This is a genomic window from Candidatus Neomarinimicrobiota bacterium (genome assembly GCA_034716895.1).
Taxonomy (GTDB): domain Bacteria; phylum Fidelibacterota; class UBA8477; order UBA8477; family JABMPR01; genus JABMPR01.
In genome coordinates, this window is the sequence record JAYEKW010000085.1 from 1 (window position 1) to 40,675 (window position 40,675).

Here is a 40,675-nt window from a genome sequence, read left to right on the forward strand (position 1 = left end):
CTTGTTCATAACTTTAATACTTTTCGTGACTTAGTGTCTTCGTGGCAATAATTCATGAATAATGCAGGTTAGTGACTTTGTGGCTATAATATGTAAAATATACTTACGGATAACATGGGCCGGTTTAATAGCAAACCAAGATAAACCCCATCCTGAGCGGTGCATCGCTCTCTATTCTGACCAGGCCTGGTAGTAGGTCATTCTTTCCGTCACTTTTTTTAAGATACTGCTCGGTCTCATCATAAGGCAATGTTTTAAGCAATAGTTTATAAATCTGTTCTGGCGATCTCTGATTGGCTACCGCAGTGGGTCTCAGTTTGGTGGTTCCTGTCAACGCTCTTGCAACATTCCCAGCACCAGTATTGTAGGCAGCTATGGTGCAGAAATAGGCTGGTCAAGCTAATCAAAAATCGAGTTCTTTTCTGCAACTACTTTGGAACTGAATATGGTATAAATCGAGAGAATATTCATGTTTATCGCAAATGGTCTGGATAAATTCTCAGCGAGATATCGTCTGAAAGCCGCTCAAACTAAGGTATGTTATTTAATGTGTATCAATCTGTTATTAAACCGGCGAAGGTTAGTCGCAAATTCCATTCATGAGCTCAATTCCTGTTAGCCCTTCGAGAGCTTTACGGAGACGAGTCTTGCTGAGGCTCGAAGCATCATTCTGTACGACTAATAACTGCCACCTTAATATTTAAAGAAAGAGGGATTCTCATGCTCCTGCTAATTCGCTCACTGCTTAGCATAATTCTGACCGCCACTGTGGTTTGGTCTCAAACTACGGATTCTACAACGATCAGTTTTGCCTGGTTGACAGACACTCATGTAGGCGCTTCAACGGGATATGATGACTTGCATAGTGTTACCAGGGATATCAGCCAGGACGGGTCGATCTCATTTGCCATAGTTTCGGGTGATGTCTCTGAAATGGATGTGGGTCAAAACCTCATGCTGGCCAAATCCTTGTTGGACAGCATGAATATCCCCTACTTGATCATTCCCGGCAACCACGACACAAAATGGTCCTCATCTGGAGGCGAACGTTTTGAACAGATCTGGGGAGCTGACCGTTTCAACAAGGAGATTGGCGAATTTCGATTTATTGGTATCCATCAAGGACCCATGTTACGGATGGGCGATGGCTATATCGATCCGGCAGATATCACGTGGGTCGATTCAATTCTCCAGGCTCTCCCCGACCCCAGGCAGAAAATCTTTATTGTGCAACACTACCCCCTTGATCCTTCAGTAGACAACTGGTATGCCTTTATGGATGTTATCGTGCCCTACAACATTCAAGCAGTGCTTCATGGGCATGGTCACGGTAACAGAGTGACTTCTTTTGAAGGAATACCTGGCATCATGAGTCGTTCAACTCTCCGCAGAAAGCAGGACTCCAGTGGCTACACCTTGGTTCGTCTCCAGGATAACCAGGCTGATTTTTATGAGAAGTCTCTGGCAACTGATAGTCTGGAACTATGGCATTCGCTACCTCTGGGGAATCATGATTATCGTGATTCACTGCGTTTACCGCTCCCTGATTATTCTCATAACGAAACATCCGGTGTTACGCTAGCCTGGCAAACTTCAGTTGGCTCACTAATCACTTCAAATCCAACTCTGCACGACAATACTGTCTTTGTCAGCACGATGTCAGGTGCCGTGATTGCTCTGGATATAAGCAACGGTCAACCCACCTGGAACTGGCAGGGTCAGGGAGCCATTCACTCCACACCGGCAATTAGAGGGGATCGATTAATTGTAGGATCGGTTGATTCGACTATCACTTGTTTGTCAGGGAGTGATGGTAAATTGAAGTGGCAAATTAAAACCACTGGATCAGTTCTGGGGTCGCCTCTCATCCATAAGAACCGGGTTTATATCGGTAGTGGTGATGGGGTTTTCCGATGTCTGAACCTGCGTAACGGTAAGGTCAAATGGGCTTATCCTGAAATTGGTGGATATATCGAAACTCGTCCGATCATGGCTGAGGATAAGATCATGTTTGGCGCCTGGGATGGCAGCTTCTATGCGCTTCATGCCAAGCGCGGTGAATTGCTCTGGAAGTGGTCTGATGGCAGATCTGGTCTCCTGTATTCACCAGCTGCTTGTTGGCCGGTTTCAGCTCATGGAAAGGTCTTTGTTGTGGCACCTGATCGAGCTATGACTGCCATCGATAATGCTAACGGTGAAACGGTTTGGCGCAAAACAGGTCACAAGGTCCGGGAAATGATCGGTATCTCTGAAGATGGTGAAACCATTTTCGCCCGCACTATGCAGGACAGCGTATTTGCCATTAACAGTGCGTCTGATGAATTTGAGCTAAAGTGGGACAGGCATGTTGGCTTCGGCTATGATTTCAATGCGGCGGCTATGGTTGAGCAGGATGGACGTTTGTATTTCAGCACCAAAGATGGTTGGGTGTATTGTCTGGATAGTTCTACTGGAGAGTTGCTCTGGCACTACCGGGTCAGTGACGGTCTGGTTAATGCGGTCGAACCAGTAAACGGAAATGCAGTTTTGACAACTGCTGCTGATGGTAAGGTGAGTTTGTTGAGTTTTTGAGTTCTTGAGTTTGAAGCGTTTTTGAGTTCGATATTGGCTTACTCGTCACTCGTCTCTCGTCACCTGTCACTCATCACTGGTCGCTTGTCACCAAACACTTTTCCAGCAATATATTTCCCAATTTCCAAACTGGCTGTGGCTGCTGGTGAGGGTGCATTCAATACAAAGATGGCATTTTTAGCTTCCACCAGATGAAAATCATCGAGAAGACTGCCGTCTGAACGCAAGGCCTGGGCTCTAACTCCAGCTTCACCCCTGATCAGGTCATCTGACTGAATCTCAGGGATTAATTTCTGAACACTTTTCAGAAAGGCTGCTTTGAAAACTGATCTAACCATTTCTCTGGTGCCTTCACCCAGATAATTGCCTGCTAATTTCCAGAAACCAGGGAAGGTCAAGGTTTCGAACAAATCACGCCCATTAATGGCACCCCAGGTATAGCCCTCGCGGCTGAAGGCCAGTACTGCGTTGGGTCCCGCATGGACACTACCATCAATCAGACGGGTCATGTGGACACCCAGAAAGGGAAATTTTGGGTTGGGTACTGGGTAGATCAGATTCCTGACCAAGTGACGCTTCTCTGCCTTCACGTGCCAGTACTCACCCCGGAAAGGCACGATCTTCATCTGCGGATTCACACCAGCTTTTTTTGCAATGCGGTCTGAAAAAAGCCCTGCAGAAGCAATCAAGTATTTTGTTTGAAAGCTACCTTGATCGGTGGTTATTGCGTATCCCCGGTTCAGTTCCTTTAGTCCCTCAACTTGACAATTCAGGATGAGATCAACACCCTGATCTTGCAATAATTCGATGTATTTTCCAGCTACAACCTTGAAATCGACGATACCGGTTGAAGGGACTTTCAGGGCAGCCACACAATTGACATGAGGTTCGATCTCATGGGCTTCATCAGTATCTAACAGGCTGATATCCAGTCCATTAGCCATCGCTCTTTCATGTAATATATGCAACCCAGATAGCTGGTCATTGGCAGTTGCTACGATCAATTTGCCGCATCGATCGTGGGGAATGTCATGTTGCTGACAAAAGGCGATCAGCGAAGCATTTCCGGCCAAGGCAAATTGAGCCTTTTTACTACCAGGTTTGTAATAAACACCGGCATGGATCACGCCACTGTTGCGACCGGATTGATGCTGAGCCCAATCCCCTTCTTTTTCCAGAACAGCCAGATGACAATCCGGATCCTGTTCCTTGATCGCCAAAGCCGTGGCCAGTCCCACCAATCCCCCACCAAGTATCAGTTTATCATATACCATGCGTTATTTCGTATTGAGAAAAGGCTTTATACTAATTGTGGCATTGTTGAGGCGAAGCATTGTTGAAACAAGGCGTTGCCTTGTCTTTACTTGTGCAGGGTTTTTTTGATCAATTGCTCAGTAGTTAATTGAGTGTCACTGTCCTTCACAATTTTGCGGATCTTCGCATAAACTTCTGAACGGGCATAGCCTAGCGCTTCCAAAGCCATGATGGCTTCTTCCTCAACACTGCGGGTTCCAAGTGTAGTAGTAAGATCACCTGGCTCAGTGATACCCAGACCTTTTTCGATCTTGGGCTTAAGCTCAAGGATGATACGTTTGGCAGTGGTTGGACCGATTCCCGGTGTTTTGGCAATAGTCTTGGCATCCTCGGACAGGATCCAATTACTGATCTCAGAAGGTGAGCCACCAGAGAGGATTGCCAAGGCAGCTTTGGGTCCGATCTTGGAAATACCGATCAAATTATAATAAAATTCGCGCTCCACTATATGAGCAAATCCATAAAGATCCAAGATATCCTCCCGGACATGCAGATAGGTGTAAACCTTAACCATATCTCCCTCACCTGGCAACTGTTCGTAAGTGCTCAGGGAAACTTTAAGCCGATACCCCACACCGCCAGTTTCAATGACTATATAATCAGGTTGTTTATTTACCAGTTTTCCAGAGATGAATTCGTACATCATGACCCCAGTTTTGCTAACTTATAGTTCAAACCGTGACAAATGGCTATGGCCAAGGCATCTGAAGCGTCCAGCGTTACTGGATCTTCCTTGAGTTTGAGCAAACGTTTCACCATGTAGAGAACCTGCTGTTTATCCGCAGCTCCGTTGCCGGTCACTGACGATTTGATCTTTCGGGCAGCATACTCATGAACTTCCAGATCAGCATGACGACCGGCTAACATGGCCACACCGCGAACATGCCCCATCAAAAGAGCCGTCTTGGCATTCTTTCCATAAAATGCTTCTTCGATAGATAATACATCAGGTTGAAAAGTTTTTATGGTTTCTGTGATGCCGTGGTACAGCTGGGACAATTTATCGGCCAGAGAATCGCTATTTTTAGTTTTCACTACCCCAGAATAAACTGGAATAAATCGGTTCCCATCGTAGTCGATCACACCGATACCGAGAATACGAAGACCAGGGTCTATGCCAACGATCCTCAGAGTTTACTCCAGTCCTTCCAGCATCTCATCGGTAAAATTAACACTGGCTGATAACTTCTGCATATCCTCGTAGTCATCCAGGATCTCCATGAGCGTCACCACTTTTGGCAGGTCCTCAGCACTTACTTCTGTAAAATTGTTGGGAATATGCTGAATTTCAGCCACTTCAATCGTGTAGCCTGCTTCAATAATGGCCTCATTGGCCGCATTGAGATCAGTGGGAGCGGTAATGATTTCGAAGTAATCGGCCTCATTGCTCATATCTTCAGCGCCACCCTCCAGAGCAGTCATCATGAGTTCATCTTCATCGACGCCTTCACCTTGAACCTGAATCACACCTTTGGTATCAAACATCCAGGTAACAGCGCCAGCATTGGCCAGGTTACCACCATGCTTGCTTAACAGATGGCGAATTTCAGAGACGGTACGATTGCGATTATCTGTAGCTACTTCCATAAAAAGAGCAACACCACCTGGACCGTAACCTTCATATACGATCTCTTCTATGATGACTCCCTCAAGTTCGCCAGTGCCCTTCTTAATGGCACGCTCTACGTTCGCCATTGGCATATTGGCAGCCCGGGCAGTAGCCATGGCAGTTCGCAGGCGCGGGTTGGCTGATTCATCACCACCACCAGAACGAGCCGCGATGGTTAATTCTTTTGCAACGCGGGTAAATACTTTACCTCGTGCAGCATCAACAACTGCCTTTTTTCTCTTGATGGTGGACCATTTACTGTGACCTGACATAATTCTCCCACTCTATTATTCTGTATAAGGGATATTCTTTGTCCTGATAACCCAGGCTCGGCGATACCCGTTTTTGATGGCATATTGCTGTAATTTTTGCGCTTCTTCACGGTTGTTCATCATCCCAACTCTGATCTTGTAGTAGGGACTATCGAATTGAACCAGGATATCTTCCTCAAATGCAGCTGCCGCACGCGTTTCAAAAGCGATGGCTGCATCATAGTCATTGGTGCTTCCCAACTGAACTCGATATACATAATCTGAGTATTCAACAATCTCAACGGTATCAACCAGATCCCCTAACCCGTCAAAGTATTCCTGCAAAGATTTGATCCGTTCAATACGTGCCTTTGAATCAGCCCAATCATTGAGGGATGTTGGATCAAAAGATTCATCCAAACCAACCGATCTTTGACCCCACAATAAGAGGGGTAAGAGAAAACTAATAAACGCCAACTGCTTCATGTACGACCCATCCTGTTTTTCCATCTGCCAATCTAATTTCATACCAGCTGTCTGTGGCACTTAATATTTCTGCTGAAGTTCCTTCATGAATTACAAATAAGGTGCTGGAACTGACCAGTGGAGCACTGGCGATCCGAGCCTCCTTAACCAAAAGAATGGCGTGTTGATCATCAAGCGAGACTGCTCGATTCCACAACCAGCCACTTGTTAATACGAATAGGATGCCAACCAGCACCACAGGCAATAGCATCGATCTGTTACCCCGTTCAACTCCGAATAGGCGGAAGTATGCGATGCCCAGAATCAACAGGATAAACCAGGTAGTCTCCCAGAACTGTAGTTCTGCCAATGCAAGACTTTGGCGGATCTCATCGAACCAGGCCACCAAAGGCATGGGTTCTGGCAAATCAAATCGATCCTTAAGAAATAGTTTACTGAATTTGAGATTGTGTAAAATATCGGCATCTCGGGGACTTAAGATTCGGGCTTTTTCAAAGTAAAGAATGGCCTTTCCATAATCCTTTTGATTGAAATAGGCATTTCCAAGATTGTAGTAAAGAGCAGCCGTTGCCCCATCTGATTTCAAGATGGTTTCATATGCTTCGATCGCCTGATCAAAATCACCCTGCTCATAATATTGATTTCCGGAAAGCATGATACGTTCATAATCGACAGCATAGCTGAAACTGACCATAAACAGCAGTGTGTAGAGGACAGCCAAATGACGGGTTCTCATAGCACCCTCCCCAGATCCTGCAACAGGGTTTGGGTTACATCTATCCATTCTGAGGCAGATCTCTGGACAGCTCCCGGTGCAAAGCGATCCATGGTCAGCCCCTCAAGAAATGCTTCCGTTTCAGCAATGATCGTTTCATTAAGACCCTTATCCCTAAGTAGATTGGTCAAGCCGGAAGTATCCACTGCATTTTCAGCGATATCCAGGCGAGCACCAATGTATCCGATGATAACCTGGTGCAAGAGGGCTCGCAATTCTTCAGAATCATCTGACAATCGTTGCGCCAGTTTCAGCTTTTTACGCGCCTGGGTCAACGCTTTCACGCTTCGACGCAAACTGGTGTTCCCCTGAAGCTGGCGGGTTCGGTATTCATATCCAAATACACCCATTAAAGCTAGAATACCCATAACATGAATGCTCCAATAGCTCACAGAAAATGGAGCAGCCTGGGGTTTGCTAAATTTGGTGTCTGCTGCCTTGATATAGCGGATGTCATCCTGCATCAACTCAACTTCTTCCCGGCTATACCCTGAAGTAACAACAGGTTGATTCCCCTGGGCATCATAGACTGTCATCTTGATCCAGCCACTGCTCTTGGTGATATATTTCTGTGCATTCAGATCAAAATATGTGAATTCAATGGGATCAATGACCACTTTTCCAGGTTCTCTTGGCACAAGCAGGTAGGTTGATCTTTTTTCACCGCTGTGTTTCAGACCCCGAATCGCAATAGACTCTGTTCGCTCAGGTTTAAAGATATCGACTCCATCAGGTACCTGGGGTTCGGGCAATTTTAATGATTTGAAGTTGCCTGATCCTTTTAAGGTGATACTTAACCCCACAGCATCGTGCACAAAAACGGCATTTGTATCCAGATTCGCTTTTATCTGAAATTTGCCAACAGCTCCACTGAAGTTAGCTGGTCTTGGCTCTGGCAGGCTTTTCACTTTGATCCTGACCGGATTGGATAAAAAATTCTTGGTGGCCTTGCGAGTGCTGTTGAAAAAGGGATCATTGAACATACGTCGATTACGCTGGTTCGATTGTACTTCGATCTCCAATTCTGTTCTGAGCGGATCGATAAGCAAATCTCCTGATCGTGTTGGATAGTATAACACATGTTTCAGTACAGCAGTATTATAGCGAACTCCATCGATTATTTCAGAGACAAGCCTGGGTTGCGATGCTTGTGGGATCTCTTCTGCCCAGAATCCTACGGCATCTGGCAGTTTATCCACTTGATAGTTATAAACACCAACCTTCGTGAAAAGCTTATATTTAACACTAACCGGCTCACCGATATAAACACTGTACTTGGACGGGATCGCTTTCAGAAAGACACTTTTCTGGGATTTGACAGGCTTTGAAGTTGAACGACGAGCACGAACGATCTCAAGCTTTAAAGTCTGAGTTTGATAGGTTTGCTTACCTAGAAATACTTTGAGGGATGGGATGGTGACCTGGCCTGGTTCAAGCGCGACAAAGGTATAACTCAATGACTTTTTACTGCTCATCTTACCATTGATGTAACTATAATTTGAAGACTGCATTGGGCCTGATAATAGAGCCAATTTGTTAATATCCGGCAATCTGATCTGCGGCATGACTTCACTGCCTTCAACTTCGATGGTCAAAGTGACTGATTCCTGTACCAGGACCTGTTTGGCATCAATGCTTGCAGTTATGCGGGGAGCTGCCAGACTCTGGCCGATCAGGATCATCATGAACACAACAAGCCATTTGGAAGGGTTCGGCACGCTACCAGTCTTTCTCATTATCCTGTCCTGATGTTTTCAGCCGGATCTGCTCACGCATATTTTCGGTTTCCCGATCCTTTAGTGCATCCAATAATTGTTGAGCATTCAAAAGTGCCTCCTGATCAGGTTCAACTTCACTATCTTGTGGTTCCTGTTGCTGCTCAGACTCTTCCTGATCCCCCTCAGAATTTTGCTGCTCATTTTCCTCTGGTTCATCCTGTTCCTGTTGATCTTGCTCTTGTTGATCCTGCTTTTCCTGGTCGTCATTCTGATCTTTTGATTGAGAATCTTGATCTTGTTGCTGCTCCTGGTTCTCCTGTTGATCCTGATCAGATTGCTGCTCTTGAGGTGGCGGTGGTGGCATGTGGTTCAGCAATTCGAGATTGGCTTTGGCATCAATATCCCCAGGTCGCAAACGCAGTGCCTGCCTGTAGAATTCCTTAGCCCGATCCACATCCTGCTTATGCAGCCATGAGTTTCCAAGATTATAGTAAATATCAGCCAAAGCATCACGATCCTGCACACTCAAAGCCTGTTCATAGGCACTGATGGCCTCATCCAACTGACCCAGTTTAAACTGAGCATTGCCCTGGTTGTAATGGATCCCTTTGAGATCAGGATGCTCTTTCAATAATTTATCCCAGGCTTCAATAGCAGTTTCATATTGTTCTGTTTCAAAAGCATTTGCTGCTTTGTTTTGTCCCAGTACAGGGCTTGTAGAAAAAGAAATAATGACAAGGATTGACGAAACCGCAAATAGTAATTTAAAAATCATCAAATACGCCCTAACTCATTTGATATTAACCACATAACGCAAATACTCCTAAATCCATAAATATCAATACTCTGCGCCTCTGCGTGCTCTGCCTGCCCGCACGAAGTTATACGCAGGCGGGCGAGAGGTACTTTTTGCGAGGCCGTCAAGGATTGAGAATACTAAGGGCATTTTATTGGGTGTTGTACTTAATGAGCGACTAATCACGAATATAATCCCCCTGCCAATTCCGATCTGTTCCATGCAGGTCTGTGATAAAAAGATCCAGAACCAGGAAGAGCAGAGCCAACCAGACAAACCAGTGATACTGCTCTTTAAAATTTGTAAATTCGTGACGACTGAATTCTTTTTGCTCCATTCCGAGGATATCCTGGTAGATCTCATCAAGACTGGCTGCTGCTGTGTTAAGATGCACAAACCGTCCACCGGTACTCATACTGATAGTTTGCAGTGTTTCAGTATACAGTCGTGTAGTAACTACTTCACCGGTGTTGGTTTTACGATATCCCTTTAATTTTCCACGGTCATCATACAATGGGATGGGCGTTCCCGAGAAAGAACCAATACCAGCAGTATGAATGATCACGTTCTCAGTATTAGCCCGTTCCAGGACTGCTTCAAGCTGACCTTCATGATCCTCACCATCAGAAATAACGATCATGGCCCGGTGTTGCTTATCCGATTGATCAAAGGCACTCAGGCCTACTTCAAGGGCATTTTCGAAGGAGGTCCCCTGTACTCCGATCAAAGATTCATCAGAAATATCCAGAAACATCTCAAAAGCCGAATAATCCAGGGTAAGGGGTGTTTGTAGATGAGCCTGACCAGCAAAGACCACCAGAGCAATTCGATCTCCCCGTAATTCTTTGAGTAATTTTCTCAATTCAAAGCGTGCCTTCTCAAGACGATCCGGTTTAATATCCTGAGCCCGCATGGAATTTGAAACATCCAACAGGATCACGATATCAACACCTTCACGATGGATCTCAGTCAATTCATCAGAGAATTTTGGTCCCCAGACAGCCAATAAGATTAACAGGATCGACAGAAACCTGAGTAGATCCTTGAGACGACGCTTCCTGGTGCTCACGCTGTGTGAGAGCTGTTCGATGAGCGCTGGATCTCCTGCTCGATCAATGACCCTCCTTCTGACCAACCGCGTCCATATCCCGATCATAATAAGCAACGGAATTATGGACCACAATATCCACTGCATTAATATGGGGAAGGTTTCGAACCGAATCATCAGGGGAATCTCCTGAAAATACTGCGTTCAAGCACATATTCCAAAACGAGCAGTGCCAGTGCCAGCAGGAGCGGGTAGAAAAACAGTTCGGCGTGTTGAACATATTCTCGGACGCTATACTTGGTGGTCTCCATCTCAGAGATCTCCTGATAGACCGCCGCCAGGCTTTTTTCATCTGTGGCCCGGAAAAATTGTCCTCCAGTAATATCAGCAATGCGGGTCAGGGTCTCCTCATCCACATCCACTTTCACCTGAACTTGTCGCACACCAATAACGGTTTGCACGGGCATGGCAGCAGTACCCCTTTTACCTGCTCCGATGGTATAAATACGAATACCAAAATCCCGGGCTAGTTCTGAAGTTGTGATGGGATCCAGTTCACCAGCATTGTTCCTGCCATCTGAAAGCAGCACGATGACCTTGCTCTTTGCATCAGACTCTCTCAAACGATTGATAGCACCCGCCAAAGCCATCCCGATAGCAGTGCCATCGAACTTCTCGTTTACGATCGCAATATCACCAATAAACTCATTTAGCCGATTCAGGTCAGTGGTCAAGGGACATTGCATGAAACTTTCACGAGCAAAGACATTAAGACCGATACGATCATTCTGTCTCTGAGTCACAAAGGTTTGAGCCACTTTTTTAACTGCTTCAAGGCGATTCGGTTTGAAATCCATGGCTTTCATAGAACCAGAGATATCGATGACCAGCATAATATCAATACCTTCAGCATTCATCTCCTGCAAAGCATTGCGTTCCTGGGGTCGCATAAGCGCCAGGATCAGGGCACTCAAGGTCAATAATCTCAGACCAAAAAGCACATGCTTGCGCCACATTCCTGTGCTGGATGAGAGTCCCTCAAATAAATAAAATGATGAAAATCGCAATGTACCGAAGCGTTTCCGACTCCAGAGAACATACACGGCCAGCAGGATCGGGATAAGGATGAACAACCATATTAACCCAGGATGTTGAAACGCAATAATCACTTTACCTCTCACCGTTAGTGCAGGGACCAACCATTTGATCGACACTTAGATCATGAGTTATACCAATAGCATCTCTAAAGTGCACTATAAATTCAAATGATTTTTTCATTTATCAAGCTTCAAGTTTTTAGCATAGCCCTAGCTATGGTAGGAACTTTAAGTGCAGAAAAATGGAAAAAGCTGAAGAAGTTAAGGTGCAGGTTGGAGGTGCACTTGGTATTATAATCATTTGATAATTCATTGTTTCCATTTGATCATCTGCGGTCTGGTATTTTTTTTGTATCCAAACCTCTGGATCATTTACTTCAATCCAGGCTGAGGGACTTGTTTACCACCCAAGTCCGGCCATAAATATTAATCGAATTTTGTAGAACAGGAGACGTCAACAGTTTCTGGACGTCAGATCTTATACCAATTATAATTCCAAATGGTATTAGTCCTGTTTATTATCTTCCTGCTTGGTGTCAGTCTTTGGTTCAGCAGGGGTTTTTCCTGCTTTCTCGATCTCATCCGTGATGCCACTTAAAGCACCCTTAAACTCACGAATACCTTTCCCTAGTCCTTTTGCCATTTCAGGCAGGCGTTTAGCACCAAAAAAGACCAGAATAAACAGAATGATTATTAGCCATTCCCAGCCACCTGGTAAACCCATGGATTACTCCCTTATCATTTTCTACTTAATATTGACGCCCTCGCAAAAAGTCCCTCTCGCCCGCCTGCGTATAACTTCGTGCGGGCAGGCAGAGCGCGCAGAGCGTTGTATTGAGTTCATCGAAATGACGCAAAGTGTTGATTATTATAAACATACGCCATATTTCCGTAACCTATTATAATTATTGTTGTTAAGTCGTTTTTCATGTTTTTTCAAATACTTTTTGCGGTTCCGCCAATATTTATAATTTACAATTATTCTTAAACACGATAGTATCTCAACAGGTAGTATGCAGCACCCATACCTACTATGCCCATAAAATTAACTTTAATAGTGAAACCAAACGTGATGGAAAAGATCCTTAGATCGAGAACGAATGGTTCTGCCAATCCAAATTTAGCTGAATCAAAAGCCAGGACAAAAAAGTCACGAACGACACTTTCTGGAAGCAATGCTGCGGCAACATCACCCAGCACGGTACCAATGATAGCACCACTAAAGATCATGAGTACAATTATCTTAACATTTCGACGTCTCGGATCCATCAAAGCACCTCAATACCATCTTCTGCGTCACGACGGCTTTTGGTCCACTTGAAGAGGCTAATCAGGATCATAACAACAGCCAGTGGAAATAGTAAAAATCCTTTACTGCCAAAAACCAGAATCATCATCAAAAGGGCTGAAATGAGCCCCCATTTTTCTTTTCCAGTTCCCCTCAAGCTCATTTTGGGGGATTTTGCAAAAGGAATCTTTGAAAGCATGAGACTGGAAATAATCATAATAAATGGCAGCACAATGCGGGCATCGCCACCTGGCAATTTCGGTGTCCAGTTGAATATGGGATACTCATGGATCTGACTGAAAAATAGCCAGATACCAACTATGGTAAGAGCCATTAATGGGGTTGGAATTCCGTAGAAACCCACTTTTTGCTCACTATCTGCCTCCAAGTTAAATTTGGCCAGGCGGATGGAGCCGAGCATGAGCGGCATAAAGGCGTAAAAACCTCCAAGCAGTTGTCCCAGGGGCTCAGCCCAGACCATATATACAAATATGGAAGGTGCCAGACAAAATGTAATAATATCAGCAAGCGAATCGAATTGGATTCCAAAATCAGATGTACTGTCAAGGGCTCTGGCTATTTTGCCATCGAAACCATCAAATATACCACCAAAGATGATAAACCAGGCAGCCCAGAAATAATCACCATTGAATGAGGATATGATGGACATAAACCCCAGAAACATATTAAAGATGGTAAGCGAATTCGGGATAAACCGACGTCGGGGATTCTCTTTCAAGGGCTGACGTCTTCGGGTTGTTTTTTCAGGCATTTTCAATCCATTTGGGCCAGTACGGTTAGACCACCACGTACGGGTTCCTTTAGTTCAATTAAAACTTTCGCAGAGTGTGGAATGATGACATCCATACGGCTGCCGAATTTGATCATGCCATAACGCTCACCTTGAGCGACTTGATCTCCTTCGCGTAGATAATTGATGATCCTGCGCGCCAAGGCACCGGCAATTTGGGAAAACTTCACTTTCATAAGATCGTTTTCCATTCCCACAATACTCTGTTCATTCACTTCAGAGGCATCCTCTGCAAAGGCAGCTTTAAAGGCGCCATATTTATAATTCACAAATGCAACCCTACCACTAATAGGAACCCGATTGATATGCACATTCAGGGGTGACAGAAACATCGTGATCTTCCATGCTTCACCCACATAATCATCGGCTACTTCTTTGATCTCAACAATGACCCCATCTCCCGGGCTGAGGATATGTTTGGGATTCTGTTGAACCTCGCGCTCAGGATCACGGAAAAAGTAAAGTGTAAAAAGCAGCAGTAAGCCACTGACCATTGAGGGAAGCTTCCAGTATAGTGAGCCACCCGTAAAAAAGGAGATCGAAGTCAGAACAATAGTAAGTCCTAAAATGATCGCAATATTTATATATCCTTCTCTAGCCATAAGTGTTTTTTGGGTTCCTTTCTTATAAACCGAGCCAAGATAAGCGGGAGTGCTCCAGATTGAAACACGCTTTTGTGGTTTGGAGGGTTGAAAGTTTGAAAGTTTGGGGGTTGGGGGGGGTAGGGGTTGGGGGTTGAGACAAAGCGTTTTTACTACCAAGTCCATCGCCTAGGGTTTGGTTTCACCCAGAATGATTGGCATATTCATGCGAGTATTCTGACGCAAGATATTCAGAACCAATTGATCACCACTTTTCAAATTCTGGCTGATAAAATAGGCAAAAACATCATCATCTGTCTGAATACCCTGTCCTTCCAAACCAATGATCAGATCCCCAACATCAATGCCCCCCCGGTGAGCAGGAGATCCATCTTTTACATCTACCACCAGCACTCCCGTGGTGCGCTCCAGACTAAGCAACTGAGCAGTCCGTGGATTGTTATTCCGATAGCTAATCCCGGTTGAATAATTACGGTCGACAAAACCCTTACTACGCAGCTCGTCAATGATGACCATGGCTCGATTAATGGGCAGGGCAAAACCGATCCCGATGGATCCGCTGTTCTTCCCTCCTGAAAAAATAAAGGTATTAATTCCGATGACCTGTCCACTTGAATTTACCAGAGGACCGCCACTGTTGCCTGAGTTGATGGAGGCATCGGTCTGGATCATATCCTGGTAAACCCGGCCGGATTGCTGAAAACCAAAATCCATGTGCAAGCTGCTGACAATACCGGCTGTGGCGATAGGCATTTTACTATCACTAAACAGACCAAAGGGATTTCCAAGGGCGATGATCCACTCCCCCAAAATGATATCATCGGAATTCCCTAATTGGGCAGCTTGATATTTTCCTGGATCTTTTACCTTGATCAGTGCCAGATCGGTTTTCTCATCAATACCGATGAGATCAGCCCCATGTTGAGTACCATCTGCCAGAGTTACGGTGATGGCAACTGCGTTTTCGACAACATGAGCATTGGTGATGATAAACCCCTGGGCATCATAAATAAAACCTGAGCCTAATGATGATACTTTTTCCTGGAACCAACGAGGGGTTCCAGGCATCATAAATCGCCAAAAAGGGTCGGCCATGACTGGTGATTGAGAGTAACGGATTTGCGCTACTGAAATGCCTACCACTGAGGGAGACACATCAGCGATTCCCCGTGTGATAGCAGTTTCCCGAGAATCAACCAAGGAGACCTTTTCGGGTTGAATATCTGGAGATATTTCTCCTGGCACTGGGACTATCTGAGTTTCCTCAACCTGAACAATTGGAGTCATTTCTGAGAGACGCCAGTTTCTAAGCTCACGTAGTGAAAGCGTTAACATACCAAGGAATAACGCCAGAGCAAAAATTAAGGTCGTGATCTTTTTCATCTATCCAACTTAGTCATGAGGAGCGAATATTAACTTTTTTTGAGCCTGGAGGCAAGTTTCTCAACATCAGTTTTTTTCTCGCAAGGGCGCAGAGACGCAGAGATTCTTATATAGCTTTCGCTATCAGCACTTGAGCGACCTCCCCTGGAGCTGTCATTCAAGATCTTGAATGCTCCCAAACTGGTTGGCTGTTTACCGGATAGTGAACGCGCATTAAGGCCAGTCCGTTGGCTGGCGCTGTAACAACCTGAGCCTGTCGATCCGGTCGGTTCAATAGATCAGCGAAATGCTGCAAATCCCACTTAGCTCGAGAGACTTCGATCATACTGCCTACCAACATACGCACCATATGATGTAAAAATCGATCCGCCTTTACCTGAAATATGAAACTGGTGTCAGCCGATTCAGCCCAGGTCGCTTCAACGATATTACAAATCATATTTTCAGTTTCTGTACCTGCATAACAAAAGCTGCTGAAATCATGTTCTCCCACGATCAATTCGCTGACCTGATGCAATTTGTTTCTATCCAGGGGGTAGCGTACAAGCCATCGTGAATTCCGGTGCAATACCTGTTGCTGCAAACCAATAGTGTATTGGTATTCCCGCTTCACAGCTTGAAATCGACTATGAAAATCATCAGCCACCTCGCAAGAATTGATCACTCGGATATCATCAGGAAGCTGTCGATTTAAAACCTTCCAAATATTCTGAATCGGGATGGGAGTTGACTCTATATCAAAATGAGCAACCTGACCCAGGGCATGAACACCGCTATCGGTGCGACCTGAGCCCACCAGACCACAGGATCCTTCAAATACAATACCCAGCGCCTGCTCGATGAACCCTTGAATTGTCAGTGGATCAGGCTGAACCTGCCACCCGTGATAATTGCTTCCGTCATACTGGATCAGCAGGGCAATTCTCACAAGACCTCCTGATCAGTGGTTGACAATGCCACTAATCCCATCCAGATAGTCAGACCCACCCACAAATAAAAAAGAAGAGTGTCCACCATGAGAAGCAATCCTCCCATAGGCAGCCAGATCAGAGAGGCGGTTATGAGATTACGACCTGCTACCAGTGGTCTTGGTCCAGGCAAGCCCCTGAGAGCCAACATATCTCCAGTAGTCACTGAACGATGGATGGTATGCGACACCATGGCTTTAAAGACACCCTGCCAGAAACTCAGCTTCTGGATCAAGGTCTTACGGGGTAAACGAGCTACAAAATAAGTCTGAAAATGAGAGAAACGTTCCCATTCCGTTTTCAGAGATGGCATAAACTTAAGGGTCAACAGAATTAACATCTGTAACTTTTCGATCTTCAACCCCAACCACTTAAAGGGGGACAGCAATTTTGTAAGATGGGAGATCACTGCCGGATCGGTCAGCTTCGACTGAAAAGTAGCTACGATAGCCAGGGGCCAGGCCAATCGACCTACAGCAAATAGTAAGTACTGCCAATCCGACCAGGCAAAACCCTCATTCAGGGAGCGCAGAAACATATTTCTCATAAAAGATGAAAAGAGAATCTGCAGGATGGCCAGGAATCCAACCAGACTTACAATATATCTAAGGGTTCGCAGAGGAGTTGGAGATCCTCGCCAAAGGATGACCAGGGTCAGCCCACTGATAGCCAGATGCCAGATCGGATCAGATATTATCCAAAGTGAGGTAAAGATTAACAGCGATGAGAAAAAGAAAATCCACAGAAGCCAGGGGTCACTATCACCGGTCTTTGAAATCCTGATAGGTTGAGAATCACTCAAGCCGACTCGATTTAGAAGGATACGCTTAAACGCATCCCGGTGCTCCCGTTTCCAAACTCAGGTTGAACTGTGATAGCAGCCTGGAGACGTTTCAAGTAAAGCGCATCCATCGTACTGACCAGATGATTCAGGGCAATCGCACCGAATGAATAGGTCAATCGTTGTCTCCAGAGGTAACGCTGGGTCTTGATACTGAAATATTTCTGTCGTTTTTCGTCTGATTCCCAATTCCAATATTCACCATTTTCAGCTGAATATATCCGATCCCATTGCCGATTACGCAACATTTGGGCATTGTATTCTTCCATATTGTCATATTTGGAAACCCGATCCATGAATACATCTGAATGATGCTGAGGATCTGTGATCTGTCCATATTCCGAGGCAAAATAAAACAGATCATTTTCGTGACTGACTGCCGCCGAATAAGCTGTGCCAGCAAAGATCCACAGCGCAACCTCAATCCCGTTAAAAAGATACCCTCGTGTGGAGGAATTATAGCTGTGTTCTCCCCAACCAGGTAGTATTGCACTTTTTATAACTAAGGGTTTCGAAGCAGACACCTCAGCTTGTTGACTCCATAGCTGCGATATCAAACCAAGGGTTATCAATGTGGTTTTCAATAGTGTAGCGAACAAAATTCAAGTCCTTATAAAAAAAAGTGCCGCTATCAATAAAAAGACACTCGAGGTGGTTAAGAATATGGTCAAGATCCGGGGTTCTTGCGCAAGATAATTGCCAGTGATCTTTTCCGGGAACGCTTCATCAAGAAGCACTCTCACACTTCCATCGGACAATTTATCAGATATTCGGCCTTGCCAGGCATGTTCAACCGCTCCGGCGCTGTAAAGAACACTGAGATCTAACTGGCGAATATAGCGAGTGTTCCGGGATGTTTCCTCAACAGTCCGGTTGAGAGTCAATGAAACGTCCACAACCCTGGCGTTTATCATACTACCCTGAACTGTTACTGATCCCCCGGGCTGTTCGTCCAGTGTTTTTACTATCCCATTCAAATAGGTGTCGATCTCCAGATCACCGGTAAATTGGAGCACCTGCTGATCCACAGAAATAGCGGTGCAATCACTTACTGCCTGCTGCAGATCCCGGAGCAGTTCCCGGGCAAGATCCTGATGACTGGTTTGAGCGGGTAGTTGGCCGGCCAGTACGATAAACAGAACAATAATCCTGCTCATGGTTGGGAGCCCATACTTTGACCGATTTCTCAGTTTTAATCCACATCCTGAACCTGCTCTCTTCATCATAAGTTCAACTCTGGTTCAAGCGATGCTCATACCGCTCTATCCGGGATGCGTCCTTCATGATCTGCGGGGTCTGCTGAACAAGACGATCATCAGACTTATGGCCGACAGCATGAGAATCCCCAGAGCAAAGACATTCCCCTTCCTGGAATAGAAAGTACGATCCAATCCCAGGGGCGCGTCATAAACGATTTCACCCTTCTCGCCCAGGGGAATTGATGCAGCAATCCTACCGCTGGGCAGGATCATGGCACTAACGCCAGTTTGGGCTGCCCTGGCAATACTCACTCGATGTTCAATGGCACGCAAACGACCAGCAGCCAAATGTTGATACGGACCGGGTGAATAGCCAAGCCAGGCATCATTGGTGATGATGGACATGAGGTCAGCTGAATTGGTTATAAATTTTCTGAATACGAAGGGATCAGCAGATTCATAACAAATAAGGGTTCCCAGATCAGTTACTTCATCCCGACTACCCATGGGATACACAATTGCTTCTTTACCGGGTTCAAAATTGGCCTGTCCAAAGTTTAGGTTTTTCAGGATAGGGAAGGATTCGACCATGGGAATTCGTTCAGCGAAGGGAACCAGGCTCATCTTACTGTATATGGAAACAGGCATCCCGGGAGAATAGAAGAAAGCTGAATTATAGAACTGATACTCGCCTTCTTTTTCAACATGATGCAAGGCGCCTGCCAGTACTGAAACTGCATTGCTTTCAACAAAATTACGAATTTTACGATCAAACTGTGGATAGTAATGGAGATGAGCTGGAACAGCACTTTCCGGCCAGATCACTATTTTCGCGCTGTCAGCCACAACACGTCGGGATTGTTCCAAAATAGCAGCGACATGTTTGGTTTTCTTAGCGCGGATCCATTTTTGATGGGGATCAAGGTTGGTTTGAATAATACCAACGGTAATGGTAGAGCCTGCGCTTTCTCTGATCACTTTCATCCGAACGGCACCGAAGATCAAAGAACCTACTATGAAAAATCCCAGCATACCCCAGACCAATTGTTGGCTTCTAACGCTCATCTTTCCAAACTCAAGTTGGAATAAAATAGTATTGACCAGCACCACCCAGAAGCTCACTGCATAGATGCCGCCGTATTCGGCAAACTGCTGAAGCGGCAAAGCAAAATTCTGAGTCATGGCCAACGATAACCAGGGAAAAGCCAGGGTATATCCATGATAGCTATATAAAAACTCCACCGATACCCAGAAGATCGGGGCCAACCACAATCCCCTACTACCCAGGTTACGACCTGTCCTGGCAATGATCAGCCCAAAAAGACCAAACCAGAGTGACAGATAAGCGACACTGGCCATCATTGAAGCTGAAGCGATGAGAAAAGAAGTTCCGGAATTATTGGCAATCCAGTTCAGGCTGGTCAGGGTGAAGATAAATCCCGTAATAAAGCCCAGTTTAAACCCATGCTCCCATTCTGATTGCCGCAGAGCAACCCAGAGCGGCAACCAGGCTACCCAAGCTATGAAGAACATATCAAATGGCGGAAAGCTCAGCGTGAATAGTAGCCCTGAAAGCATGGCTAAAGATTCCGGGGTAAATCGTTTGGTCATAATCAATACCCCTGAGTTTCCTGAAGAAATTGTTTCAGGATAATAGCAGCAGCTATTCGATCCACAGCTCCTTTATCCTGGCCCACTTTCTTGCCCATCTGATGTAGAGATTCTTCAGCTTCAACCGAACTATAGCTCTCATCGATGGTGTAAACTGGTAGTTTAACTGCGGCTTTGAGCACTTCTATGAAAACCTCAACTCGCTTGGCTTGTTCGCTCTTCTGGGCTCCCGGTCGTAGCGGCATTCCCACGACCAGTTCCGTTACCTGCTGCTCTTCAATAACCAGACAGATCTGCCGGATAGCATCGGCATTATCCTTGATCAGCAGGGTTTCAAAGGGACTTGCGATAATACGCATAGGGTCTGATAATGCCAGACCCACTCGCCGACCTCCTGGATCAATGGCCAGAATTCGTCCCTGCATAATTCAGTACTTTACTTAAGGGGCTGTTTCAAAACTTCTTTAAGCAATTTACCGGGTTTAAAATGAGTCTTCCTTCGAGCCGGTACATAGATTTCTTCGTTGGTACGAGGATTACGGGCACGTGGTTTCGCCTTGGTCGGTTTTACTTCAAAGACACCAAAATTCCGAATTTCAATGCGGATCGAAGGGTCATCACCGCTCATCATTTCACGTAAAACAGTAAAAACACCATCCACGATCTCTTCGGTTTGGAATATTTTTTGACCAAGTTTTTCGGCTGTCTTCTTGGCAACATCCTTTTTCGTGTAAGTAATTTGCATAACTCATCCTTTCTTGTCTATGGCCGTTATTCTCGCTCGACGCTGATAATGCCGGGAGAAGCCAATAGTTTTGATTTTAATCGTGTTAATTGTTTAACACCCTCAATCTCAATAATGACCAGACCGGTGACAACATCGCCATCGACCTTCATTGAGAGTGTGTCAATATTTATATCATAAGCAGAAATAGTTTCTGTAACATCCCGAACGAGGTGTTTGCGTTCCTGAGCCAGGATCTTCAATCGTACCAGGAATTTTTGAGATTTGGCTACTGCCCAATCTACATCGATGATCCTTTCCTTCTCTGTCAAATTACTACCAACGGTTTCACAGGTTTTCTGATGAACAGTAATCCCGCGTCCGCGTGTGATAAAGCCAACAATGAGATCCCCCGGGATAGGATTACAACATTTGCCAAAACTGATCATCATGTTGTCAATACCCTGAATAGAAACGCCTCTGGTATTGCGACGAGCCCGGTTCAGAAACGATTCAGCAAACTGACTTTCAGTTGGTTTCTGGCGGGGTGAAATGTATTCCTCTGGAAAGAATTTTGACAGAATAGAGGAAATTGTGCGATGACCAGAGCCCACTGCAGCGATCATTTTTTCTTCTGTTTCAAACTTCAGTTGCAGGTGAGGATCCTTTAAATGTTTCCAGTCCCTGGCCCGCTTGATCTTGCGTAATTCCTTTTCCAGGATCTCTTTGCCCAGGTGAACGCTTTGTTGAAACTCCCGGCCTTTTATCCATTTACGAATATTTGACTTGGCTTTTGATGTTTTCACAAACTTCAACCAGGATGAATTGGGTTTCTGAGAGTCACTGGTGATGATCTCAATCTTATCACCGCTCTCCAATTCACTGTTCAGTGGCTTGATACGGCCATTCACTTTGGCGCCGATGCAATGCAGACCGACCTGCGAGTGAACATCAAAGGCAAAATCAAGTGGGGTTGCTCCCAATGGGAGCATGCGAACCTCCCCCTTGGGCGTATAGACGAAGATCTCATCCTTGTACAGATCGATCTTCAATAGATCCATAAACTGATGCGAGGTGGTTTTATCTTCAGTTTGCAGAATATCCACCAGGTTTCGCAACCAGGTCACTTGTTGTTCAATATCTTCCTGACTTAATTTTGAATTTTGTTCCTTGTATTGCCAGTGGGCAGCCACGCCTTCTTCAGCTGTTTGATCCATGTCATGGGTTCGGATCTGAACTTCAACCGGTAAACCGTCCGGACCGACAACGGTGGTTTGAATACTCTGATACCCGTTGGCTTTGGGCTGAGCAATAAAATCTTTAAATCGTTCCTGAATAGGTTTATAGAAGGAGTGAACCAGACCTAATACGCTATAGCATTCTTCCACGCGTTCCACTACCACCCGGACAGCATAAATATCAAAGACATCCTCAAAGGGACGATTCTGATCCAGCATTTTTCTGTATATCGAATAATGGGTTTTAAAACGACTTTTATAGGTGGCTTTGATGCCTGCTGCCTCAGTACCTTCGACCACTGGCTCTAAAAACTTCTGAACATATTTCTCAAAGAATAGCTGACGTTTGGGAACCAGTTTTTCCAAATCCTTGGACGCTTTTGGCTCAAGGACGTTAAAAATAAGATCTTCCATTTCTGATTTAACGCGATACATCCCCAGGCGATGAGCCAGGGGTGCATATATATCACGGGTCTCTCTGGCAATACGACGCTGCTTGACGGCAGGTAGATGTTCCAGGGTTCGCATATTGTGAAGACGGTCTGCAAATTTGATGATAATAACCCGTATATCATCTGCAACAGAAAGGAGCATTTTACGAAAATTAATGGCCTGTTTATCTTCTTCGCTGCGAAACTTCATGTCGGATAATTTTGTAACACCATCTACCAGTTGGGCTAACTCCGTAGAAAATTCCGATTCAACATCTTTAAAGGTGTAGCCAGTATCTTCAACCACATCATGGAGCAAGGCCGCTGAGATAGTGACCGGGTCCAATTTCATTTCAGCCAAAATGGTGGCAACTTCAATACAATGTGTGAAATACGGTTCTCCGGATTTCCTCAGTTGTCCCTGATGGGCTTTTTTACCAAAAGTGTAGGCCTTCCAGACAAGTTCTGTTGCTGTAGGACCAACAGACTGGTTACCTCCCATCAAGTCTATGATGTTCTGAAAGTCGGCAGGGTACTTTCCGTTATCCGTATTCAGAAACCGATCTAGAAGTGTAGCAGCCATTAGAATTGGTCTTGATTACCTCCACCAGGGGTTGCGGCAGGGGTGTAAGCTGATAGATTCTCAAAAGAAGCAAATTTATCAATAAAGCTGAGCCTGACGGTTCCGGTCGGACCATTACGTTGTTTGGCAACGATCAATTCTGCAATACCTTCCTGAGTATTACCGTCATCATCCAGTACACCGTATTTTTCCGGTCGATAGATAAACATGACCACATCCGCATCTTGCTCAATGGAACCGGATTCGCGCAGATCTGATAGTATGGGCCGTTTGTCTCCCCCTCTGGTCTCAACTGCGCGTGAAAGCTGCGACAAAGCAACGATGGGCAGATCGAGTTCTTTGGCCAGCATTTTAAAGGAGCGTGAGATCTGACTGATCTCCTGTTGGCGGGATTCTACCCGACCGCTACCCTGGAGCAGTTGCATATAGTCAACAATAATGAGGTCGATATCTTTTTCAGCTTTTAAGCGACGCGCTTTGGCTCTCAACTCTGTGATATTCAAGGAAGCTGAATCATCCAGAAAGATCTCGGCTTCAGCCAGATTCCCTGCAGCAGTACTTAAGCGGGGCCAAAGATTGGAGGGTAGTCTTCCAGTTCGAACCAAGTGGGCATCTACTTTTGCTTCACTGCATAACAAGCGCATGGCCAGTTGGTAGTTTGACATCTCCAGTGAAAAAATAGCGATCTTGTGGCCGTATTTTACTGATGCATTGCGGGCAATGGACAGAGCGAGGGCTGTTTTACCCATTGATGGACGAGCTGCAATGATAATGAGGTCAGAATTCTGAAACCCGGAGGTGACGTCATCCAATTTTTCGAAGCCGGTGGCCACGCCTCTGATACCGCCGGGATTGTTATGAAATTTATCTGCTTGAACAAATGCCTCATCAAGGGCTGTCCGGATCGGCACAAAATCACCAATTCTAAAGCGTTTTTCAGATAGCTCAAAGATCTTGCTTTCGGCTTTCTCCAAAAGGACATCGACTCGTTCTCTGGTTTCATAGGCTTCAGTGGATAACTCGGCTGATAGTTGAATGAGGGCTCGCAGAGCGGAACTCTCCATAACCAGACGAGCATAATATTCGGCATTGGCGGTGGAGGGAACTTTTTCGGTTAATTCTGTGATGTAGTAGGCACCACCTACTGCCTGTAGATCACCACTGCGCTTTAGTTCATCTACCACGGTGATCTGATCAACCGGCTCACCTCGACCATCAAGATTAAGCACGGCGTTATATATTTTTTGATGTGCCGGTCGATAAAAGCTGCGTGGTTCCAAAAATTTCATGGCTGCGGATAGGGCCATGTGATCAAGCATCATGGAACCGATGATACTCTGTTCAGCCTCTTCATTATGGGGCGGCAACCTTAAATTTTGACTGGTTTCACTCATGATTGCTCTCCGGTGTTGCCACGATACATGTCACGAATCTTCTGAAAATCTTCCCAGGCAGGTCGTTTCCAGTTAGGATTTCTCAACAGAGCAGCGGGATGGTAGGTCACCACCAGATCAGTGCCATGATAATCAAACACCTTCCCGCGCATTGAAGTGAGGGAATCTTTGCTTCTCAACAGGGTCGTGGCTGATATTCTTCCCAGGGCTACCAGTAGTTTCGGTTTGATCAACTCGATCTGCTTGATCAGATAGGGCTCACAGGTCTCTATCTCATCTTTTTTGGGATCACGGTTGTTGGGAGGACGGCATTTAAGCACATTGGCAATGTACACATCTTCGCGAGTGAGATCGATGGCCTTCAGGATATCATCCAACAGTTTGCCAGCCCGGCCAACGAAGGGAATACCTTCCATATCCTCGCGTTCGCCTGGTGCTTCACCCACGAACATGAGATCGGCATTCGGGTTGCCTGCACCAAATACAAATTTATTCCGAGTAGCACCCAAAGAACACGCCATACAGTCCTTGATCTCATCATTGAAGCCCATTAGATCATTTACAGGTGAATTCACCGGTTTCGTCTCCAATTCTGAGTTTTGTTGGCTTTCAGGCATGTAAAGAGGACCGCCAAAAATCTCCAGTTCCTCTTTAACAAATGTTCTGATCCTGTGTTTTTTATCACTCATCTAAACCAGGTCTTCATTTCTCATAACGAATGGAACAAAATAATCGAGAGGCATGTCAGCGATCTCAGAATACTTCTGGTTCAAAAACAGCATAAAATTCGCGCGATCCATTTATTTCGTTATTAATGTGGCGGGCATTATTCGTATGAACAATTCCCATATTACCGGAGGTGCCATACTGAGTGTATCGAATTGTGTTATGCTGAGCTTGCCGAAGTGCTCTCGAAGCCATTGTATTTATAGTGTAACCAACTCCCATTTCGAACCTCAATGTTCGTTCCCGCTCGTTAAATATCCACCGGGTTAATAAGAAACGCTAGTTATCAGGCCTCATCCTGATCAGAGGTTTCGCCATCATCGAACATGGCCTGTTTTTCCCATTTTAGATCGCCTGACAGAAATTCACCCAGACTCATGGTTGTGGGTTTCACATTTGCATCATAAGTTTCCTTGTCGATTTCTTCCTCAACTTCGTAGGTGGGTGCCATTTCATCTTCACCGCTGATCTCATCAAGGTTCTCTTCTTCACGCCGACGTTCTTCCTCGATGACATAACGATCTCCCATGATCTGTCTGGCACGTTTTGCAATGACAGTCACTGCTTCGAAGATATCCTCGGTATGTTCTTCGATCTTTCTGAATGGGACGGTTTCTAAAGCCATTTATTTGCTCCTTTATTGATGATACACATCTTGATTTATTATATTTATAAAAACATCAACAGCCTTATCCAACTCAGAATTTACGATCTGATGGTCAAACTGTTTTCCTAATTCCATTTCCTCAGGCATGCGGTCCAGGCGAATCTTGATCTGCTCCGGGCTATCGGTCCCGCGCTTGACCAGGCGTTGCGCCAAAACTTCCACGGATGGTGGTTTAATAAAAATTGAGAGACTGTTTCCCGGGTAGGCCTTTTGTACATTCAAGCCCCCTTTGATATCAAGGTCGAGGAGCAAATGTCGGCCCTCGACCATGACAGCTTCGATATAAGAACGCAGTGTGCCATAAAGATGTCCATTTTTGGAATAGACTTCTTGCCATTCAACCAGTTCGCCCTGTTCAATGCGTTGTCGGAATTCTGCTTTTGAGATGAAGAAATAGTGTTTACCCTCGATCTCATAATCTCTCCGGGGACGGGTTGTCACAGAGACAGAAAACTGGATATCCGGAAAATGCTCCAGAACAGCATCCTCCAGGGTCCCTTTTCCCGAGCCGGATGGTCCGGCAACTATGATCAATTTTGCATTGCTATCAATCACTGGATATTCTGAACCTGTTCTCTGATACGCTCGATCTCATTTTTCAATTCAACAACTGCATGTCCAATAGGGGTTGAATTCGCTTTACTGCCAATGGTATTGGCCTCACGATTCATCTCCTGCAGTAAAAAATTCAAACGTTTCCCGGCATCACCATTATTGTGCATCAATTCCCGGAAATGTTGTACATGGGCAGCCAAACGAGTCAATTCCTCGGTGATATCCAGTTTATCGCTCCACAGGACTATTTCCTGCTCGATCCGTTTCTCATCTATCTGATGATCAGCAACAACACCAGAATCTGCGATCTTTTTACGCGTTTTCTCGGCAATCAGTTCAAGGCGACCCAGATCAGCTGACTGAATCTCCGTATTGATTTGTTCCACTTTATTCAACTGTTCAGAGATAGCGACTTCCAGAAGTTGACCTTCCCGAAGGCGCATGGCTTGCAATTGATCAGCAGCTTGTCTGACAATTTCGATGATTGCTGCATTGAATTGCTCCTGATCTGCAGTACTGGTCTGATAGGTTATCACATCAGGAAAACGCAGTAATTCTGCAAGTGACAGAGATTCGGATTCACGACCCAGCAATTGGGTACTTTTATGAGCAATTTGTTGATAATTCAAGAGTAGTTCATCGTTTAAAAAGGGCTTCCCGATACTGGGTTGATCAGTACCCAGATTCATGGTTACAGTCACTCGTCCACGACTCAGGATAGACTGCAAGTGAGACCTGGTACTGTCCTCCACTGCTTCATAGCCCCTGGGTAAGCGCATGATAAACTCCAAAAAGCGACTATTGACCGCACGCAATTCAATCACAACGTTGATATCACCAATTTTTTCTTCAGCCCGGCCATAACCGGTCATACTTATAAGCATAGATCCTCTCGTGAAACCAGCAATTCATACTCACTGCCTCTCCACTTCAACCTTAACAGGTTGAATTGCTGAGACAAAGCCGCATAGTATAATTTTTTACCCTAGTTATGTCAAAAGATATATTGAAGTTAGGGCAAGATTTTTTTTCAGGGTTATCATAGCCTCTATAAACCAGTGGAATAACCGATTGTGGGGAGGAATTGCGACTGAGCGGCTTGTGGGGGCAGACCCAAGTTGAAGGCTTCAATGTCCTTGGTGAAACTGGAGGTTGAGGTTGTCGGAGGCTGGGATCTTTGCCATGCCAGAGTCCCCCCGCTACCCTGCGGGCATCTCCCCCGAGGGGGAGAAATGTCATGCCATCATGCGAATTTATTGCAAAGTGTGAAGACGAATAGCTCGCATTTTGAAGTAAAATTTGTATTATTTACAATTCGACTGATCTGATCACAATTCTTTCGGTGCGGTAGTTTGCTAATACACCTCTGCTCACCAGGGTGAACATCTGCATGAAATCAGTTCGACCATTTTCTACTTCCGAGTTTGTGAAAGTTGCCCAGTCCGGTGCCAACTCCAGTGGAATATTGAGGCCAACCGAAGTGATCAAGCGGCGATTATCAAGATGCAGAAAACCATCTTCCCGGGTGGCATCCACGGGGACCCAGCCCTTAATCGGAAGATAGATCTCCGACCAGACATGAGCACCTGTATTACCGGGGTAAAAGTTAAAGCCAGATTGTTGACGGGCAGGGATTCCAGCAATACGGGCCATGGTGATAAACAGGGCCGAATATTGCCCGCAATCTCCCTGCAATGTTGCAAATGCATTTTGCACTCCCCGTTCTTCAGGAGGATATATATAGGTCATTGAGCTTTGAACCCAATCATAGAGTACATTCGCCTGGGACACAGGGTCGGAGATATTTTCGAGCAGATGGAAAACAGTATCTATTAGTGCCTCATCCTGTTCCAGGAAAGGTTCTGCTCTGGTATATTTAGCCAGGATCTGATTGGGAATGGTGTGCCAAGCCTGTCTTTCAGCCTCAGGATCCGTTTGCGGACGATAATCAAAGGTCAAATAGCTGAACTCACGAAAAATGGAGAGTGTATTGTTCTGATCCAGTTGCTTCAAAACATCCCAAAAGAGCACGCGATTTCCATATTGGTTATCCGTAAAGGTCATATCCGGTGCTGGCGTGATTGTTTTATCAGTCAAAAGCTTTTGAGTAGGGTAACTGTCAATATCAGCACTCCATATCCCCAGAAAAGGGGTTTGATCGGCAGAAATGTCCCCGGTGCTATTGTTAGTGTTCGGGGATCGACCCAATATTGTATCGATCTCTGACACTATTACCACAAGTTTCCCATTTACAAGTCGAGGATTGGAGTAATCGGCACTCAGACCCTGCAAAGCAGTTTGCATAAGGTCGATCTCAGCTGGATTCGGCCGGATATTCTGATAACTGCAAGAAGTGAATGTGATAATGACTATAAAAACATTGATGCGTATGAAAGTTAAAAACGGTTTAACCCTTGACTCAATTGTCCATATTGGTGACATGATTCCACTCCTTTTTCTAATAAATGCTAAACGTTGCCCAAGATATTCCAACAAGCGAATGAAACTTCTGTTTATTTGTGGCTGCACTTACCTGAAACTACAAGCTATTACCCCAGCGGATGTTAGTCGCAATATTCTGTTTTCGAGTATTGATGGCATGAACAAAATGGCTGTAATAGAATTTATCTGCTCTCACTACTTCTATCAATGCATCCTTACCACATCTATATTGCTGGCAATATGCATAGTCACTTCCGAATTGCTCTAGCTGGTCTGAAAAAGGAATTTTATTGATGAGTGATTCCAGAAAATTCAAAATCATTGCCAAATACTATGGATTATTTGTGAATCTCGATGAAGATCGAGAAGTTATCAGGCGAATCAGTCTTCTGGTAACCTTGTCACTCTTCGGCATATTGATGACCTTTTCATTTGGAGTTACACACCTCATCAATAATCATATTGCGCTTGGTTCAACAGCCCTCACCGGTGCAGCATTATTAACCTTAAACTTATATTTACTAGAGCGTTATAAAAATTACTACTTTGGAATTTCCTTCGGGCTCGCGGTCTTCTCCATTATAATTATCAGTCTTTATCTAAGCGATAACACTATATATGCGTGGTTTTATATCTATCCCGGTGTGGCAACATTCCTCATGGGGTCTCGTCGGGGAGGCCTGGCAACTGCGCTCATGGGCATTCCAGTATTAGCTACAACCCTATTGGGAGCCAAAGAATCATTTTTTGGCGATTATAACCTCATCTTTGAACTTAGATTTCTGTTGGCTTATAGCCTGGTTGGTCTTTTCGCTTATTTATTTGAGAAGATGGCTGAAGAAAAACGAACTGAAATTCTGGCAGTAAACACCTCATTGGAACAGACAGTTGAAAAACGAACCAGGGAACTTTCCAACAAAAACCTGCTCCTGGCACGTGAAGTAAAGGAACGGACAATTGTCGAGCAAAATACTGCCCGAGCCTTAAAGGAGCGAGAGATTCTGCTCCAGGAAGTTCATCACCGTACCAAAAATAATCTGGCTGTGATCATGTCGCTCATGAACTTACAACAGAACTCACTTGAGACAGAAAGTATTACAGAAGTATTGGAGACCTTACGCAGACGGATCAGTTCAATGTTCATTGTCCATGATTCGCTTTATCAAAGCGAATCTCTGGCATCAATCGATTTTGGAGAATATATCAAAAAACTGACACACGGTATTCAGCGTTCATTTCAGAGCGATGTTCAAAGCGTGAACCTTGATATAGAATGTGATGCAGTAGAATTAAATTTAGAGATGGCCATCCCAGTTGGTTTGGTTTTGAATGAGATCATCACGAATTCCTTCAAATATGCTATTAGGCCAGACCAACAAATGACCCAAACAATTCATCTCAATCGTGTTTCAGACAACCGGATATCCATTGATGTATCTGATAATGGGAAAGGCCTGCCACCAGAATTTGATTTCAAAACAGCAAAGAGTCTGGGAGTTCGCATGATCCACATGTTGATCGAGGATCAACTTGGTGGTACGGTTCAGGTTGAGTCCAATAGTGGTACGCGCTACCATCTTGAATTTCCATATGAACCGGTGTAGATTTTAGTAATTATACCAATTGCGACTCCAAGCTGGCAATGTTTTGTTTCCCTTCTGGGGGAGTAATGTTTTGCCCACTCCCAGGAGACTGAGGTTGTCGGAGGTTGGGATGTTTGCCATGCAAGAGTCCCCCCATTGCCCTGCGGGCATCTCCCCCGAGGGGGAGAAATGTCATGTCATTATGCGAATTTATGGCAAAGCAAATTATTGATCAGATGCATGCACTCCCTGTTCTTTTTACCATCTCCCATTTGAGAATTTATACCATCCTTCAGTTTTACCAAAATGTCCTACCTGAGTGAGGGGGGTCGTATTTACGCTTCATTTGGTAAGCGGTTGTTGCCCTGGCTGTATGATGAGCTGTTTCTTTATCGGATCTTAGGTGAAACTGACTACAGAACGCGTCATTTACCGGAAATTTCACTTTCAGCAAAGGTGGCCTGGTTGAACCGGCTCAGGTTGAGGACTCGTTTTGAGCAGGAAGATGGGGAGTTGTTCTATCGGGTTAGTTTAGGTGCGAGTCGGCGGTTTTGATGGTTTACTTTATTTTTTTATCCGCAGATTACGCAGAATTGCGCAGAGCTAAGTTAATCGGAAACTGCTTATACATTTTATATTGCTCTTGAGATCGGGGCGACTTGCTCAGTTTATGTTCGATCCAGCCTTCCCCACCAGACTAATTTGCAGGCCAGGCTGGTGGTTGACCTATCCCCTCTGGTACAGGGTCTTCGTCCTGGGACTGCAAGGCGATCCAGGTAATAATGGTCATAACACCTACACTGCTGAGAAAAAGTCGAATTTCCGACTCTTTGATCCAGAGCTGCCATTTTTTCAACTCCTGATCTTCAAACAAACCTGGAGGTGCTGTCTGGTCAAAAATAGACCAAACTGCTTTCCGTACTTCCTGTTCAGCCTGCAGTTTTTGATCTGCAAGGGCGAATGTGGTAGTCCTTGCGGTCTCAGGGGTTTGTAAACTGTAAACAGATAGTGCTAATTGTCTATCGGTTGGAGTATCGGTCAGTTCCCAGATAAGTAAATCAGTCACCTCAAGATCAGTTGCATAAAGCATAAAGCAGCTATCGGTAAGACACAGGCTATCATTTTCAAAGATCAAGGCCTGCTCAATTGGATCTTGAATTAGTGAAACGAGGTCATATTTAGTGATCTCAGCAGTAAGGATCGAATCGATGTTTATGGAAGGGATAACCGGACTTGTTCCCCTAACAATGGACATTACTGCAAATGTTTCCTCGATATTTTCACTAAACAGCACTGAATCCAGATTAACCAGGTCCGTGGTGGTAGAATCAGAAAGGGAAACTATATTGCTGGTTGTGAGATCCTGAGCCCATGAAACTGTCAGATATAGAAGTATACAAACAAATATTCTCATCGGACTAATACCAACTTTCTAGTTGCCTGAAATCGTTGACCATTCCCCACCGGATCCAACATGATCCGATAAAAATATATGCCAGAACTAAGTGATTTCCCCTGGTCGTTCAAACCTGACCAGGTGGCAGTGTAGGTCCCCATATCCCGTGTTTCATCAATCAGCGAGTGTACCAGGCGCCCCCTGATATCATAGATATCAAGCATCACTCTGGCCGGTTCCCTCAGACTGAACCCGATCTGAGTCGTGCCATTGAAGGGATTGGGATAATTAGCAGCCAGATCATTGCGTTCAGGAATGAAGCTCAACAACTTCTCAATTTGTTCAAATACCTGGTCAGATGGTCCACTGAGCAACTCATAGATGATGGGATAGTTTGCTGAAACATGCACCGGTTCCAGATCCAGATCCGAGTTAATCTCAAACCATTTCCGCTGCCGGGTATCCAACCCAACAATTACATGTCCTGTTGGCAGTTGACCATCCAGGATCAAGTCTATCTTTACATCCCGAAGGTCCTGCCCTACAGCCAGTTGCATAGACCATTGCTCAATTGTCTCACTGGCAGGTCTAATGTCAGCCGCGAAGTGATTCAAGTTTGAATGGATCTTATTATTGAGTATGCTAACCCTGAGATAATCATCCCATACTGGTGGCTCAACTTGATCATATTTATCTCGTTGAGCAGATGCTCCCAGACTTTGGCCGATCAGATTATCCAGATCAGAGAGAACCCCATTGGTGGCACTTATGTGTAGTCGCCAACTATCTGGAGGTCCATTAGATTTTGGCAAATTCTCCTGATCCCGGTGAGGATTTAAGTGGAGAAACTCCACGGTATCAGCCCAATTAAAGAGAGCATAGGCTGCCCAGGGTTTCAAGGTATCAGATTGAACCAGCCACCCTTCTCCATCATGATTTCCATAAGCATAGGGTCCGCTAAAGCGGTTTGAATCAATGTTACAAGTGATGGGAAAATTATAAGGTGAGCTAAACAAATTCCAACCAGGCTCCATTTCAAGCTCTACCCCAGTCAAATCAATGGAGCTTCCAGAACCGAGAACCAGATCGACCGGATCAGTCAAACGATGCTGAAACCAGTATCCCTGTCCCAGTTCAATGGTATCCGGTGTCTGCCAGTGCTCACCATCCCAATCATACAGCCGCCAACTTTGTTCGCCATGACTTTCACCCAGCGGTTCTTCCAGAACCTGGACCAGATCGGTTTCATCCTGCCTGGAAGGAATCGATACAAGTCTCCATTTGCCTGGGAGGATTCCCTGGGGATAAGCAGGTGAGGTTGTAGTGGTCATGCTCAGACTGCCGGCATCAAATTTTACGGGGATTGATCGGGTATCAATAATTACACTATTTCCCTGAATATCAACAGCTTCAGCATGATAGCTCAAGCCCGTTTCAGCGACGGAAACAGCTGGGATCTCTGCTGCCCAAACCTGGGACCGTGTAATATTGTGCATTGGTACAGAGTCCATTTGACTGCTACCCCCGCTCTGATAGAAGAGCATGGCAGAGACAGGGATGTAGTACTCAGGAAAGGTGATCTCCAGGGCAATGGACTCCCCAACGCTCTGTGGCGTATTGCCAAAATCTGTGGAAACTACCTCTGCAATAACATTTACTCTGACACTAAGCGTATCCCATTCCGAGAATAGTTCACCATCAAAGACCCTCAACGATATTAAATAGTCGGTTGCCAGAGTGACCTGAGGGAGCAGTATTGTCGCAATGGCAGTAGTGGACTGTTGGAAAATGAGTTCCTGGGGTACCAGCCATTCGTATGATAGGGAATCACCATCAATATCATAAGAACCACCACCATCTATGTTAATGGTAGAGCCTGACAGGTATTCCAGGTCATCACCTGCCAGGGCAATGGGAGCATCATTAACATTTTGGATAACAAGCCCAAGGTCCAGGGTATCAGCGGCCTGATGAATATCAGAAACGATAAGCTGGATACTCAGCTCCCCCACATCAGCATTTTCGGGTGTTCCACTCAGGATGGCCATTGATGATGAGAGAGTCAGCCAATTTGGGTTATCATTTACAAAATAGCTCAAGCTATCGCCATCAATATCGATGGCCATTAAGTCATAGGTAAACAGGACTCCCTGTTGAGCTGTATCCTGGGCGCTGCTGGTAAAAACCGGGGCATCATTTACATTTTGGACCGTCACCTGTAAATTGAGAGTATCAGAGGCTGATTCCGGGTCAAACACGAACAATGGAATTGAATATTCGCCTACATGAGCATTTTCAGGGGTGCCACTAAGCATGTTGGTTGAACCCAGACTCAACCAATCAGGCAATTCACCGACCACATAGGTCAAGCTGTCTCCATCGAGGTCAACAGCAGTAACAATGTATTCGAACAGGAGGTCCTGGTGGGCTGTTGCCAATGCTGGACTGGTAAAGTGGGGCGCATCGTTGACGTCTCCCACCGCAATACTAAAGTCTTGAACAACAGGCGAATTCAGGCTCAAAGGATCTGCAACTGTGGTTTGTACCTGATGGTGCCCCACATCAGAATCACCGGGGGTACCAAACAACAGGTCCAGCCCATCAAAACTGAGCCAGTCCGGCAGTATGGTGGTATTGAACAGCACTGAATCACCATCAATATCAAGGGCAGTCATGTGATACTGGTAAAGCACATCCTGCTGGACCGTTAACTGGGGTGTACTTGTGAAAACAGGAAGGTCATTCACATTCTCCACAATGAGGTCCAATTCCAGTGTATCCCTTGCCAGTCCGAGATCTGAAACAATTGCGACGATATGATATTCACCAACATTTTCATTGAGCGGGGTTCCGGATAGGGTGTGGATCGAATCAAAGCTTAACCAATCCGGCAATTCAGCGACTTGATAGCTTAAACTATCATTTGCATCTACATCGCTTGCAGTTAACTCAAAAATAAAAGGAATATCCTGAATGGCAGTGTCCAGATTCAAGCTGGTGAAATTCGGCCGGTCATTGGTATTAAGCACATCGATACTGAATTCCTGCCAGATCAGCGAATCTATTTCAGTCGTATCTGCCAAGGTAATCCGAACCTGGTGGAGTCCAACATGGTCATTGGCCGGTGTACCACTAAGTTGGTTCAACCCGTCAAAACTGAGCCATTCCGGCAAATCTACAGCCTCAAATACCAGAGAATCACCCTCAACATCCGTGGCGCTTATTTGATACTGATAAGTGGCATCCTCCAGTACTGTCAACTCAGGGGTGCTGACAAATTCAGGCAAATCATTGAGGGGCATAATCTGGAGGTGAACTGTTGCTGTATCGGAGTAGAGTTCTCCATCAAAGGCTACATATTTCAGGGAATCGAGTCCATTGAAGTTGAGAATAGGTTGATATAATAGATCTATAAATGTACCATTCTCAGGAGCCTGGGTGAGGGTAAAAGTCAGCTCATCAAGCTCTATATCAAAACCTGAAAAAGTGATCTCCAAACTACTATCTTCATCAAGACTCAGGGTTTGCGTAAGGGCCTGCGGGGCATCATTGACGGGAAGCACACTAAATTGAATATTCTGAAAAGCATTCAAGGCTGAGTTGTCAATCCGCTGTACTTCAAGATTGAGAGTTTCAGATCCAAACCAATTCTCATCTGGGATAAGGACACTTAACTGATGGGCTTCATTGATGGTAGGCTGAAGACTTTCATCACTTGACACATACCAGTTAACCTCCTCTGGTTCAGGGAATTGCAGATAGTCATCTAATGAGATTATGGTGAAGTTTCCCCCCTCATCAATTTCTTGATCAGAAATAGTCAGAAAGCTTGGAGATGTTTGGGGTAAGACCGTGAAATAGACCTGGGTTGAATCCAGATATTCATTCGGCGTGTTCACATCTCGGGCAAAGATTTTAATGACTTCTGTGCCGGTCCATTCAGGATAGGCATGGGAAGGCAACAGGATCGATTCTGTTAAAAATTCTAAATTTAGATTTTGGGCTGTGAGCAATTCAGGGTCATCCGGTGACCCAATAACTGCATTGCTCATAAACGTGTAATTCTCATGGATGATCAAGGTATCCTGGCGGTCAGCATCATAAATTCTGAGTTCAAGTTCCTCATCATTTGTGTTTCCATAGATGGTCAGGAAGTATAGTGAATTTTCACCAACAACAACTGGTTCAGCCAGACCATGGCAATCATCTCCTGAAAAGACAGCCAGAATATTCTGGGATGAAACAGAAGGTACACTGCGCAGGGTAAGCATGGCAGTTAAGGACATATTATGTTCAAAATCTGCAGGATTCACGACCCAGTCAGGGCTCCCAATTGGTTCCAACGCGGTTGCGTATGAATATGACCAGGCAATTTGATCCCCGTCCTGCTCTAAAAGGAATTGGGATAAATCCAGGGACAGGAACTCACCACCAATACCAATGGTATCGTTGGGAATCATGGAAATCTCTGGAGCATGATCTACAGGAATGACTGTAAATATTGCTGAATCACTGGAGAAGAGCTCATTTGCGGTGACATCAGTTACGATAAAGGTAAGGGTCTCATTCCCCACCCACTGGTCATCAACGACTGAAACAGTTACTGTCAGATCAGGATTAATCAGAGCTGATAGATTTGTTTCTCCTTCAATTGACCACACCAGGTCATCGCCATCAAGTTCTGTCAAGTGGTCATTCAGATCGAAGCTGGCAAAACTGCTACCGAGTTCAATCAACTGATCAGGTATGCTACTCACCAGGGGTGTATGATCCTCTAAAATGGTAAATGAAACCAAAGTAGAATCGGCAAACTGGTTCTCAGTCCCCATATCCCGGGCAGTAAACCAAACATTCTCAGTTCCGGACCAGATGGGATCCAGAGCAGATATTTCAACTTCATCACTGGCATTGATGTTTAACTGGATGAATCCAGCAGTCATTGAGTAGGGTGTTTCAGGGGCTCCGACTGATGTGGCAGGCTCAAAGAAAATTGTTTCCAATATGGGCATATCCAGAGCTATCGCTCCATCATAAAGTCGGAAGTTAAGCCCTTCCCCACTCCCATTGGCATAAATGGTCAGGAAAAATAACCACTCCTCACCAAAAGCAACTGGCGTAACAAACCCACGACATTCTTCACCGACAAAAGCAGCTAATGAATAGTTATTATGAACCAGGTCAAGTCCACGACTGCTTACACTTGCCGTAAGGGTCATATCTGATTCATAGTCAGCAGCATTAACATACCAGCTTGGTATTGGGTCTGTTTCAAGGGGGGTATCAAAACCATAGGACCACTGGATTGAATGTCCATCTACTTCAGTTAGATAATCATTTAAAATGATATCTGAGAAATCACCACCATTCCCAATCAGCTGATTGGGGATATCACTCACAACTGGTGCATGATCGATAGGTAAAATCGTAAAAACTACTGTATCTGAACTACTGAATTGATTGTCATTGTCATCAGTCACAGTAAAAATAACTGTTTCACTTCCGGTCCACTCTTCATCAAGTGGTGTTACGCTGACCAAAAACTGAAAGTCAAAATCTACAAAAAGATTCTCATCACCGGAAATAGACCAAATGACTTCATCCCCATCCAATTCAAGGAGAAAATGATCAAGATCAAAAATGGTGAAGGATTGCCCCAGCTCAACAGTCTGATCACTAATACCAGAGACCAGAGGCGTATGATCTGGAAGAATGGTAAAGCTGGTACTCGCTGAATCGCTATAGGAATTGAGTGTGCCTATATCCTGAGCAAAGAATTGAATCGTTTCTGTACCGGTCCAAGTGGGGTCTACCACAGTTAAAGATGCTTGATTGTTTGAATTGATATGAGAAATGATGTATCCAGCTTGCAGTTCAACCGGCACTTCGGGGCTGCCGATTGCTGTACCGGTTTGAAACTGAATTTGTTCCAGAATGGGTAGGTCAAGTTGACTGCTCGCATCATAGAGTCTTAGATCAAGGGTTTCGCCATCGCTATTGGCATAAATGGTTAAAAAGAAGGTCAACTCACCCAGGGCTAACACTGGGTTAACAACACCGCGACATTCATCATCGACAAACGCAGCGAGTTGGTAATGTTCTGTGAGTACTTCTGCTCCACGGCTGCTTACCATTGCTGTGAGGCTCATGGTTCTGTTGTAGTCAGCAGGTTCGAGACTCCAGACAGGCACTGGATCTGTCGCTCCAGATGCCAAAAAGGCCAGGGACCAGCCAATGGAATCGCCATCTTGTTCAATGAGATAGTCAGCCAGATCAATCGTTGCGAATGAACCACCATTGCCAATGGTTTGAGCTGGAATAGCAGAAATCTCAGGGGGATGATCCATGGGTAGTATGGTAAACAGGGCTGTATCCTGACCAGCATACGCAGAATCTGTCTGGTCAGTAGCCGTAAAGAAGAGTGAATCAGTCCCGATCCATTCGTTGTCGATTGCTGCAATAGTTACGACATTGTCTATATCGAGGGAAACTGAAAGATTTGGACTGTTTGTACTGCTCCAGGTGACCATATCGTCATCTAGCTCAGTCAAATGATTATCAAGGTCAAAGCTGGTGAATAAACCACCTATTTCAATGACTTGATCAGAGATACCTGTTACAATCGGGGCGTGATCAAAAAACACGATTGCATTTAATCCATACGGTTCAGTGGGAGTTCCGTATTCAGCGCCAGGAATAAAGTCAATTGATTCGTTAACAGTAATAACGGTATCCAGGACAGCAATATAAGTTTTAAGTGTGAGTACTTCAGTGTTCTGATTAGAATACATCGTGAGAAAAAAGAGTTGCTGCTCCCCCATGGTTACAGGGGAAACTACACCACGACATTCTTCACCAACGAAAGCGCCTAGAATATCATTGGGGTCCGTAGTGGGCACATGATCAATATGGAGAATAGCAGTCATGTTCGCTGAATTTTGATAGTCAGCAGGGATTACATCCCAAGTAGGAATTTCACGTGTAAAGACCTGGCCAACCAGGACAAGCTGGAGGATGAGTATCAGAATTAAAGCTCTTCTATTCACTCGTATTTTCCCCTATGATAAATTCTTCGAATTGTTGATTGCTAATACGTTTAAAACTATTCACTTGAGCATGATATTTCTGACGCATTATCCTAATACTTTTGGGACCTTGTAATATTAATTAAAGCGCATTCTTTGTAAAGTCTTATATGTGATAATATTTATCTTTATTCTTCTCTTTTAAACCGGCCCCTCGGTACGATTCTGGCAAAAGCACCAGAATCACTCAGGGACCTTTCCCTTAATGGTTGAGGCAAAAGCACCAGAATCATCCTTCGGTAAACTCAGGAACCACTCGGGGACCTCTAAAACACAAGGGACTGATATTCGCTCACCGAGTGATCCTGACGCTTTTGTCAGGATCGTATTGAGGTGAGCGAATATCTATTTCAACATCAACATCTTCTTCACTTCACGGAAGCTGCCGCTTTGCATGACCACCAGGTAGATGCCTGAGGTCATGGGTCGGCCGGCATCATCCAGGCTATTCCATTCTACAAAACGATAGCCGGCTGTCATATCCTGATCTATCAGGGTGCGTATTTCCTGACCCAGCAGATTGTAAATGCGGATACTGACATGTCCATCCTCTGGTAATCCAAAACCCATGGTTGTTACAGGGTTAAAGGGATTGGGATAGTTCTGACTTAAGCTATAAGTATCAGGGATGTATCCGGCATCACCAATGCCCAGATAACGAGCACCCCAGATAAAGGGTTCATCTACATTACCGATGATATCGTTGGGAACAAACACTAAAGACTCTTCTATATAGAGTTCTTCATCTGAATCAGCATCGTATGCCCTAAAAATGACTGGGTCATTTTCATCAGCGCTGCCATAAACCGTCATGAAGACCATGTGTTGATCTAAAGCCTCGATGAAGACGGGTTGGGCCACACCACGACACTCATCACCTACAAATGCGCCGATCATATCGAAAGCATCTGTGGAAACTGAATCATGCGTGAACAACAGACCGGTGATATTCATCGAGAACTCATAGTCCTGTGCACGGACGACCCAATCAGGTGTTCCATCAAGGAGTTGAGTTGTAAAATCAGCCTGATCGACAGCTTTTGCCAGGGGTTGATCCATGAATGGATAGATCAATTCTCCTTCATTGAGAGAACTCAATAGATAGCCTAACTGAGGATCCAGATAAGTTAAATTACCCAACCATCCAATCCCCTCCACATACTGTGCATAAGCAAACTGACTTTTGATCAAGTCACCTGTGGTAGCAGGTAGCGTTTCCAGGGCATAATCAACTGGATAGCTGACTTGAGGTAAATAACCGATCCAGTTCCAACCGCTTGATACAGCGATTGTATCCAGTTCAGGATCAACTTCATATCCGACAAACATGAGTGTATCTGATTCAGCAATTTTTAGCTGGTACATACTTTCATTCCTGATTGTATCCAGCGTGCCGACCCAGTCAAATCCATCCACATACATGGAGAATGAGGTTTGGTCTTTAATCAGATCATTGCCAGTGAGATTCATGAACTGAGTCACGGAA

Annotated in this window: 34 protein-coding genes; 2 read left to right on the top strand and 32 right to left on the bottom strand. The window is 45.1% G+C overall.

Annotation, left to right across the window (positions count from 1 at the left end; all coding sequences use genetic code 11):
• Positions 1-720: 720 nt before the first annotated feature.
• On the top strand, positions 721-2,571 hold the full coding sequence (locus U9Q77_05565; GenBank protein ID MEA3286823.1) for a PQQ-binding-like beta-propeller repeat protein: 1,851 nt from the start codon (positions 721-723) through the stop codon (positions 2,569-2,571).
• Between the two features lie 59 nt (positions 2,572-2,630).
• Here the strand turns inward: U9Q77_05565 and lhgO are convergent, their stop codons facing one another.
• The 29 genes from lhgO to U9Q77_05710 form a co-directional block, all read right to left on the bottom strand.
• Positions 2,631-3,845, bottom strand: a complete 1,215-nt coding sequence (lhgO, locus tag U9Q77_05570) for an L-2-hydroxyglutarate oxidase (GenBank protein MEA3286824.1) — start codon at positions 3,843-3,845, stop codon at positions 2,631-2,633.
• Between the two features lie 86 nt (positions 3,846-3,931).
• The gene (ruvA, locus tag U9Q77_05575; protein ID MEA3286825.1) at positions 3,932-4,531 is read right to left on the bottom strand and encodes a Holliday junction branch migration protein RuvA; all 600 of its coding nucleotides are present in this window, start codon (positions 4,529-4,531) and stop codon (positions 3,932-3,934) included.
• Positions 4,528-5,016, bottom strand: coding sequence for a crossover junction endodeoxyribonuclease RuvC (gene ruvC / locus U9Q77_05580; GenBank protein ID MEA3286826.1), 489 nt, complete (start codon positions 5,014-5,016; stop codon positions 4,528-4,530). Before ruvC ends, ruvA begins: the two co-directional genes overlap by 4 nt.
• A 3-nt stretch (positions 5,017-5,019) precedes the next feature.
• The gene (locus U9Q77_05585) at positions 5,020-5,766 is read right to left on the bottom strand and encodes a YebC/PmpR family DNA-binding transcriptional regulator (protein MEA3286827.1); all 747 of its coding nucleotides are present in this window, start codon (positions 5,764-5,766) and stop codon (positions 5,020-5,022) included.
• 15 nt (positions 5,767-5,781) lie between these two features.
• Positions 5,782-6,231: an SPOR domain-containing protein gene (locus tag U9Q77_05590; protein ID MEA3286828.1), complete on the bottom strand. Its 450-nt coding sequence runs from the start codon at positions 6,229-6,231 to the stop codon at positions 5,782-5,784.
• On the bottom strand, positions 6,209-6,967 hold the full coding sequence (locus U9Q77_05595) for a tetratricopeptide repeat protein (GenBank protein ID MEA3286829.1): 759 nt from the start codon (positions 6,965-6,967) through the stop codon (positions 6,209-6,211). The genes U9Q77_05590 and U9Q77_05595 overlap by 23 nt, the downstream gene beginning before the upstream one ends.
• Positions 6,964-8,742 (bottom strand): BatD family protein, encoded by a 1,779-nt coding sequence (locus U9Q77_05600; GenBank protein ID MEA3286830.1) that lies wholly within the window; start codon positions 8,740-8,742, stop codon positions 6,964-6,966. The genes U9Q77_05595 and U9Q77_05600 overlap by 4 nt, the downstream gene beginning before the upstream one ends.
• Positions 8,726-9,499: a tetratricopeptide repeat protein gene (locus U9Q77_05605; GenBank protein ID MEA3286831.1), complete on the bottom strand. Its 774-nt coding sequence runs from the start codon at positions 9,497-9,499 to the stop codon at positions 8,726-8,728. Before U9Q77_05605 ends, U9Q77_05600 begins: the two co-directional genes overlap by 17 nt.
• 199 nt (positions 9,500-9,698) lie before the next feature.
• Positions 9,699-10,745, bottom strand: coding sequence for a VWA domain-containing protein (locus U9Q77_05610; GenBank protein ID MEA3286832.1), 1,047 nt, complete (start codon positions 10,743-10,745; stop codon positions 9,699-9,701).
• Entirely contained in the window at positions 10,745-11,782 is a 1,038-nt protein-coding gene (locus U9Q77_05615) for a VWA domain-containing protein (GenBank protein MEA3286833.1), read from the bottom strand. Before U9Q77_05615 ends, U9Q77_05610 begins: the two co-directional genes overlap by 1 nt.
• 388 nt (positions 11,783-12,170) lie before the next feature.
• Positions 12,171-12,389 carry a twin-arginine translocase TatA/TatE family subunit gene (locus U9Q77_05620; protein ID MEA3286834.1) on the bottom strand — a complete coding sequence of 73 codons (219 nt, stop codon included), beginning with the start codon at positions 12,387-12,389 and terminating at the stop codon, positions 12,171-12,173.
• A gap of 260 nt (positions 12,390-12,649) precedes the next feature.
• Complete coding sequence (locus U9Q77_05625; protein ID MEA3286835.1) at positions 12,650-12,934, bottom strand: DUF4321 domain-containing protein; 285 nt, start codon at positions 12,932-12,934, stop codon at positions 12,650-12,652.
• The gene (locus U9Q77_05630; GenBank protein MEA3286836.1) at positions 12,934-13,725 is read right to left on the bottom strand and encodes a CDP-alcohol phosphatidyltransferase family protein; all 792 of its coding nucleotides are present in this window, start codon (positions 13,723-13,725) and stop codon (positions 12,934-12,936) included. Before U9Q77_05630 ends, U9Q77_05625 begins: the two co-directional genes overlap by 1 nt.
• 2 nt (positions 13,726-13,727) lie before the next feature.
• Positions 13,728-14,366 (bottom strand): phosphatidylserine decarboxylase family protein, encoded by a 639-nt coding sequence (locus U9Q77_05635; protein MEA3286837.1) that lies wholly within the window; start codon positions 14,364-14,366, stop codon positions 13,728-13,730.
• A gap of 168 nt (positions 14,367-14,534) precedes the next feature.
• Positions 14,535-15,749 carry a trypsin-like peptidase domain-containing protein gene (locus tag U9Q77_05640; protein MEA3286838.1) on the bottom strand — a complete coding sequence of 405 codons (1,215 nt, stop codon included), beginning with the start codon at positions 15,747-15,749 and terminating at the stop codon, positions 14,535-14,537.
• Positions 15,750-15,906: 157 nt separating this feature from the next.
• The gene (gene truA / locus U9Q77_05645) at positions 15,907-16,677 is read right to left on the bottom strand and encodes a tRNA pseudouridine(38-40) synthase TruA (protein MEA3286839.1); all 771 of its coding nucleotides are present in this window, start codon (positions 16,675-16,677) and stop codon (positions 15,907-15,909) included.
• Positions 16,674-17,519: a hypothetical protein gene (locus U9Q77_05650; protein ID MEA3286840.1), complete on the bottom strand. Its 846-nt coding sequence runs from the start codon at positions 17,517-17,519 to the stop codon at positions 16,674-16,676. Before U9Q77_05650 ends, truA begins: the two co-directional genes overlap by 4 nt.
• Positions 17,520-17,530: 11 nt before the next feature.
• A complete protein-coding gene (locus U9Q77_05655; GenBank protein MEA3286841.1) occupies positions 17,531-18,082 on the bottom strand; it encodes a hypothetical protein in 552 nt (183 codons plus the stop codon).
• 78 nt (positions 18,083-18,160) lie between these two features.
• A complete protein-coding gene (locus U9Q77_05660) occupies positions 18,161-18,715 on the bottom strand; it encodes a hypothetical protein (GenBank protein ID MEA3286842.1) in 555 nt (184 codons plus the stop codon).
• 123 nt (positions 18,716-18,838) lie between these two features.
• Entirely contained in the window at positions 18,839-20,368 is a 1,530-nt protein-coding gene (gene lnt, locus U9Q77_05665) for an apolipoprotein N-acyltransferase (GenBank protein MEA3286843.1), read from the bottom strand.
• Between the two features lie 2 nt (positions 20,369-20,370).
• Positions 20,371-20,793, bottom strand: coding sequence for a Holliday junction resolvase RuvX (gene ruvX, locus U9Q77_05670; GenBank protein MEA3286844.1), 423 nt, complete (start codon positions 20,791-20,793; stop codon positions 20,371-20,373).
• Between the two features lie 11 nt (positions 20,794-20,804).
• Positions 20,805-21,113, bottom strand: coding sequence for an HU family DNA-binding protein (locus tag U9Q77_05675; GenBank protein MEA3286845.1), 309 nt, complete (start codon positions 21,111-21,113; stop codon positions 20,805-20,807).
• 26 nt (positions 21,114-21,139) lie between these two features.
• Positions 21,140-23,344, bottom strand: a complete 2,205-nt coding sequence (locus tag U9Q77_05680) for a bifunctional (p)ppGpp synthetase/guanosine-3',5'-bis(diphosphate) 3'-pyrophosphohydrolase (protein MEA3286846.1) — start codon at positions 23,342-23,344, stop codon at positions 21,140-21,142.
• Positions 23,344-24,738, bottom strand: a complete 1,395-nt coding sequence (dnaB, locus tag U9Q77_05685; protein ID MEA3286847.1) for a replicative DNA helicase — start codon at positions 24,736-24,738, stop codon at positions 23,344-23,346. Before dnaB ends, U9Q77_05680 begins: the two co-directional genes overlap by 1 nt.
• Positions 24,735-25,427, bottom strand: coding sequence for a uracil-DNA glycosylase (locus tag U9Q77_05690; GenBank protein MEA3286848.1), 693 nt, complete (start codon positions 25,425-25,427; stop codon positions 24,735-24,737). The genes dnaB and U9Q77_05690 overlap by 4 nt, the downstream gene beginning before the upstream one ends.
• A 323-nt stretch (positions 25,428-25,750) precedes the next feature.
• Positions 25,751-26,089 carry a DNA-directed RNA polymerase subunit omega gene (locus U9Q77_05695; GenBank protein MEA3286849.1) on the bottom strand — a complete coding sequence of 113 codons (339 nt, stop codon included), beginning with the start codon at positions 26,087-26,089 and terminating at the stop codon, positions 25,751-25,753.
• A 12-nt stretch (positions 26,090-26,101) separates the two neighbouring features.
• The gene (gene gmk, locus U9Q77_05700) at positions 26,102-26,686 is read right to left on the bottom strand and encodes a guanylate kinase (protein ID MEA3286850.1); all 585 of its coding nucleotides are present in this window, start codon (positions 26,684-26,686) and stop codon (positions 26,102-26,104) included.
• On the bottom strand, positions 26,683-27,570 hold the full coding sequence (locus tag U9Q77_05705; protein MEA3286851.1) for a YicC/YloC family endoribonuclease: 888 nt from the start codon (positions 27,568-27,570) through the stop codon (positions 26,683-26,685). The genes gmk and U9Q77_05705 overlap by 4 nt, the downstream gene beginning before the upstream one ends.
• A gap of 424 nt (positions 27,571-27,994) precedes the next feature.
• Positions 27,995-29,128 carry a transglutaminase-like domain-containing protein gene (locus U9Q77_05710; protein ID MEA3286852.1) on the bottom strand — a complete coding sequence of 378 codons (1,134 nt, stop codon included), beginning with the start codon at positions 29,126-29,128 and terminating at the stop codon, positions 27,995-27,997.
• Positions 29,129-29,421: 293 nt separating this feature from the next.
• On the opposite strand from U9Q77_05710, the gene U9Q77_05715 reads away from it, so the two are divergent.
• Positions 29,422-30,732, top strand: a complete 1,311-nt coding sequence (locus U9Q77_05715; GenBank protein ID MEA3286853.1) for a sensor histidine kinase — start codon at positions 29,422-29,424, stop codon at positions 30,730-30,732.
• A gap of 676 nt (positions 30,733-31,408) precedes the next feature.
• On the opposite strand, the gene U9Q77_05720 is transcribed toward U9Q77_05715, so the two are convergent.
• From U9Q77_05720 to U9Q77_05730, 3 genes are all read right to left on the bottom strand, one after another.
• The gene (locus U9Q77_05720; protein ID MEA3286854.1) at positions 31,409-32,125 is read right to left on the bottom strand and encodes a hypothetical protein; all 717 of its coding nucleotides are present in this window, start codon (positions 32,123-32,125) and stop codon (positions 31,409-31,411) included.
• Entirely contained in the window at positions 32,122-39,150 is a 7,029-nt protein-coding gene (locus U9Q77_05725) for a tandem-95 repeat protein (GenBank protein MEA3286855.1), read from the bottom strand. Before U9Q77_05725 ends, U9Q77_05720 begins: the two co-directional genes overlap by 4 nt.
• A 384-nt stretch (positions 39,151-39,534) precedes the next feature.
• Positions 39,535-40,675, bottom strand: a 1,141-nt coding sequence (locus U9Q77_05730; protein MEA3286856.1) for a T9SS type A sorting domain-containing protein, incomplete at its 5' end; no start/stop codon positions are given.

Bases quoted from the DNA above. Each gene is read 5' to 3' on its own strand.
- U9Q77_05565 (MEA3286823.1), top strand. From the start codon at position 721: ATGCTCCTGCTAATTCGCTCACTGCTTAGCATAATTCTGACCGCCACT.
- lhgO (MEA3286824.1), bottom strand. From the start codon at position 3,845: ATGGTATATGATAAACTGATACTTGGTGGGGGATTGGTGGGACTGGCC.
- ruvA (MEA3286825.1), bottom strand. From the start codon at position 4,531: ATGATGTACGAATTCATCTCTGGAAAACTGGTAAATAAACAACCTGAT.
- U9Q77_05585 (MEA3286827.1), bottom strand. From the start codon at position 5,766: ATGTCAGGTCACAGTAAATGGTCCACCATCAAGAGAAAAAAGGCAGTT.
- U9Q77_05590 (MEA3286828.1), bottom strand. From the start codon at position 6,231: ATGAAGCAGTTGGCGTTTATTAGTTTTCTCTTACCCCTCTTATTGTGG.
- U9Q77_05595 (MEA3286829.1), bottom strand. From the start codon at position 6,967: ATGAGAACCCGTCATTTGGCTGTCCTCTACACACTGCTGTTTATGGTC.
- U9Q77_05600 (MEA3286830.1), bottom strand. From the start codon at position 8,742: ATGAGAAAGACTGGTAGCGTGCCGAACCCTTCCAAATGGCTTGTTGTG.
- U9Q77_05605 (MEA3286831.1), bottom strand. From the start codon at position 9,499: ATGATTTTTAAATTACTATTTGCGGTTTCGTCAATCCTTGTCATTATT.
- U9Q77_05610 (MEA3286832.1), bottom strand. From the start codon at position 10,745: ATGATTCGGTTCGAAACCTTCCCCATATTAATGCAGTGGATATTGTGG.
- U9Q77_05620 (MEA3286834.1), bottom strand. From the start codon at position 12,389: ATGGGTTTACCAGGTGGCTGGGAATGGCTAATAATCATTCTGTTTATT.
- U9Q77_05625 (MEA3286835.1), bottom strand. From the start codon at position 12,934: ATGGATCCGAGACGTCGAAATGTTAAGATAATTGTACTCATGATCTTT.
- U9Q77_05630 (MEA3286836.1), bottom strand. From the start codon at position 13,725: ATGCCTGAAAAAACAACCCGAAGACGTCAGCCCTTGAAAGAGAATCCC.
- U9Q77_05635 (MEA3286837.1), bottom strand. From the start codon at position 14,366: ATGGCTAGAGAAGGATATATAAATATTGCGATCATTTTAGGACTTACT.
- U9Q77_05640 (MEA3286838.1), bottom strand. From the start codon at position 15,749: ATGAAAAAGATCACGACCTTAATTTTTGCTCTGGCGTTATTCCTTGGT.
- U9Q77_05660 (MEA3286842.1), bottom strand. From the start codon at position 18,715: ATGAGCAGGATTATTGTTCTGTTTATCGTACTGGCCGGCCAACTACCC.
- lnt (MEA3286843.1), bottom strand. From the start codon at position 20,368: ATGACCAAACGATTTACCCCGGAATCTTTAGCCATGCTTTCAGGGCTA.
- ruvX (MEA3286844.1), bottom strand. From the start codon at position 20,793: ATGCAGGGACGAATTCTGGCCATTGATCCAGGAGGTCGGCGAGTGGGT.
- U9Q77_05675 (MEA3286845.1), bottom strand. From the start codon at position 21,113: ATGCAAATTACTTACACGAAAAAGGATGTTGCCAAGAAGACAGCCGAA.
- U9Q77_05680 (MEA3286846.1), bottom strand. From the start codon at position 23,344: ATGGCTGCTACACTTCTAGATCGGTTTCTGAATACGGATAACGGAAAG.
- dnaB (MEA3286847.1), bottom strand. From the start codon at position 24,738: ATGAGTGAAACCAGTCAAAATTTAAGGTTGCCGCCCCATAATGAAGAG.
- U9Q77_05690 (MEA3286848.1), bottom strand. From the start codon at position 25,427: ATGAGTGATAAAAAACACAGGATCAGAACATTTGTTAAAGAGGAACTG.
- U9Q77_05695 (MEA3286849.1), bottom strand. From the start codon at position 26,089: ATGGCTTTAGAAACCGTCCCATTCAGAAAGATCGAAGAACATACCGAG.
- U9Q77_05705 (MEA3286851.1), bottom strand. From the start codon at position 27,570: ATGCTTATAAGTATGACCGGTTATGGCCGGGCTGAAGAAAAAATTGGT.
- U9Q77_05710 (MEA3286852.1), bottom strand. From the start codon at position 29,128: ATGTCACCAATATGGACAATTGAGTCAAGGGTTAAACCGTTTTTAACT.
- U9Q77_05715 (MEA3286853.1), top strand. From the start codon at position 29,422: ATGAGTGATTCCAGAAAATTCAAAATCATTGCCAAATACTATGGATTA.
- U9Q77_05720 (MEA3286854.1), bottom strand. From the start codon at position 32,125: ATGAGAATATTTGTTTGTATACTTCTATATCTGACAGTTTCATGGGCT.